At 62.7% G+C, this 55431-nt stretch carries 56 protein-coding genes and 5 tRNA genes (1 of these 61 only partly in view); 16 read left to right on the forward strand and 45 right to left on the reverse strand.

Annotation, left to right across the window (positions count from 1 at the left end):
- Positions 1-130: 130 nt before the first annotated feature.
- From RQ865_RS08335 to rplJ, 8 genes are all read right to left on the reverse strand, one after another.
- The gene (locus RQ865_RS08335) at positions 131-463 is read right to left on the reverse strand and encodes a hypothetical protein (RefSeq protein ID WP_311478790.1); all 333 of its coding nucleotides are present in this window, start codon (positions 461-463) and stop codon (positions 131-133) included.
- Between the two features lie 5 nt (positions 464-468).
- On the reverse strand, positions 469-1860 hold the full coding sequence (locus RQ865_RS08340) for a TFIIB-type zinc ribbon-containing protein (protein WP_311478792.1): 1392 nt from the start codon (positions 1858-1860) through the stop codon (positions 469-471).
- A gap of 9 nt (positions 1861-1869) precedes the next feature.
- Entirely contained in the window at positions 1870-3120 is a 1251-nt protein-coding gene (locus RQ865_RS08345; RefSeq protein WP_311478793.1) for an SPFH domain-containing protein, read from the reverse strand.
- Positions 3121-3212: 92 nt separating this feature from the next.
- On the reverse strand, positions 3213-3758 hold the full coding sequence (locus tag RQ865_RS08350) for a hypothetical protein (RefSeq protein ID WP_311478794.1): 546 nt from the start codon (positions 3756-3758) through the stop codon (positions 3213-3215).
- Between the two features lie 236 nt (positions 3759-3994).
- Positions 3995-4079: transfer RNA gene (locus tag RQ865_RS08355), tRNA-Ser, on the reverse strand.
- A 63-nt stretch (positions 4080-4142) separates the two neighbouring features.
- On the reverse strand, positions 4143-4904 hold the full coding sequence (locus tag RQ865_RS08360; RefSeq protein WP_311478795.1) for a hypothetical protein: 762 nt from the start codon (positions 4902-4904) through the stop codon (positions 4143-4145).
- Between the two features lie 217 nt (positions 4905-5121).
- Entirely contained in the window at positions 5122-5511 is a 390-nt protein-coding gene (rplL, locus tag RQ865_RS08365) for a 50S ribosomal protein L7/L12 (protein WP_201518518.1), read from the reverse strand.
- Between the two features lie 45 nt (positions 5512-5556).
- Positions 5557-6072 carry a 50S ribosomal protein L10 gene (gene rplJ / locus RQ865_RS08370; protein WP_311478797.1) on the reverse strand — a complete coding sequence of 172 codons (516 nt, stop codon included), beginning with the start codon at positions 6070-6072 and terminating at the stop codon, positions 5557-5559.
- A gap of 311 nt (positions 6073-6383) precedes the next feature.
- Between rplJ and RQ865_RS08375 the strand changes: the two genes are divergently transcribed.
- The gene (locus tag RQ865_RS08375; RefSeq protein ID WP_311478799.1) at positions 6384-7082 is read left to right on the forward strand and encodes an NAD(P)H-hydrate epimerase; all 699 of its coding nucleotides are present in this window, start codon (positions 6384-6386) and stop codon (positions 7080-7082) included.
- A 4-nt stretch (positions 7083-7086) separates the two neighbouring features.
- Here the strand turns inward: RQ865_RS08375 and RQ865_RS08380 are convergent, their stop codons facing one another.
- Entirely contained in the window at positions 7087-7920 is an 834-nt protein-coding gene (locus tag RQ865_RS08380) for a YqaJ viral recombinase family protein (protein WP_311478800.1), read from the reverse strand.
- 66 nt (positions 7921-7986) lie between these two features.
- Entirely contained in the window at positions 7987-9021 is a 1035-nt protein-coding gene (locus tag RQ865_RS08385) for a PfkB family carbohydrate kinase (protein ID WP_311478801.1), read from the reverse strand.
- A 113-nt stretch (positions 9022-9134) separates the two neighbouring features.
- Here RQ865_RS08385 and RQ865_RS08390 point away from each other — a divergent pair, with 113 nt between their 5' ends.
- Positions 9135-10148, forward strand: a complete 1014-nt coding sequence (locus tag RQ865_RS08390; protein ID WP_311478803.1) for an NADP-dependent oxidoreductase — start codon at positions 9135-9137, stop codon at positions 10146-10148.
- Between the two features lie 84 nt (positions 10149-10232).
- On the opposite strand, the gene rplA is transcribed toward RQ865_RS08390, so the two are convergent.
- The 5 genes from rplA to RQ865_RS08415 form a co-directional block, all read right to left on the reverse strand.
- Positions 10233-10925, reverse strand: a complete 693-nt coding sequence (gene rplA, locus RQ865_RS08395) for a 50S ribosomal protein L1 (RefSeq protein ID WP_311478805.1) — start codon at positions 10923-10925, stop codon at positions 10233-10235.
- Between the two features lie 121 nt (positions 10926-11046).
- On the reverse strand, positions 11047-11481 hold the full coding sequence (rplK, locus tag RQ865_RS08400; protein WP_201518524.1) for a 50S ribosomal protein L11: 435 nt from the start codon (positions 11479-11481) through the stop codon (positions 11047-11049).
- A 149-nt stretch (positions 11482-11630) separates the two neighbouring features.
- A complete protein-coding gene (nusG, locus tag RQ865_RS08405) occupies positions 11631-12545 on the reverse strand; it encodes a transcription termination/antitermination protein NusG (protein WP_311478807.1) in 915 nt (304 codons plus the stop codon).
- Between the two features lie 73 nt (positions 12546-12618).
- Positions 12619-13068, reverse strand: a complete 450-nt coding sequence (gene secE / locus RQ865_RS08410) for a preprotein translocase subunit SecE (protein WP_311478808.1) — start codon at positions 13066-13068, stop codon at positions 12619-12621.
- 238 nt (positions 13069-13306) lie between these two features.
- A tRNA-Trp gene (locus RQ865_RS08415) sits at positions 13307-13379 on the reverse strand.
- 178 nt (positions 13380-13557) lie between these two features.
- Between RQ865_RS08415 and RQ865_RS08420 the strand changes: the two genes are divergently transcribed.
- Positions 13558-14754, forward strand: a complete 1197-nt coding sequence (locus RQ865_RS08420; RefSeq protein WP_311478809.1) for a pyridoxal phosphate-dependent aminotransferase — start codon at positions 13558-13560, stop codon at positions 14752-14754.
- 430 nt (positions 14755-15184) lie between these two features.
- On the opposite strand, the gene RQ865_RS08425 is transcribed toward RQ865_RS08420, so the two are convergent.
- From RQ865_RS08425 to RQ865_RS08445, 5 genes are all read right to left on the reverse strand, one after another.
- Positions 15185-15952 (reverse strand): hypothetical protein, encoded by a 768-nt coding sequence (locus RQ865_RS08425; RefSeq protein ID WP_311478810.1) that lies wholly within the window; start codon positions 15950-15952, stop codon positions 15185-15187.
- Positions 15953-15958: 6 nt separating this feature from the next.
- On the reverse strand, positions 15959-17005 hold the full coding sequence (locus RQ865_RS08430; RefSeq protein WP_311478811.1) for a UDP-N-acetylmuramate dehydrogenase: 1047 nt from the start codon (positions 17003-17005) through the stop codon (positions 15959-15961).
- The gene (locus RQ865_RS08435; protein WP_311478812.1) at positions 17002-17430 is read right to left on the reverse strand and encodes a MaoC/PaaZ C-terminal domain-containing protein; all 429 of its coding nucleotides are present in this window, start codon (positions 17428-17430) and stop codon (positions 17002-17004) included. The genes RQ865_RS08430 and RQ865_RS08435 overlap by 4 nt, the downstream gene beginning before the upstream one ends.
- Positions 17427-17873: a MaoC family dehydratase N-terminal domain-containing protein gene (locus tag RQ865_RS08440; RefSeq protein ID WP_311478814.1), complete on the reverse strand. Its 447-nt coding sequence runs from the start codon at positions 17871-17873 to the stop codon at positions 17427-17429. The genes RQ865_RS08435 and RQ865_RS08440 overlap by 4 nt, the downstream gene beginning before the upstream one ends.
- A 61-nt stretch (positions 17874-17934) precedes the next feature.
- Positions 17935-18822, reverse strand: a complete 888-nt coding sequence (locus RQ865_RS08445) for a class II glutamine amidotransferase (RefSeq protein ID WP_311478815.1) — start codon at positions 18820-18822, stop codon at positions 17935-17937.
- Positions 18823-18994: 172 nt separating this feature from the next.
- Here RQ865_RS08445 and RQ865_RS08450 point away from each other — a divergent pair, with 172 nt between their 5' ends.
- Positions 18995-19165 carry a hypothetical protein gene (locus tag RQ865_RS08450; protein WP_311478816.1) on the forward strand — a complete coding sequence of 57 codons (171 nt, stop codon included), beginning with the start codon at positions 18995-18997 and terminating at the stop codon, positions 19163-19165.
- Positions 19162-19827, forward strand: coding sequence for an HAD-IA family hydrolase (locus RQ865_RS08455; protein ID WP_311478818.1), 666 nt, complete (start codon positions 19162-19164; stop codon positions 19825-19827). Before RQ865_RS08450 ends, RQ865_RS08455 begins: the two co-directional genes overlap by 4 nt.
- Here the strand turns inward: RQ865_RS08455 and RQ865_RS08460 are convergent.
- Positions 19824-21320 carry an amino acid decarboxylase gene (locus tag RQ865_RS08460; RefSeq protein ID WP_311478820.1) on the reverse strand — a complete coding sequence of 499 codons (1497 nt, stop codon included), beginning with the start codon at positions 21318-21320 and terminating at the stop codon, positions 19824-19826. The two genes, RQ865_RS08455 and RQ865_RS08460, sit on opposite strands and share 4 nt — an antisense overlap.
- A gap of 68 nt (positions 21321-21388) precedes the next feature.
- Between RQ865_RS08460 and RQ865_RS08465 the strand changes: the two genes are divergently transcribed.
- Complete coding sequence (locus RQ865_RS08465; RefSeq protein WP_311478821.1) at positions 21389-22336, forward strand: LysR family transcriptional regulator; 948 nt, start codon at positions 21389-21391, stop codon at positions 22334-22336.
- A 112-nt stretch (positions 22337-22448) separates the two neighbouring features.
- Here the strand turns inward: RQ865_RS08465 and RQ865_RS08470 are convergent, their stop codons facing one another.
- A complete protein-coding gene (locus RQ865_RS08470; protein ID WP_311478822.1) occupies positions 22449-23816 on the reverse strand; it encodes an NAD-dependent succinate-semialdehyde dehydrogenase in 1368 nt (455 codons plus the stop codon).
- Between the two features lie 201 nt (positions 23817-24017).
- Between RQ865_RS08470 and RQ865_RS08475 the strand changes: the two genes are divergently transcribed.
- Positions 24018-25526: a protein adenylyltransferase SelO family protein gene (locus tag RQ865_RS08475; RefSeq protein WP_311478824.1), complete on the forward strand. Its 1509-nt coding sequence runs from the start codon at positions 24018-24020 to the stop codon at positions 25524-25526.
- A gap of 8 nt (positions 25527-25534) precedes the next feature.
- Here RQ865_RS08475 and RQ865_RS08480 read toward each other — a convergent pair whose 3' ends face one another.
- The 7 genes from RQ865_RS08480 to RQ865_RS08510 all read right to left on the reverse strand — a co-directional run bounded on the left by RQ865_RS08480 (position 25535) and on the right by RQ865_RS08510 (position 31198).
- Entirely contained in the window at positions 25535-25966 is a 432-nt protein-coding gene (locus RQ865_RS08480; protein ID WP_311478825.1) for a hypothetical protein, read from the reverse strand.
- A gap of 110 nt (positions 25967-26076) precedes the next feature.
- Positions 26077-27801, reverse strand: coding sequence for a hypothetical protein (locus RQ865_RS08485; protein WP_311478827.1), 1725 nt, complete (start codon positions 27799-27801; stop codon positions 26077-26079).
- Positions 27801-28121: a hypothetical protein gene (locus RQ865_RS08490; RefSeq protein ID WP_311478829.1), complete on the reverse strand. Its 321-nt coding sequence runs from the start codon at positions 28119-28121 to the stop codon at positions 27801-27803. Before RQ865_RS08490 ends, RQ865_RS08485 begins: the two co-directional genes overlap by 1 nt.
- Positions 28122-28284: 163 nt before the next feature.
- Positions 28285-28358, reverse strand: a tRNA-Met gene (locus RQ865_RS08495).
- A 32-nt stretch (positions 28359-28390) separates the two neighbouring features.
- Positions 28391-28462, reverse strand: a tRNA-Thr gene (locus RQ865_RS08500).
- A gap of 92 nt (positions 28463-28554) precedes the next feature.
- Positions 28555-30282: a M23 family metallopeptidase gene (locus RQ865_RS08505; RefSeq protein WP_311478832.1), complete on the reverse strand. Its 1728-nt coding sequence runs from the start codon at positions 30280-30282 to the stop codon at positions 28555-28557.
- 91 nt (positions 30283-30373) lie between these two features.
- Entirely contained in the window at positions 30374-31198 is an 825-nt protein-coding gene (locus RQ865_RS08510) for an inositol monophosphatase family protein (RefSeq protein ID WP_311478833.1), read from the reverse strand.
- A 79-nt stretch (positions 31199-31277) separates the two neighbouring features.
- Between RQ865_RS08510 and RQ865_RS08515 the strand changes: the two genes are divergently transcribed.
- Positions 31278-31362, forward strand: a tRNA-Tyr gene (locus RQ865_RS08515).
- Between the two features lie 789 nt (positions 31363-32151).
- Here the strand turns inward: RQ865_RS08515 and RQ865_RS08520 are convergent.
- Positions 32152-32718 (reverse strand): ZIP family metal transporter, encoded by a 567-nt coding sequence (locus RQ865_RS08520; protein ID WP_311478835.1) that lies wholly within the window; start codon positions 32716-32718, stop codon positions 32152-32154.
- Positions 32719-32840: 122 nt separating this feature from the next.
- On the opposite strand from RQ865_RS08520, the gene RQ865_RS08525 reads away from it, so the two are divergent.
- The gene (locus RQ865_RS08525) at positions 32841-33329 is read left to right on the forward strand and encodes a YajQ family cyclic di-GMP-binding protein (RefSeq protein ID WP_201518272.1); all 489 of its coding nucleotides are present in this window, start codon (positions 32841-32843) and stop codon (positions 33327-33329) included.
- Between the two features lie 8 nt (positions 33330-33337).
- Complete coding sequence (cls, locus tag RQ865_RS08530; protein ID WP_311478836.1) at positions 33338-34843, forward strand: cardiolipin synthase; 1506 nt, start codon at positions 33338-33340, stop codon at positions 34841-34843.
- Between the two features lie 29 nt (positions 34844-34872).
- Here cls and RQ865_RS08535 read toward each other — a convergent pair whose 3' ends face one another.
- From RQ865_RS08535 to ubiE, 3 genes are all read right to left on the reverse strand, one after another.
- Complete coding sequence (locus RQ865_RS08535; RefSeq protein WP_311478838.1) at positions 34873-36237, reverse strand: FAD-dependent oxidoreductase; 1365 nt, start codon at positions 36235-36237, stop codon at positions 34873-34875.
- Between the two features lie 65 nt (positions 36238-36302).
- On the reverse strand, positions 36303-37418 hold the full coding sequence (locus tag RQ865_RS08540) for a polyprenyl synthetase family protein (protein WP_311478839.1): 1116 nt from the start codon (positions 37416-37418) through the stop codon (positions 36303-36305).
- On the reverse strand, positions 37415-38143 hold the full coding sequence (ubiE, locus tag RQ865_RS08545) for a bifunctional demethylmenaquinone methyltransferase/2-methoxy-6-polyprenyl-1,4-benzoquinol methylase UbiE (protein ID WP_311478841.1): 729 nt from the start codon (positions 38141-38143) through the stop codon (positions 37415-37417). Before ubiE ends, RQ865_RS08540 begins: the two co-directional genes overlap by 4 nt.
- A 105-nt stretch (positions 38144-38248) precedes the next feature.
- Between ubiE and RQ865_RS08550 the strand changes: the two genes are divergently transcribed.
- A complete protein-coding gene (locus RQ865_RS08550) occupies positions 38249-39505 on the forward strand; it encodes a chorismate-binding protein (protein ID WP_311478842.1) in 1257 nt (418 codons plus the stop codon).
- A gap of 23 nt (positions 39506-39528) precedes the next feature.
- Here the strand turns inward: RQ865_RS08550 and RQ865_RS08555 are convergent, their stop codons facing one another.
- The 3 genes from RQ865_RS08555 to RQ865_RS08565 form a co-directional block, all read right to left on the reverse strand.
- Positions 39529-40389: a polyphosphate kinase 2 family protein gene (locus RQ865_RS08555; RefSeq protein ID WP_311478860.1), complete on the reverse strand. Its 861-nt coding sequence runs from the start codon at positions 40387-40389 to the stop codon at positions 39529-39531.
- Between the two features lie 71 nt (positions 40390-40460).
- Positions 40461-42341 (reverse strand): 2-succinyl-5-enolpyruvyl-6-hydroxy-3-cyclohexene-1-carboxylic-acid synthase, encoded by a 1881-nt coding sequence (gene menD / locus RQ865_RS08560; RefSeq protein WP_311478844.1) that lies wholly within the window; start codon positions 42339-42341, stop codon positions 40461-40463.
- Positions 42338-42763 carry a PLD nuclease N-terminal domain-containing protein gene (locus RQ865_RS08565; protein WP_311478846.1) on the reverse strand — a complete coding sequence of 142 codons (426 nt, stop codon included), beginning with the start codon at positions 42761-42763 and terminating at the stop codon, positions 42338-42340. The genes menD and RQ865_RS08565 overlap by 4 nt, the downstream gene beginning before the upstream one ends.
- 92 nt (positions 42764-42855) lie before the next feature.
- Between RQ865_RS08565 and RQ865_RS08570 the strand changes: the two genes are divergently transcribed.
- Positions 42856-43272, forward strand: coding sequence for a DUF4229 domain-containing protein (locus RQ865_RS08570; RefSeq protein ID WP_311478848.1), 417 nt, complete (start codon positions 42856-42858; stop codon positions 43270-43272).
- Here RQ865_RS08570 and RQ865_RS08575 read toward each other — a convergent pair.
- The 4 genes from RQ865_RS08575 to RQ865_RS08590 are packed head-to-tail and all read right to left on the reverse strand — an operon-like array spanning position 43269 to position 46904.
- Positions 43269-44252 carry a 1,4-dihydroxy-2-naphthoate polyprenyltransferase gene (locus tag RQ865_RS08575; RefSeq protein ID WP_311478849.1) on the reverse strand — a complete coding sequence of 328 codons (984 nt, stop codon included), beginning with the start codon at positions 44250-44252 and terminating at the stop codon, positions 43269-43271. The two genes, RQ865_RS08570 and RQ865_RS08575, sit on opposite strands and share 4 nt — an antisense overlap.
- A gap of 17 nt (positions 44253-44269) precedes the next feature.
- Positions 44270-45535: an AMP-binding protein gene (locus RQ865_RS08580; RefSeq protein ID WP_311478850.1), complete on the reverse strand. Its 1266-nt coding sequence runs from the start codon at positions 45533-45535 to the stop codon at positions 44270-44272.
- Positions 45535-46443 carry a 1,4-dihydroxy-2-naphthoyl-CoA synthase gene (locus RQ865_RS08585; RefSeq protein ID WP_311478851.1) on the reverse strand — a complete coding sequence of 303 codons (909 nt, stop codon included), beginning with the start codon at positions 46441-46443 and terminating at the stop codon, positions 45535-45537. The genes RQ865_RS08580 and RQ865_RS08585 overlap by 1 nt, the downstream gene beginning before the upstream one ends.
- A gap of 35 nt (positions 46444-46478) precedes the next feature.
- Positions 46479-46904: a hypothetical protein gene (locus RQ865_RS08590; RefSeq protein ID WP_311478852.1), complete on the reverse strand. Its 426-nt coding sequence runs from the start codon at positions 46902-46904 to the stop codon at positions 46479-46481.
- Between the two features lie 19 nt (positions 46905-46923).
- On the opposite strand from RQ865_RS08590, the gene RQ865_RS08595 reads away from it, so the two are divergent.
- Positions 46924-47940 carry an o-succinylbenzoate synthase gene (locus RQ865_RS08595; protein WP_311478853.1) on the forward strand — a complete coding sequence of 339 codons (1017 nt, stop codon included), beginning with the start codon at positions 46924-46926 and terminating at the stop codon, positions 47938-47940.
- A gap of 27 nt (positions 47941-47967) precedes the next feature.
- On the opposite strand, the gene ccsB is transcribed toward RQ865_RS08595, so the two are convergent.
- Genes ccsB through RQ865_RS08620 form a run of 5 tightly spaced genes read right to left on the reverse strand, consistent with a single transcriptional unit; the run spans position 47968 to position 52738 of the window.
- Entirely contained in the window at positions 47968-49023 is a 1056-nt protein-coding gene (ccsB, locus tag RQ865_RS08600) for a c-type cytochrome biogenesis protein CcsB (RefSeq protein WP_399521824.1), read from the reverse strand.
- A complete protein-coding gene (locus tag RQ865_RS08605; RefSeq protein WP_311478855.1) occupies positions 49020-50663 on the reverse strand; it encodes a cytochrome c biogenesis protein ResB in 1644 nt (547 codons plus the stop codon). Before RQ865_RS08605 ends, ccsB begins: the two co-directional genes overlap by 4 nt.
- Entirely contained in the window at positions 50647-51501 is an 855-nt protein-coding gene (locus tag RQ865_RS08610) for a cytochrome c biogenesis protein CcdA (protein WP_311478862.1), read from the reverse strand. Before RQ865_RS08610 ends, RQ865_RS08605 begins: the two co-directional genes overlap by 17 nt.
- Positions 51501-52106 carry a TlpA disulfide reductase family protein gene (locus RQ865_RS08615; protein WP_311478857.1) on the reverse strand — a complete coding sequence of 202 codons (606 nt, stop codon included), beginning with the start codon at positions 52104-52106 and terminating at the stop codon, positions 51501-51503. The genes RQ865_RS08610 and RQ865_RS08615 overlap by 1 nt, the downstream gene beginning before the upstream one ends.
- Entirely contained in the window at positions 52103-52738 is a 636-nt protein-coding gene (locus tag RQ865_RS08620) for a histidine phosphatase family protein (protein ID WP_201518255.1), read from the reverse strand. The genes RQ865_RS08615 and RQ865_RS08620 overlap by 4 nt, the downstream gene beginning before the upstream one ends.
- Positions 52739-52899: 161 nt before the next feature.
- Here RQ865_RS08620 and RQ865_RS08625 point away from each other — a divergent pair, with 161 nt between their 5' ends.
- The 3 genes in view from RQ865_RS08625 to pflA are tightly spaced (at most 11 nt apart) and all read left to right on the forward strand, a layout consistent with a single transcriptional unit that may run on beyond the window.
- Entirely contained in the window at positions 52900-54999 is a 2100-nt protein-coding gene (locus tag RQ865_RS08625) for a pyruvate formate lyase family protein (RefSeq protein ID WP_311478858.1), read from the forward strand.
- Positions 55000-55010: 11 nt separating this feature from the next.
- Positions 55011-55262 (forward strand): autonomous glycyl radical cofactor GrcA2, encoded by a 252-nt coding sequence (gene grcA2 / locus RQ865_RS08630; protein WP_201518253.1) that lies wholly within the window; start codon positions 55011-55013, stop codon positions 55260-55262.
- 11 nt (positions 55263-55273) lie between these two features.
- Positions 55274-55431: the beginning of a pyruvate formate-lyase-activating protein gene (pflA, locus tag RQ865_RS08635; RefSeq protein WP_311478859.1), read on the forward strand. Its footprint extends 685 nt past the window's final position; only the first 158 of its 843 coding nucleotides appear in the window; its start codon is at positions 55274-55276; its stop codon lies beyond the right edge, outside the window.

Consider the following 55431-nt stretch of genomic DNA (forward strand, 5'->3'; position numbering starts at 1 on the left):
CAGGTCGGAAACGAAGCAAGGGTAACCAGGCTCTGGCGGGTGCGTGAGGGGTCTTCTCGTATGTCTCGATCACTTCCACCGAGCAGCCATGCGCAGTTTGGGCAGACATGAACTGCCAGATGCACCGAAGCTATTCAGCCTCGCGCTCGATCGTCGTATTGTGGCCAAGCCGCTGAGTCGGCACGTGTTCGTTACGACCATCCATCCACCGATTCCGCAGCCCGGTGAACTGTTGAACCCTCGTGTCGTAGCCCTGCACATCCGAGATCTCAGAACTCGTTTGCCGCTCATACTCGTGCCGTTTATCGGTGTTGCGATAGCGCAAGTGCACGGTCGTGTAGAAAAATACCGCAGCAGCCGGACCAATAGCCAACAGATACAGCGCATTGCCATCACCGCTGCTCGAATCGGCGAGCACCGCGGTCGCGCTCAGCAATACCGGAAATGTTTCGAACCACATCATGCCTGCTACCCCATCATCATGGCCCAGACCACAACACAACTTAGCGCGAAGCCGACCACGCCGATCATCCCAGACACTGCCAACAGCTTCGACTTGCGCACCGGCACCGAGCCCATCGTCTCGCCAGTGCGACCGTTCACCGCAACATAGTGCTTGAGGCCGGTTCGTTCCTCGTAATAGCTGTATAGCCACACCGGCAAATAGAGCGACACCCAACGCGTACCCCGCACTCGCAGCCGCTCAAACTGCCAGCGCACGCCGCGGTCGTACCTGCGAATCAGTTCATTTGCACGTGCCCGACCAATCGACAACACGCGCTCATAGGCATCCCGCGTCATCCCATCCAGATTGATATCGCGACGTTCAGAAGTAAAACCGCGCAAATAGTTGGCGTTATAGGTCACCGCGTTTTTCGTGTCGAACGGCAGAATCGAATTGATGATGTTGTTGGTATTACGCGATGTATCGATATCGGCGCGAGTCGACGAAGACTCAATGGTCAAATCATCCACATAGAGGTTGAAGTCGCGGCCGATCCGGTAGCGGTCGGCGTCATAGCGCGTCTCCCACTCATCATCACCGCGTCGCACCTTATAGCTGCGGGTTTCGATCTCGCCCTCACCCTCAACTGTGACGCGAGCGTTCGCATCCATCGTCAGATAGGGCAGATACACCCCCACCACCTCATCCGGCGCGAACTGTCGGGTGAACTGCGGATGCGCAAAGAAACGGCGCTGTTTAACGAATTCGGTGATGCGAGCGATCGCGTCTTCGCGGGTGATTGAAAACGGCAAGAGACCGTCGGGCACCGCACCATTGGGCAACTGCGCGTTAATGGTGAGTGTGTTACGGCACCAGTGGCAGCGCGCGTGCAGCACCTCCTGCGTGTTGACCACCACCTCGGCACCGCAGGCCTGACACTTGAGTGTCAAAACATCCTCGGTCGACTCCTGGATATTCGCGGCACCAGTTGCAATGACCGTACCCCGAAGCTCGCTCACCGGAGTGTCGAGGCCGAAGCTCTGCTCCATCGAGCCCTCATGCCACTCGTGTCGACAGTAGTGGCAGATGAGTTTGCCGGTGTTGGCCCGCATCGAAATTTCAGTGGAACCACAGCGCGGGCAGCGGTTTACACCGTGTGCCTTATCGGCCGAGGTATCGACAAACTTCACCCCGCCGTCTTCGACGAAAGGCTTGGGTTCAGGATGCGGTTGTGGGGGCACAGAGCCGCCCTGCGGTGGCACCCCGCCCCCGGTGCCGGGCACGCCCGACACCGGGAAGGAGTGGTCACCGTTTAGGTGTTGTGTCCCTTGACTACTGGTCGACTCAGCGCGCCGAAGCTGCTCTTCAGCGAAACGGCGCAGGTAGTCTCCCAGTTCTTTTCCTCCGGGAAACACTGGGCGGGCCTAGTCGAGGCCCAGCGCGCGACGTTTGGCGGCGTCGTAGTCTTCCTGCGTGATCAGCCCCTGGTCGAGCATCTGCTTGAACTCAGCGAGTTTCGCCGCGCCGCTCGGCTCGGCTGGCTGCTGCGGCGCCTGCTGCTCGGGCACCTGCTGCTGAGGTGCCGGGGCTTGCTGCTGAGCGGGTTGGGCCTGCTGCTGGAACGGATTCTGGTAGGGAGCATCCTGGCCCTGCTGTTGGAAGTTCATTGCCGCACCGGCCGAGTTAACCCCCATACCCATCATCGCGATACCACCACCGCCGCCGTGTTCACCGGCTGCTTCAAAACCGCGCGCCATCGACTGCTGCAAGAACGACTGCCCGCGACGACCCGAAAGCGCATCCGCCTTCTTGGCGTCGCTGAGCAGCGCGCGAGTGTCTTCGTCGTATTCAATCGACTGAATCGCGACACTCACGATCTCTAGACCACGAGCACTATTCCACTGGTAGGCATCCTCAACCGCCTTCGAAAGCGACTGCGCGAAACCGAGTGAGTCACCCTGGATGCGCGCCATACGGTTGCCCTTACTGGGGTCGTTCGTGTAGTTCGAGAATGCCGGGGCCAGACTCGAAACAACCTCGTTAAACAGCTGCGAAGCCGCATCGTTGTCGAGGTCGGTGAAGTCAAACACCGAAGCGTTCGGGCCGAGGTAGGTGTAGGGCACAAACTGCTGGGTGAACAGGATGGGGTTCACGATACGCAGCGTGTAGGTGCCGCGAGTGAGCGCACCCACCTGCGCACCAAGGTAGGCGTCATCCCAATAGATTTCCGACTGCGTACCAAAACGGTTGTTCGGGATCTCTTTCAGGTTGATGTAGAAAACCAGGTGCTGCGCGCCCGGCTGGCCGCCATACTTGAAACGCTCCCAAGACTGCTTGACCAGCGAGCCAACAAGGCCGCCACCGGTGAAAATCGACTTCGAGTTCACGTCGTTCGGTGAGAACACATAGCCGCCAGGCTCAGTAACGATACCGGTGATGCGCCCCTCTTGAAAAGTGAGCAGTGCGTAGCCTTCGGGAACAACAATCTTGCTGCCGTCAGTAATGATGTTGGCCGAACCGCGAGTGTTCGAGCCACGGCCCCGGTTCTGACCGTATGCCACCGCAGGGAAAATGGCCGCCGTGGGGGCGACGTTCTCGGGCGGCGCGAGGAAATCAACCCACTGATCCGCGAGCGTTCCACCAATTGCGCCTGCTGCTGCCTGGATGAATCCCATGATCTAATTCCTTCGTCTCGGGCACTTACACGAACAACTTGCCGGTACTACCGACAGCAGTACCGGCAAGTTACAAACATGTTCGTGATGCCTTATTTCTTCTTGACAGCCGCGCTGGCAATCAACAGGATGATGCCGCCAACAACACCCACGACACTACCGTACGCCTGGAACATGTGGATCGGCTTCTGCACGAAGAAGTAGGCGTTGAAGAAGCCCAGATCGCTCATGACCGACATACTGTTCATGAAGTTCCAGAAGCCAAGCAGCAGACCGAAACCGAGCAACCCGAGGCCAATGCTACGCAGGTGCTGATCGAGGGTCTTGCCCTGGTGGGCAGCGCCATCACCATACGGGTTGGCTTGACCGGCGGCGTTGGTCGGGTACCCCGCTGCAGCGTGCTGCTGCTGTGCCGGGTAAGGGTGCTGCTGCGCGGGGTGCGCCTGAGGGTTGTAACCACCCTGTGCGTTAGCACCGGGGTGCTGAGGCTGTGCCCCGAAATCCTGGTTGGCGGGGGGCTGATTCGAGTTCATCTGGTCGCTCATGTCACCAGATACTAGTGCATTGCTGCCAAGCCGAAGAAAACCATGCGTGCCGCCCATCCGCACCAGGGAGCCAAGCTCATCCTGCAGTTGCACTCGACGAGCCTCCGGCAGCGGGGGCCCAAAACCCAGGGGTTCTCATACCCCACCAAAACGGGCTGTGCCCCGGCACAAACCGGAGCACAACCCAACGCGGAGGATAGTCCCCTACTGCCACTCATCGTTCCGCAAACGGAACGACGAGCCTCCGGCAGCGGGGGCCCAAACCCAGGGGTTCTCATACCCCACCAAAATGGGCTGTGCCCCGGCACAAACCGGAGCACAGCCCAACGCGGAGGATAGGGGATTCGAACCCCTGAGGGCGTTAACCCAACACGCTTTCCAAGCGTGCGCCATAGGCCACTAGGCGAATCCTCCAGAGTGTCGCAGCGACACACCTTGCCATCTTAGTGGGCAGCAACCCTGAGGGCGAATCTTTAGCTAGGCGTTCCGGCGCAGCCGAAGCAAAAACAACAACCCCGCAAGCCCAAGCACGGCAGCAGACCAGCTAAGCATCCAAATCTTGTTGTCGGCACCAGTAGCAGCGATCCGCTGCCTTTTGGCTGCCGCATCCTGACCAGACTTGTCTGCCGAAGCCTTCAGTGCATCCTCGACCATGCCGGTAGGCACCGTCTCGAAATGTATAACAGAAGCTTCTGTCGAAATTGTCCGCGGCTGCACGGCCCGACCATTACCCGGTTCAGCCGGAACCACTGCCCCCGCGCCGCCATCAGCCCCAGCGGTAACCTCCCCGGCTTCGCTCGCACTCGACTGACCGTCTGGCGAGTGTGATGGCGACGATTCTTCCGACGCCGGTTCTGAGACGCTGGGTTCAGGGTCGCCAGTCTCATCGGTCGTGATGCTCGGCGAGGCACCGCCACTGCCACTCGACTGCGGGACAGTCGAAGTGGGGTGATCCACTGCTGGCGGCTGCACAGTTTCCGCTTCCTCCGGCGAAGTGGTGGCCTCGACTGACGGTTCGCGAGTCTCGGTGGCGGTGGCTTCAGGGTCGGGAGCGTCGGTCACGATACTGCCGGGCTGCTCTACAACACTGTTGTCGGATGCCGACGCGATATCAGCAGCATCGGCAGTTTCGGGCACATCAGCCGCAGCCGTGAATGCGGGGGCAAACAGGACGAGGCCGGCGGTCACCGCCGAAGTGCAGACGAACCTGCGCCAGCTCGGCGCCGCTGCACGAAGCATGCCCCATCCCTTCTGGCCAGGCCCCCGATTTACGAGAAAGATAACAATCTGGTTGAGATACTACCCGCACCGGGCCGTAAATCTGCAGAGATTTTCCAAAAGCTTTCTCACGACTGATATAGAGTGCAACATTTCTCTGATGCAGACAGCGATGCGGGCCCAACCTTTCGGTTGAGCCCGCATCAGAGTTTGCGGCTGGGCCGCGAGAAGCACGTGACTACTTGAGGGTCACGGTTGCGCCAGCGCCCTCGAGGGCTTCCTTGGCCTTCTCGGCGGTCTCCTTGTTGACACCCTCGAGCACAGCCTTGGGGGCACCGTCAACGAGTGCCTTTGCCTCACCGAGGCCGAGCGAGGTAAGACCACGCACCTCCTTGATGACGGCAATCTTCTTGTCGCCAGCGGCTTCGAGGATGACGTCGAACTCGTCCTTCTCTTCAGCAGCCGGAGCGTCGCCACCGGCAGCGGGAGCACCCGCAGCAGCAACTGCAACCGGAGCGGCAGCGGTAACGTCGAAGGTCTCTTCGAAGAGCTTCACGAAGTCGCTGAGCTCGATGAGGGTGAGCTCCTTGAACTGCTCGATGAGCTCTTCAGCGGTGAGCTTTGCCATTTTGTATCTCCTTAGATGGTGAAATTACGCCGCGGTCCGGTTGGACTAGTTCGCGGATTCCTGCTTTTCGCGCAGCGCGTCGATAGTGCGAACCGCCTTCGACGCAGGCGCGGTGAACATGTATGCGGCACCGAACATCGAGGCCTTGAACGCGCCGGCAAGCTTGCCGAGCAGCGTTTCGCGGGACTCGAGGTCGGCGAGCTTGTTGACCTCTTCCGGGGTGAGCGGCTTGCCATCGAAGTAGCCGCCCTTGATCACCAGGAGAGGGTTGTCCTTGGCAAAGTCGCGCAGCGCCTTAGCAGCGTCAACAACCTCACCGGTCACGAACGTGATTGCAGTCGGACCGCTCAGGAAGTTTTCGACGCCTTCGATCTCGGCATTTTTAGCCGCGATCTTGGCGAGCGTGTTCTTTGCCACGGCGTAGGTTGCGTGCTCACCGAGTGAACGGCGCAGCGTCTTCAGCTGCGTCACGGTGAGCCCGCGGTACTCGGTCAGCACAATCGCCGACGACTCGCGGAACTTGTCCGTGAGTTCGGCGATAGCTGCGTCCTTGTTCGCCATGGGTCTCCTCTCAATGCTGTTGCACGTCCAACGCGGATGCGCCGGACGCACCACCGGTGTGCCTCACAAGAGGCCCAGGTCCACGAAAAAACGCTCCGGCAGATGGCCGGAGCGCGAACGCGCGAATGCGCATGCGAGATTGCTCGTGGTCACCTGCGCGGGCCGTTTCATCGAAACCTTCGTCTGACATCTGCTTGCGCACACGCCAGTCACCAGCGGTCTAAGGCTGCGTCAATAGTAGCCAAAGACGTTGTGCAGGCGCAAGCAGAAATCTGAGTTCGGTCGCGAACTGGCGCGAGATACTGGGTGACATGCCGAAACTCGGATACACCGCCGCGCAGATCCGCGCCGCCGAAGCTCCCCTGCTCGCACGCAATGTGCCGCTCATGCAGCGCGCATCGGCAGCGCTCGCCGATCACGTGCTGAGCCTACTGCCAACCCCAACGGCAGCTCGGGTAACCGTGCTTGCCGGTGCCGGAGACAACGGCGGGGATGCGCTCTACGCTTCGGCCGAGCTGGCACGCGCTGGCGTTTCGGTAGAGATTGTCGCGGCGATGGGCAAGCTGCCAGAGTCAGCATCCGAAGCCGCTGTTGCTGCCGGCGCACAGTTGCTCACCGAGCCGACCAACCCGAGCGCTGCCGCCGCAAGCGCAGCAGCGGCTGATGTGGTGATCGACGGGGTGCTCGGCATCGGGTCGGGTGGCGTGGCCACAGGCGGGTCGCCCGCCCTCCGCGGAAACGCTCGCGATGTGATTGCCGCGGTGAAGGCAGCGATCGGTGACGGCCCGCTGGTGGTGGCGGTGGATATTCCCAGCGGGATCGATCCCGATAGCGGCGTTGTTGCCGAACCGGATGCGGTGCTGCCGGCTCACCTGACGGTCACCTTCATCGGTATCAAGGCCGGGCTTTTGCAGGCCGACGGCCCCGGCTATGCGGGCAAGGTTTGGCTCGAACCTATCGGCGCCAGCCAGGGGCTACTTGGCGTAACACCGGCGATCAGCGTCGATTAGCTAGCTACAGCGAGTCGAGCTGTTCAAGCACGTGGTCGGCCAGCCGCACAAGTTTCGCGATTTGCGCGTCGTCACGTTCGATCCACACCGCGCGGGGTTCAGCATCCTGCACCACGAAATTGTGGTGCACCTCCCACACAAAAAGTGTGCGTTCAACCCCCACCACATACTGCTGCCACCACACTTGCCGCAAGTATTTCGGCGGGATGCAGTTCCAGTTTTTATTGGTGGTCTTGATTTCAGCGAGAACCACCTCATCGCCCCACTGTGCCAGCCCGTCGGGTGTTGCGAGGTGGCGCTCGTTTTCGGCCGAGCGGATCAACAGTCCGCAGCCGGCGATATCGTGCCGCTGCCGCATCCACTCAACGATGTGCGGTTCGCGTTTGCGCCCGTGGTCGGTGTAGGCGTTGCCCACAAACCCGCCGCCCTGCACCTTGTCGAGCACCACCGAGCGCACCGACTTCGCCGTCGCCAACCGCGCCGCGTCGGTGGCAGTGACTCCCCGGCGGCGCGCCCGCAACCAGCGATCGGTGTCGTCAGCGGCGCACACGATGCGATCGGCGAGCTCACCGGTAACACGCGGCTGCTTGAGTTCGTCAAGGATGCCCGCGCGCCAGACCGTCCCCACGCTCGTGCTGGCTGCGAGTGCCGAGTCGGCAGGCCGGGTTTCGGGCACGACGAAGCTGGCCGGCTGCAGCGGCACCGTGCTGATGTCGACGGCAGCGGCTTCGGCGAGGTGATCGAAGCGGGGTTCGGCAAGCGCGAGGGGGCTGAAATCCCCAGTCTCTGGCTTCCGCACCCCGGCCGATTCCGGCTGTGTAGGGCGGAAAAAGACCATGGTGACCATTGTGTCACCGCATCCTCACTGGCGCGCAATCCCCCGCCGGGGATGCGGTGAACGGCTCTACGCCGAGGGCGTTTCGAAGAACTTGGTGGGTTCTGAGAGCGGTTTGTTGGGGTCGGGGGCCTCGATAATGGCCTCTGGCAACGCATCCATCGACTCGATGATCGTAGTGGGCACTTCAACGGCCCGCGCACCGTACATCACCGCGTGACGCAGGCCCTTCTGCAGCGAGAGTTTCGGCAGCGTGCCGAAATCAACGCGGCCCCCTGCCTGCCCGCGCCCTTGAATCGAGTGGCCAACAAATCCAGCGAGCGACGCATCACCGGCGCCGGTGGTGTTCACCACTTCGCGCGCAGCAGAGTATCCCCACCAGGCCTCATCGCGGGTGATCGCCAACGCGCCATCGCCACCCATCGACACCAGCGCAACCTCGATGCCGCTGTTCGCAACAACTTCACGACCGGCTTCGAGCACATCACCGACAGTTTCGAGGTGACGGCCCACCAGCGTGGCAATCTCGTCAGCGTTGGGTTTGATGAGGTCGACGAGCCCCGAGTTGGTCCATTTTTCGAGCGATGAACCCGACGAATCAAACGCCACACGGGTACCCAATCGTCGCGCCTCGCTCAACAGCTCGGCGAGGTCGACTTTTTCGTCAGTTTCTGGGTGTCGCGGAATCGACCCCGAAACCACCAGCCAGTCGGCCCGCAGCGACTGAATCTCGTTCACCGTCATGTCAATCACGTCATCCCACGCGCGCTGCGGAATCGGCACAGCGCGCTGGTTGACGTTGGTGGTACGCCCGTTCGATTCGAGAATCGCGGTGTTTACGCGCATGCGGCCCGGGATGGGCAGGATGCGCAGGATCTGCGGGTGCGGGGTGCGGAACAGCAGGTGTTCGTCTTCGCGGCCGATTGGCAGCACCGCCGAGGTTGGTACGCCCGCCACACGCAGAGTGCGTGAGACGTTAATCCCCTTACCCGAAAGGAACTCCTGGATTTCGGTGGCACGGTTGACCTTGCCGGCATCAAACACGTCAACAAAGTAAGTGCGGTCGATCACGGGTGCGGGGGTGAGCGAAACCACTGCGGCCATTACGAGTCCCTTCTCTTGCGTGCATCCAAACTAACGGTTCTGTGTAAATAGTCGCTCCGCATCCGGCCCCCTCGATCACGGTTTCTCAAGCGCGCGTCGGGCAAACTTGAGGGATGACCGACTCAACTGCCAAGGATGTTTCGTCGCTACTTCCCACCACTGACCGGATGCGCGCGCTGGTTGCCACCGGAATTGGCGGCACCGATTGCCTCGAAGTGCGAGAGATGCCGCTGCCGGTCGTGGTGCATAGCGATGTGCTGGTGCGGGTGTTCGCCTCGGGCATCAACCCGATTGAGACGAAAACTCGCGCTGGGTCGGGGATGGCCGCGGTGGTTGATCACCCGTTCGTTCTCGGCGGTGAGTTCGCCGGAGTGGTGGTGAAGGCACCGTTTGAGCTGGCCGAGTTTCAGCCGGGTGATGAGGTGTGGGGCATGCTGCTCACGCCGCACTATCAGGGCGCTCAGGCCGAGTATGTTTCGGTGCCACTGATGTCGCTGGCTCACAAGCCTCGTTCGCTCGACTGGGCCGAGGCCGGTGCGGTGCCGCTGGCGGCACTCACCGCGTGGTGGGCGGTAGTTGAGGCGGCGCGGGTGCACACCGGGCAGCGGATGCTCATCCACGCCGGTGCCGGTGGTGTGGGACATTTTGCGGTGCAGCTGGCGAAGTTTTACGGCGCGCAGGTGGTGACCACCGCATCCGCCCACAACCATGAATGGCTGCGTAAGCTGGGTGCCGACCAGGTGATCGACTATCGCAATGAGCGATTTGAAAAGGTAATTGCTGAACCGGTGGATGTGGTCATTGATTTGATCGGCAACGTGCACGACAACACTGGGACGCGTTCGCTGTCGGTGCTGCGCGATGGCGGCCTGATCATCAATGTGCCCACCGGATCGTGGCCAACGATGCACGAAGAGGTCGCGGCGGCCGGTCGGGGGCTGCGGGCGTCGGTGTTGAAGCTCTCGCCCGAGGGGCGCATTTTGCGTACGCTCGCGCAGTTATTTGATCAGGGCGATCTGCGCGTGCACGTTGATGCGGTGTTTGGTCTCGACGAGGCTGCCGCCGCACACGAGCGTATTGAGCAGGGGCACACCCGCGGCAAACTCGTGTTTGATTTGCGCCGGTAGCTGAGCGCTTGATCTGTAACCGGGAAACGCCAGAGGGGCTCAGCAAACGCTGAACCCCTCTGAACTGGTCGTTGATTCTGACGGTTACGACAGTGCCGAAACGTCGAGCGGGATGCTCGGGCCGAACGTGGTCGAAACGTTGGCCTTCATGATGTAGCGACCCTTCGACGACGACGGCTTGAGACGAACAACCTCTTCGATCGCGGCACGCAGGTTCTCTTCGAGCTTGTCGGTGTCGAATGAAGCCTTGCCCACGATGAAGTGGAGGTTCGAGTGCTTGTCAACGCGGAACTCGATCTTGCCGCCCTTGATCTCGGTAACAGCCTTGGCTGCATCCGGGGTCACGGTGCCGGTCTTGGGGTTCGGCATGAGGCCACGGGGACCGAGCACCTTACCGAGACGACCAACCTTACCCATCATGTCGGGGGTGGCGACGGCCGAATCGAAGTCGGTCCAGCCGTCAGCGACCTTGGCGATGAGTTCGTCGCTACCGACCTCGTCGGCGCCGGCCGCGAGGGCAGCTTCGGCGGCGGGGCCCTGCGCGAACACGATCACGCGAGCGGTCTTACCGGTACCGTGCGGCAGGCTGACGGTGCCGCGCACCATCTGGTCGGCCTTGCGGGGGTCGACGCCCAGACGCATCGAAACTTCGACGGTCGAGTCAAACTTCTGCGAGGCAGTTTCTTTAGCAAGCGCGGCAGCCGCGTCAACGGTGTAGAGCTTGCCCTCTTCAATCTTTTCGGCCGCGGCGCGGTACGCCTTCGACTTCTTTGCCATGTTGTGCTCCTTACGAGAGTGTGCGGTCGAACGAGCCAGGCTGGCTCTCCCGCTAAAAGTTGGGATGCGTGGCGCTCATGCCCGTGCGATCGGTGCAGGATGCGAACCCACGCGGGTGCGGCTAGTTGCCGGTGACCTCGATGCCCATCGAACGGGCAGTACCGGCGATGATCTTCGCGGCGGCTTCAACGTCGTTGGCGTTGAGGTCGGCCATCTTGGTCTGGCCGATTTCGCGGCACTGGTCGAGCGTCATCTTGCCGACCTTGTTGGTGTGGGGCACACCCGAGCCCTTCTTCACACCGGCTGCCTTCTTGATGAGTTCAGCTGCCGGCGGGGTCTTGAGCGTGAACGTGAACGAACGGTCTTCGTACACGGTGATCTCAACCGGAACCACGTTGCCGCGCTGCGACTCGGTGGCGGCGTTGTACGCCTTGCAGAACTCCATGATGTTGACGCCGTGCTGACCCAGAGCCGGACCAACCGGGGGTGCCGGGTTAGCGGCGCCAGCCTGGATCTGCAGTTTGATCAGACCCGCGACCTTTTTCTTCGGTGCCATGTGTTTTCCTTTCATCGAGTGGATGCCGCAAGCATCCCTCTCCCGCCTCGCGGGCCGATCCCGCGCGCGGTGCTTGTCTTGCGCACCCACCGGGGGGAGTGCACAACCTTTATAGGCTACCGCGCTCGAACGCGGCACACCAGTGAAATTTAGAGCTTGATGACCTGATTGAAGGCCAGCTCAACCGGAGTCTCGCGCCCGAACAGCGAAACCAGCACCGTGAGCTTGCCGCTGGCGGTGTTGATTTCGGTGATCGTGCCGTTGAGGCCCTCGAACGAGCCTTCCTTGATGGTGATGGTCTCGCCGATCTCAAACTCAACCTCGGTGATCGGCTGCTTGTCAGCACCACCCTGAGCGGCAGCGGCGCCAGCAGCATCGGAGGGCATCTCGACAGTCGACTTGAGCATCTCGAATGCCTCGTTGAGCCGCAGCGGCACGGGGTTGTGGGCGTTGCCAACGAACCCAGTTACGCCGGGGGTGTGACGCACAACCGACCAGGTGTCTTCGTTGAGGTTCATACGCACCATGACATAACCGGGGATGCGCACACGCGAGACCATCTTGCGTTGGCCCTTCTTGATCTCGACGACATCCTCCATCGGCACCTGAATCTCATAGATGTCGTCTTCAACATCCATGGTCTGGGCGCGCTGGTTGAGGTTTTCACGCACCTTGCGTTCGAAACCGGCATAGGTGTGGATGACATACCACTTGCCGGGGCGGCGGCGCAGTTCTTTCTTGAAGGCAACCAGCGGGTCAATCTCCGCAGCAGCCTCAGCCTCGTCGGTGGTGGCAGCGGCTTGAGCGGCCGCTTCTTCTTCGTTGTCGACATCGAGCACGTCATTCACCTGCTCATCGACCTCGGGGTCGCTCAGCTCGCTGGTGAGTTCGGCCTCGTCGCTGTCATCGTCGAAATCGGCGTCTTCCTGATCGATAGCCGCGGTGATTTCGGCAGCCGAAAACTCGTCGACGCGGTCGCCCTCCTGGGCCTCCTGAACTTCCGAATCCTGCTCTTCAGCCGACTCAAAAAGGTTGTTGGGGTCGGATAGGTTGCGGTCAGACACTTGAACTCTTCTCGTTTCGATCGTTGTGAAGTGAAATCATCGCACCAGCACAGGTAGCTGGAACGGAATGGTCTTATTGCCCCGTCGGTACGGGAGTGGGGATGGCGGTCGGGTCGGGAACTGCCGGCGCCTGCGGGAACAGTTCTGTTCCGTTACCGAATAGCCAGCTCGAGCCAATACCAAAGCCGAAGTCAAGCACCGTGACGATCAGCATCATCACCACGAGGAAGCCGAGCACCACGCCAACATAGCGCCACAGTTCTTTTCGGGTGGGCGTGATCACCTTCTTGAGCTCGGCGGCTACCTCTTGGAAGAACTTCTTAATGCCGCGCGATTCGCGCTCGGCCTTGTGTTTGCTGCGCTTCTCGTTGCGCTTGGGGGTGCGTTTCCCCTTCGGTTCGGTCGCTGCAGCCTTCGCCTTTTTCTTAGCCGACCGAGTCACCGCAGCGTCGTCGGCGGATCGACTCGTCAGCTCGTCGCTTGTCGAGTCGATCCGCTCGTCGTCACGCTCGTCAGTGGCCACGCGATTTCCCCCTGTCGTTGGATGTGGGTGTGATTGTTTTTGGGCACGCCACATGATGCCGTTGGGCAACCCCACCAGGGTACTTCACCGGCACGGATGCGTCCACCCACCCCACCTGCGGCAGCGGTCAAACGGCTCTGGAACCGACCAAAAACACTCGCCGTAGCGACAGTGCTGAAACCTCACGGCGACATAAAACAGAAACCCCGCAATGCTTACCGCGGGGTTCTTCCAGGCGCAGGGCGGACAGGAATCGAACCTGCAACCTGCGGTTTTGGAGACCGCTGCTCTGCCAATTGAGCTACCGCCCTAAGTTTGCCAACCAACTGCTTGCAGTCAGCGACTCGCTTAGTTTAGTCGCTTTCTCACAATCTCGCCATTCAGCGCCGGGCCGCGCATCCAGTCACCATTTACCCACGCCCACGAAACTGTCTGGCCAACCCGACCGCATCCCGACGAATCACATTCATTAGGGGTTAATCTGGAGACATGTCTGCTAACCGACTCTCGCCGCGCATCGCGGCCATTGCCCCCTCCGCAACCCTGAAAGTTGACGGCAAAGCCAAAGCCCTCAAAGCAGAGGGACGCCCCGTCATCTCGTACGCCGCCGGTGAACCCGACTTCGCCACCCCGGCACACGTGATCGACGCTGCACTCGAAGCCGTACGCGACCCCAAGAACCACAAGTACACCGCCAACACCGGTCTGCCCGAGCTGCGCGAAGCAATCGCCGCGAAGACCGCCCGCGACTCGGGTCTTGAGGTGCCGGTCAACCGCATCATCGTCACCAACGGTGGTAAGCAGGCGGTTTTTGAGTCGATCAACGCGATCGTCGGTGAAGGCGACGAGGTGCTACTCCCCACCCCTGCCTGGACCAGCTACCCCGAGGTCATCAAACTTGCTGGCGGCACCACCGTTGAAGTGTTCGCCGGCGCCGACCAAGGCTACAAGGTCACCGTCGAGCAGCTCGAAGCCGCTCGCACTCCTGCCACCAAGGCCATGCTGTTTGTCTCGCCCTCGAACCCCACCGGCGCCGTCTACACCGCCGAAGAAACCCGCGCCATCGGCGAGTGGGCCCTCGCCAACAACGTGTGGGTGATCGCCGACGAGATCTACCAGAACCTCACCTACGGCGGTGTCAAAGCCACCTCGATTGTCGAAGCAGTGCCCGCACTTGCCGACAGCTGCATCCTGGTGAACGGTGTTGCCAAGTCGTTCGCGATGACCGGTTGGCGAGTGGGCTGGATGGTCGCCCCAGAGGATGTGATTGCCGGTGCCGCCAACCTGCAGTCGCACCTCACCAGCAACGTGAACAACATTGCCCAGCGCGCCGCCCTCGCCGCGCTCACCGGGCCGATGGAGCCGATCGAAGAGTTCCGCGTCGCCTTCGACCGCCGCCGCAAGCTCATGGTTGAAGAGCTCAGCCAGGTGCCGGGCTTCCGGGTTCCCACGCCCGAGGGTGCGTTCTATGTCTATGCCGATGTGACCGAGCTGCTCGGTAAAGAGTACGACGGCAAGCAGATCAACACCTCGCTTGAACTCGCCGACTACATCCTCGACAAGGTCGAGGTGGCCATCGTGCCCGGCGAGGCATTCGGGCCGTCGGGCTATGTGCGGCTGAGCTATGCGCTCGGCGACGAACAGCTCGTTGAGGGTGTGCGCCGCATCCGCGACCTGTTCAGCTAACCGCATCCGCTTTCGGCGAGGGCCCTGATCGCTCACGATCGGGGCCCTCGCGGTTTCCGCGCGGCGCACGCCCCGCTCAGCGCTGCCGCGCTGCACACATTCATCCCCGCCTCGCCCTCACACCTCCCCTCCCTGCAGGAAATGGCACCGCCAATCACTAGTGGCACCGGCATGCCGGTGCCACTAGTCGGGCGCGGTGCCACTTTGTGAGAAAACTGCGCGAAGTGGCACCGTTGGCGTGCTTGACCCGCGTCGGCGCCCCGCCTGGTCCCGGCACACATCCATACGTTCACATCCACACGCATACTCATGCCCGCACTCCCCACGTGTATGTCTCCGCGTCATTTGTATGTGGTCTGCCACACACAATTAACGCGAACACACACAAAACCGGTTCGAGGAGGCAAGCGAGCGTAAGCAAGCGCCGCGGCTACGGGATGGTGAAGCTCGTTTCGCTGAGTAGGCGCTGCAGCTCGGCATTGGCGGCAACCGCACCCTCGCCGCCCTCTGCCCACAGCACAATGTGGATGCGGGTGCCAGAGTGCGGCATCAGCCGCTCGTACATCATGATTTCGCCGCCATCACACTGCACCGCCCGCTGCCCCAGCAGCTCAAGCTGGGTGCCGTCACGCCCCTTCAGCACATACTTCTCGGGCTTGCCGACAGTGCGCACTTGGCTCAGACACTCGTCACCGATGCGCAGCAGCTGCGTCTCAGTCAGCGACTGATCCGATTGTGCCGAGGTGTAGAGCCCCGTCTGCCACACTTCAAACCGGGCTGAATAGCTCGGGTCATTCAGGCTCAGCTGCCCCGGACGGTTCAGAATCTCTCGTTTATTCCAATGCTGCGATTTCGGTTGCACCACAGTGAGCCCCTGCGTGAACTGCGCATTCATCGTGATCGGCACGAGCGTGCCCGGCCGCACCGGCTCGGGCGTCGTGGTCGGTAGCGGCGTGCGAGTATCCGCGGGGTCGGTCTCGTCACCGAATCGCAGCGGCTCACCAGTTGGTGCCGCCTCGGGCTGCGCCACCCGGCCACCGGTCACCACCGCTGCGACACCCAACCCCACCACTACCAGTGCGGCAACCACCGCCAGGATGAACAGCCCTGTCGGGCGTCGCAGTTGCACTACCCGATGCGCATCTTGCGACTCGGGTGGATACACCGGCTCTGGCGGCTGGAAATTGTAGCTACGCACCGGGCGCTACACCTCAAGCCCGATGAGGTTCGGTTCGGGCACCAGCAGCACTCCAAACTCCTGCAGCACCCGCGCCCGCACATATCGCGCGAGTTCAGCAATCTGTTCGGCGGTGGCACCGTCACGATTCGTGATGGCAAGTGTGTGCTTCGACGAGATCGCCGCCCCCGAACCGGGCAGCGCAAACCCGCGTTTCACCCCCGCATGGTCGATTAGCCATGCCGCCGAAAGTTTCACCAGCGGCTGACCGTCCTCATCTTCCCCCGCATCAAATTGCGGCGCGTCGGCGGGCAGTTGCACCACAAACTCGCGATGCACCACCGGGTTCACAAAAAACGAGCCACTCGAGCGAGTATCCGGGTCGGCGCTGTCGAGCACCATGCCCTTAGCAGCCCGCAGTTGCAGCACCGCATCCCGCTGCTCAACCACCGGCACCCGGTCACCCAGCTCGACCCCGAGCGCCTTCGCGAGCTGCGCGTAACGAACGGCGGCACCAGCCGCATCCCCCACCCGCTGCAAACGCAACACCACCCGCAACACCAGCGCATGCAGCTGCCCACGTTTGAGAGCCGAGGTGCGGTAGCCAAGGCCGAGCTCGTTCGCAGCCACCCAGCGCACCTCACCGGTGTCGGCGGCAACCACCTCGATGCGTTCAAGCACATCGGCAAGCTCTTGCCCGTAGGCGCCGATATTCTGCACCGGGGCTGCGCCCACTGTGCCGGGGATGCCCGCGAGTGCCTCGATGCCGCTGAGCCCATCGGCAACGGTGCGATCAACGAGCTCGCTCCACGACTCGCCCGCTTCGGCGGTCACCAGCACCCCGTCGGCATCTTCTTCGACAGTGATGCCGCGGGTGCAAACGTGAAGCACCTCGCCGTGAAAACCGGCGTCGGCGACGATCGTGTTCGAGCCGCCACCAATCACCAAGAACGGCTCACCAGCATCAACCAACCGCAGATATTCAGTCGCGAGCGCGTCCCGAGTAGTTGGTGCCACAAGCTGCGCCGTTGCATCCGATACCTGCGTGGTGGTGAGTTCGGCAAAGGTGGTCATGCAGCAAACCTCACGCGCACCTGCGATTTGCCGAGCACCTTCGTGCCGTCGCAGCTCACTTCGAGATCGATACGACCGATGCCGTCGCCATCGGCGAGCTGGGCAACTTTGGCGGTTACGTGTACGTCCGCGCCAGTCACTGGGTCGACCACGACCGGTTTGGTGAACCGCACCTGGTAGTCGACAACGCGGCCGGGGTCGCCGAGCTTGGCAATCAGCGGTTGGATGGCAGCACCCATGGTGAGCATCCCGTGGGCCAGCACTCCCGGCAACCCAACCTCGGTGGCAATATCGTCGCGGTAGTGGATGGGGTTGAAGTCACCCGATGCGCCCGCGTAGCGCACGAGCGAATCGCGGGTGAAGTGCAGGGTCTGCTCGGCGACGGTATCGCCAACTGTCGCGTCGGTGAGATCAATGCCGGTCATTTGCTGCCTCCCACTACGAGCGTTGCGGCACCGGTGAGCACGGTTTCGCCGTGCTGGTCGGTCACCGTGGTGGTCGCCGAAATCATGCCGTTGGCACCGAGCGCACGCACGTTCGTCACCTCGAGCTCGACGGTGAGCTCATCACCGGCGACAATCTGCCGGTTGAAGGTGAAACGTTCGTCACCGTGCACAATGTTCTTCAGTTCGAAGTCGACAAGTTCGTCGGCGAGCATGAGCTGCATCGCGCGGTCTTGTAACACTGCCGAGTAGGTCGTTGGTGCAACCACATCGGCGTAGCCTGCCGCGCGCGCGGCGGCAACATCGGTGTGGATGGGGCTGGTGGCGAACACTGCGCGGGCAAACTCGCGTACGTGCTCGCGACCAACCTGATAGGGCTCGTCGAGCCGGTATCGTCGACCGGCCAGGTCAGGATTCACAGTCACGCATCCCACCCTAACGAGTGCCGGGCCGCAAGCTGCTGAGTCTTGGGATGCAATCGGGATGCTACCGGCGGGCGAGTTCGAAGATCGTGCGGTCGTTCAGCGCGGCCCGCTCGTTGCGCGAGGCACTTTCGCGGCCGCCGAAGAGTTTGCGTTGCGATAGTTCGAGGGTGTTCAGGTCGATGCGCGTGATGGTGTCGTCGGGGATGCGCGTCCAGCCGGCCAGGTCGATGCCCGTGGATGAGAACACCGTGGTGCCGTCGGCCATTTGTAGCATGGCGAGTTTGTAGTAGTCGTGGGCGTGATCGGCGGGCAGCACCGTGGGGTCAATTCCGCAGGCGCGGAACGATTCGTCGGTGACCATCGCGGTTGAGTTGGCGTGCACCACGAGCAGTTCGTCTTCGGTGAGTAGCACCGCGTTGAGGCTTGCTGTTGGGAACTTGGCGCGCAGTTCTTGTACGGCACGTGTCACCCCGTCGGCCACGGTGCCGTCGCTTTCGGCGATCATGCGGCGAACGAATGCGAAATAGCGTTCTGAGTCGGTGCTGCCTTCGACTTCTCGCTGCCAGGGCTCGGGAAGCAGCCGGTCGAGCTCTTCGACCGGGGTGATGGATCCGTTGTGGGCGAAGGCGATGCCGTCGGCTACAAACGGATGCGTGTTGGTTTTAGTGCGTTTGTGCGCGTCGGTTGCCAGCCGCAGGTGCACCAGGCGTGCGTAGGAGGGCACCGAGAGCAATGCCGAGTTGAGCATCGGGTCGTGTTGGCCGGGAGTCGATACCCGCACCGATTCGACCTCGGGTACGGTTTCGCCCGGCCCGGCGGCAAGCCAGGCGCTGCCCCAGCCGTCATTGTGGATCGTGGTCATCTGCTGGAAGGCTTCGGCGTTGCTCACACCAATCACCTCGCCCACCGTGGTTTCGACGGGGGCGGCGTAGGCAAATAGTCGGCACATCGTTTTTCCTTCGGGCGCGGTTGCGCGGTGCCCCAATTGTTGCACTGAACGGGTTCATGGGCGGGATGCGGGCAACTTTGGGTCACAATCTGCGCCCCGTTCTGCACCCGGGTCAGATCTGGCCCGCACACTCCGAGACGTTGCCGCGGATTAGTGCAAGGATGGAAGCGCTATGGCAAATGAAATGTGGTGGTCGCTTTTGGCTGCGGCCGAAACGGATAGCCCCAGCCACGGTGCCTCCACCGGTGACACTGTGATGTGGTGGATCGGCGGCATTATCGTGGCGGTGTTTTTCGGCGCGATCGTGCTGCGCACGCTGCGTCGAAACCGGTTGCGGAAATGACCGACGCAGTGCTGGTGCGCGGCGTGCTGCTCGATATGGATGGCACGCTGGTCGATTCGACACCGCTGGTTGAGGCGATCTGGGGCGAGTTTGCTGCCGCTCACGATCTGGATGTGCGCGAGATTTTGCGCTATTCGCACGGGCTGCCAACGATCTCGACTGTACGGCGGGCAATGCCGGATGCGGATGCGGCCACCCAGCAGCACTGGTGCGACTGGGTTGAGGCCGAGGGTTTGCGTCGCACCGAGGGCATTGTTGAGGTGCCGGGTGCGGCCGCGTTCATCCGCCGCGCACAGCAGCTGGGGCTGCCGATGGCGATTGTCACCTCGGCCCCGCTCGAGCTGGCACGTCGCCGGTTTGCGATTGCCGGGGTGCCGATGCCCGAGCCGCGGGTGACGATCGAGTTGGTCGAGCGTGGAAAACCGCATCCCGAACCGTTTTTGCGTGGGGCTGCGGCGCTGGGGTTTGCTGCCAGCGAGCTGCTGGCGTTTGAGGATGGGGCCGCGGGCCTTGCTTCGGCTGCTGCCGCGGGTGCGGGATGCGTGGTGGTGGGTGATTTTGCCGGAAACGAGGCTCGCGGGCTGCCGCGCATCACCCACTGGGATCAGGTGTGTGTGCAGCCGGCCCGCGAGCTCGGATATTTCTCGGTTGCGTTCGGCTAGTCGCGCACAACCATCATGGTTTGCACGGCCGAGTCGGCCGCCCCGCGCACATAGCCGCCGCGTACCGCTGCCGATGCCTGCAGAAAGTCGACTACTTCGGCGGTGATCTCTTCGCCGGGCAGCACGTTGGGGATGCCCGGCGGATATGCGGCGAGTGATGCCGCCGAAATGCGGCCGATTGCCTCGTGGGCGGGCACGATCTCGGCATCTGCGAAGTATGCCTCGCGCGGCAGGCTGTGAATCGGGCCGGTTGGTGGTAGTTGCGGCAGCGTCACTGCGAAGCGTTCGCTATCGGGCACGGTCATCTCATCGAGTGCCTTGATAACGGGTTCAATAGACGGCGATTTACCGAAGCCGATCACCAGCACGATGGTCGAGGCGGTGGCCATTTCAACGTAGATGCCGTGTTTGTTGGCGAGCAGGTTGCGCACCGCGTGGCCGTCGAGTCCGGTTGCGCGCACGTCGATGGGGATGCGTAGCGGGTCGTAGCCGACGATGTCGTCGTAGCGGTCGAATGAGTCAGAAACCACCGGGTAGCGCCCGTTCGCGCGCAGGAGTTCACGGGCGTGGGCGGCGTTGGCGATCGACTGTTCGTAGTGGTCGCCGCCGCACACGAGGTCGCGGCGGGCCAGATCGAGTGAGGCGAGCAGCAGTGATGATTCGCTCGTGGATGCGGTCATGGCGTGGGCGCGAGCAACGAGCGGTTCGAGACGGTCGGCGAACTCGCCGTGGCCCAGATGCAGCATGGCCGACTGGGTGAGCGAGTTGGTGAGTTTGTGGGTCGACATGATCGACAGGTCGGCGCCCTGACGCAGCGGCGACTGGGCGAGCTGCGGGTGGAAGCCGAAGTGTGCGCCCCAGGCGCAGTCGACGATCAGCGCCGCACCGCGGGCGTGTACAACCTCGGCAATGGCGGGGATGTCGGCGACGGCACCAAAGTAGCTGGGCGACACGACATACACGGCGGTGGGGTTGCCGGGGTGTGCATCCATTGCCGCTGCCACCGATTCGGCGGTGACGCCGTGGGCGATGCCGAGCTCGGTGTCGATAGTGGGCTGCACATAGGTGGGGTTGAGGCCGGCGAGGATCACGCCGTCGACGAAGCTCGAGTGCGCACTGCGCTGCATTACGATGTCGGGGCCGAGCGAGCGGATGGCCAGGGCCGCGGTGCGGTTACCCTGCGTTGAACCGTTGGTGAGAAACCAGGTGCGGCGGGCTCCCCAGGCTTCGGCGGCAAGCTCCATGGCCTGCGTGCGGGGCGAGTTTTCACCCAGATCGATGCCGTCAATCATTGGCGGCACATCGAGTTCGACTGCGCGGTCGCCGAAGTATTCGGCTAGTGACGACCCGGCACCGTCGGCGGTGGCGCCGTGTCCGGGCACATAGAACGAGAGTGTTGAGGCCTTGGCGAGCCGGTTGAGGGCTCGCGCGTAGGGTGCGCCCTCGGTTACGGCTTCGTCGCCGTCGGGCACTGATGTAAATGCAAGCGTCATGACGGTTACGTTATTCATTGAGTTTGCCATTGAGAATGGCATCATCAGCAAGTAGCCTCATACTCGCTATGAAACTTGATGAGAAGTCACCGGATGCGCTACTCGATGTGCGAGGGATGCTCGCGCTGGCTGCCGTGGCCGAGTTCGGTTCGGTTGCGGCCGCAGCTGCGAAGCTTGGCTGGTCACATCCCACCGCCGATCACCACCTGCGCAGACTCGAATCGAGCCTGGGCGGCAAACTGCTGGAACGTCATCCGCGCGGCTCCAAGCTCACCGAATTTGGTGAGGTGATCGCGGCTCAGGCGAGGCGAGCGCTCACGCTCAACACCGAAACTCGCGAGCTGGCCACCAGCTGGCTCGAACACCGCGCCCAGCGCGTGCGGCTCGGGGTTTTCCCCACCGCCGCGGGACTGATTCCGGCCGCGGTGCAGCTGGCCACGAAAGCGGGCATCGACCTGGTGGTTTCGCTAGATGAAACCGTTTCGCTGCGCGCTGGGCTTGAAGCCGGCGATCTCGATATTGCGGTGCTGTTTACCGCGGGGCCGCGCTCCGGTAGTCGCGCCGACGGCCACTCGGTGCAATTGCTGCGAAGCGAACCGATGCTGCTGGCCACATCGAGCGACCATCCGCACGCCAATAATGTCGGCGTGCGGCTGCGCGACTTTGCGGCCGACCGCTGGGCGGTTGGTGCATCCGACCACGACCCGGTCGACAGCGAGATCGCTCGCCGCTGCAAGCTGGCCGGTTTTTCGCAGCGGGTTGGGATGCGCTCAGATGACTACCGGGTGATTCTGCGTCTGGTTGCCGAGGGGCTATTCGTGGCGGCAGTTCCGGCGTCGGTTGTCGATTCGGACGATCCGCGGCTGCGACTGCTGCCGTTTACCGAGCCGCTTCTGCACCGTGACACGGTGATTGCCACGGGCCGCCGTGACCCGGCGATTGGCGCCGTGATTTCGGCGCTGCGCCAGGCTGCTGGCGAGGTGTTCGACGCCCAGCATCTGCCGGCAGCACAGTAGCCGCCGCGGCGTTTGTGCGCGCTGGCCGCATAAATGCCTGTGGGCACCGACCGAAGTCGATGCCCACAGTGTCTGCTGCGCTATTCAGAACGTCAGCGTGGTGCGCGTCGTCTTACGCACCGGTGTTCTCGGCGTAGCGGAACAGCTTCTTGTTCGCGAACTCGAGGATACCCACGCGACCCATCTCGCGACCGTAACCCGACTTCTTCACGCCACCGAACGGCACGTCAGCACCCTCGAGGCCGGCGCCGCCGATGAACACCATGCCCACGTCGAGCTGGTTACCGATTTGCTCGGCGCGCTCGAGGTCGTCGCAGATGATGATCGAACCGAGACCGTACGGCGACGAGTTGGCCAGTTCGATCGCCTCTTCGTCACTCGACACCTTGTAGAGCTGTGCTACGGGGCCGAACAGCTCCTCGCTGTAGACGTCCATGTCGGGGGTGACGTTGCCGATGACGGTCGGGGTGTAAACGTTGCCCTCGGGCTCGTTGTTACCCACGAGAATCTCAGCGCCCTGATCGACAGCACGACCAACCTGCTCGGTCAGGGTCTTGGTGGCCCCATCCGACGAGAGCGGGCCGAAGTCGCCCTTCTCGTACGACTGGCCACCGATAGCGGCGACGAACTTCTCGGCGAACTCGTCGTAGTACTTGTCCATAACGACAATGCGCTTCGAGCCGTTGCAGGCCTGGCCGGTGTTCTCCATGCGACCGCCGACCGCGTGTTCGACGGCGTGGTCGATGTCGTTGGTGTCGAGCACGAGGAAGACATCCGAACCACCGAGCTCGAGCACGCACTTCTTGAGCGCACGACCCGCCTGCTCGGCGACGATCGCGCCGGCGCGCTCCGAACCGGTGAGCGAAACACCCTGCACGCGGTCGTCAGCGATCATGGTCGAAAGCTGCTCGTGGTTGGCGAACACGTTGACATAGGCACCCTCAGGGAAACCTGCGTCGAGGAAGATCTGCTGCAGCGCGAGTGCCGACTCGGGGCACTGGCTGGCGTGCTTGAGGATGACGGTGTTACCGAGGATGAGGTTCGGCACCGCAAAACGAGCCACCTGGTAGTAGGGGTAGTTCCACGGCATGATGCCGAGAATCACGCCCAGGCCCTGGAAGCGGAAGAAAGACTTGAGGCCGTCTTCAACCTCGAGCGGTTCGTCAGCAAGCCACTCCTCAGCGTTCTTGGCGAACGCTTCGGTGATCGCACCCGAGAACTCCGCCTCGCCCACCGACTGGTCGAGCGGCTTGCCCATCTCGCGGTTGATGATCGCGGCGAGCTCGTCTTTGCGCTCTTCGAACAGCTCTGCGGCACGCTGGGCGAGCTTGGCACGCTCAGCAACGGTGGTCTTGCGCGACCAGTTCTGGTAGGCCGACTGGGCGCTGGCGAGCGCGGCTTCGATGTCTGCGTTGGTTGCAGCTGGGTACTCCTTGACCGTCTCACCGGTCGCGGGGTTGGTGACTGCGAAATTGGCCATTTCTGTCTACTCCTTATTTCTTCGTTGAATCGGACTCGAAATGAAACCCGTTTATTACTCCGTAGGGGGCAGTTTACGGGGCTGATCCTGGGGATTCAAGACGCGCATCCTGAACGCTCACCTTGGGTTGATCAGGTGATCAGTGCCACGTTCTACGCTTACACATCAACGAGGCCGCACGCTGAAAAGATCCCGATACCCATGCATCCAATACCTCTCACCCACGAGTTCGCCGATCGACTACCCGAGCTCGCACACCCCTGGCGTGCCGAACCATGCCCATCAGCGCAGCTGGTGGTGCTCAACGAATCACTCGCGCAGCAGCTCGGCCTAGATGCCGAATGGCTCGCCACTGCCGAAGGTGCTGGCTGGCTCACCGGCGCCAATCTGGATGCAGCAGCCCGGCCGGTAGCGCAGGCATATTCGGGGCACCAGTTCGGTGGGTTGTCACCGCTGCTCGGCGATGGGCGGGCGCTGCTAGTGGGCGAACTCGCCACCCCGGGCGGGTTGGTCGATGTGCACCTCAAAGGTTCGGGCCCCACACCGTTTGCCCGCGCCGGCGCCGACGGCAGGGCAACACTCGGCCCCATGCTGCGCGAGCTGATCGTGAGCGAGGCGATGCATGCGCTCGGCGTGCCGACAACTCGCTCGCTCGCGGTGCTCACCACCGGGCGGCCGGTGTTTCGCCGCGGTCGTGAGCCTGGCGCCATCCTCGTGCGCACCGCATCCAGCCACCTGCGCGTGGGGTCGTTTCAATTTGCGGCTATGCGCGGCGACCGGGCACTGCTGCAAAGGCTCGCCGACTACGCCATCGAACGGCACTATCCAGAACTGGCCGAACACGAAAAACCGTATCTGGCGCTGCTGCGAGCAGTGATCAGCGCGCAGGCACACACAGTTGCGAAATGGATGCTCACCGGGTTCATCCACGGGGTGATGAACACCGACAATATGACCATCAGCGGTGAAACTCTTGACTACGGGCCCTGCGCGTTCATTGACAGCTACGACCCGGCAACCGTGTTCAGCTCGATCGACACTGAGGGCCGCTATGCCTACCACCGGCAACCGGCAATGGCCGAGTGGAACCTGACCCGTTTTGCCGAGACACTACTGCCGTTACTCGATGACAACACCGAACGGGGCGTTGAGCTGGCGCAATCGGCGCTCGCTGGGTTTACCGACGAGTATGAGCGGCAGTTTGCTCGGGGCATCGGCGAAAAACTCGGGCTGGCCGCTGACGCAGCTGAGTTCAAAAGCAAATCTGGCAGCCAACACGCGCTATCCGCATCCTGTGGCGCAGATCTTCCGCTGAGCTCACTCGTAGAGGAGCTCTTCAACCTGATGCGGCGACTCAAGCTTGACTTCACCGGCACCTTCCGCGCGCTCACCGCGGCAGCCGCCGGCCACCGAGAACCAGTTGCCCAGCTGCTCCCGAACGCCGACGCCGAGTTCGACACCTGGCTGCGCAGCTGGAAAGCACTCGCACCCGATGCGGCAGTGATGCAGCGCGCAAACCCGGTGGTGGTTCCGCGCAATCACGCGGTCGAGCGGGCGCTGCAAGAGGCCGTCGGAGGTGATGCCGCTGAGCTGTTTGCGCTGCTTGAGGCGGTAACCGATCCGTTCACTGAACGCGCCGACCGCGAGCGATTCACGCAGCCAGCACCCGCCGACTTCTCGCGCCACTACCAGACATTCTGTGGCACCTAGGGTCGCTTCTAGATCTTGTCGGAGTACTTGTTGAAGCCCGCGGGCGGAACCGCACAGGGGCTCCACACATCGATGATCACCATGGGCAGGTCGTCACTGCGGTCGATGGTTGAAATGATCGCCGAGTAGCCGTCGGCGCTGCGGAACTGTTTGCGGTGAGGCTGTGACTTGGTGGGAATGTCAGTTTCTCGCCACCCCAGCTCGCGCAGACCCCGCTCGATGATTTCGGCGACGGCCTGCCCGTCGGCGCCTTCAATCAGCCGCACGGCCGAACCGCCCGGATACGAAAACAGGCCGTTATCGCAAGCCATTGGGGTGATTTTCACTGTGCCGGGTTCGGGCAGTTTGTCTTCTGAGCGCAGCTCAGCGGGAATCAATGCCACCAGTGACTTTTGCACGCGAACCGACTCGTGTTTCGCTTCTGCCAGGGTGATTGCCATTGCGCTCTCCTCTCGAACGGGTTGATCGCCGCCGCCTGGGCCAGGCTGGCAGGCGACTAGCCCCAATGAAACCACTCCAGCCAGCGCTAAATGCCGCAGCTTTGGCAGCACTAGTCTTTGAAGATCTCGTGCGACAGGTCTTGCAAAATCGGCAGGTTGTCGTCGACGTTGATGCTAGGGGTGCGAAGGTGTTTGGATAGGGGTCCCTTAATCTCTCCGCTGGGAATTTCGTTGCTATCCCGAACGTGACGTTCCCAAACATCACTGCTGTTCGGGAGTGTGGTAGCGAACCCCACGAAATCGAGCCCGTGAATCATGTCGCCTTTATATGCGTAGTGATCATATTCAGTGCCGTGCTGCTGTTCCCAACCGTCCGGGGGGTACGAGCCCGATAGCGAGTGCACATGGTCGTAGTGCGCGTTGGCGGCCCCGTCGCGATACTTCGATGCAACCTCCGAAGCGCTCACCACCGAGTTCCCCGCACTGTACCCAATCACGTTATTGTCGGCACCGCGGCTCACATCTTCAAGCGCGAGCGCATCCTGGAACTCCGATAGATTCGCGCCCAACTGCTGCAGGTGCTCCTGGTTTCTGTTGGAGCGCCCACCAAACCAGCCGATCCACGCCCCGTCGCCTTCGAAGCGGCCGTCGTAGAAGTTGAATGCCACTGTGTTCTTGCCGCGTCGTTCACCCTCATCCACGAGGTAGCCAGGCATGCCTGAATAGTCGCGCACGGTATCGAGCTTCGCGCCAGTACCGGAAACAAATGTGACGGCCTCAGCCGCGGGCTTGTTGAAGTCACCCTTGGCTTCAATGATGCGATTGCTGTCGGGGTCGAAAAGCACCGCACCACCGTTTTCGCTGCTCTTCAGCGACATGAAATAGTCACGACGGTCTTGCAGTTTTCGGATAAGCTCGTCAAACAATTTACGCGTGGCGCCGTCATCGCTCCGCTCGCCTAGGTGCCACAGGCCCCCGCCAACTTTGTCGCCTTGCTCTTGAAGGCGTCGAATCTCGTCATCGAGCTCGCGAATCTCGCGGTCAATATTGAGATCATTTGCTTTGAATCGGTCTTGAAACGGCACGCCGTTCATCGCGCCAATCTCAACCGGATCTGCGGCAATGAGCGCCTGCTGTTGTTCGTCGCTGAGCGCGTCCCAGAAGGCACGCACCTCGCTGGGGCTGTCGGCATTCTTGAGCTGGTTCAGCAGTGGCGCCGTGTCAAATCCGTCAGCCGAGCTACCCGCCGAAGCTGCCTTCGAGCTCGCCGATGCTTCACCGTCGGCGATAGCAGTGAGCGCCGATGAGTACTTTCCGTCAATGTCGTTCGCCTTTTTGATGATGTCGCTGATACTCCGCTCGAGCCCAGCTCGTGCTCCTAACGCCCGCCGGTAGCTGGGTACAATCTCAAGTTCGAGGTCAGAGTAAGGCTCATCTCCTGACCAAAAGCGTTCTTCGTATTGCTTCCTGGCCTCGGTGTAGACCTGTGCCTGGAGTGACACCACACCATCGACGCTGATCTGCAGCCGCTCGGCATCAGCATAGGCTTGCGCCTGTTTGACGTCCCGCTGCACTTCGCCGACGCCCGTTGCCGCGACTCGAGTGGCCGAGAGCAGATCTGAAATGAGCGCCTCAATCTTGTCGGCATCCTGCTGCAGCATCTTGAGCTGGCCACGTGCGGCCGTGGCCGATTGGCCCTGGTTCTGCACCGCACCGGCCGCGCGGTAGAGTTCGTCGCCAGCGGCCTGCACTTCGCCTTCGTTACGGTGAAATGCGTCGTATGCGGTCTCCAGCGCGTCGGGGCTCCACCTGACGATATCGCTCCAGCCCACCATTAGTAGATCCCTCCCGATGGGTTGATGGCGCCCGCCATCGTGTCCATGCCAGCCGCGCCGCCGCAGTCGGTGCCGTTGAATTCGGTCTGTGTTTGCACTGCTGCGCTCGAAGCCTGCTGTAGCGCCTGGATGAGCTGGCGAATCCTCTTATCGATACCGCCGGTTGCCGTGGGAAGCGCCCCGCCTGCCGAACCGCCGGGCATTGCCGTGCTTGCCGCGCCCGATTCGGCGCTGACGTTTGTGCCCGCCACTTCACTTGCGGCGTGATCGCAGTTGTTGGCGAGGTTGTCGAAATCGCCGGCGATGATTGTCGTCGTCATGAGTGCTGTTTCCTTGCGCGGCCAGACGCGATGCGAGGTCGCGTCAATGAGTTCGGCCCGCGAGTGTAGCACTCGGTATGAACGTGCTGGAATAGTCGAAACTGGCGGTGCGGTTCGCGCCGGAAAACCAAAAACCCCCGCGTTCGGGGGTTGTTTTGGCCGGTAGCAGGAGCGGGGCTCGAACCCGCGACCTCACGATTATGAGTCGTGCGCTCTCACCAACTGAGCTACCCTGCCAGGTTCACAGTCACCGGTCGAGCAACTGAGAGAGCCCCGAGCCAGGATTGAACTGGCGACCCCTTCCTTACCATGGAAGTGCTCTACCACTGAGCTATCGGGGCGTGTGTGATGCGATTTCTCGCTTAGGCACCAGGAGAGCTTAACACACACTCCCCGGCCGCGCGCAAATCGCAACGTGTTGGATTATTTTGAGTTAGTTACCGAAGCGCTCGTCAACGAGCCGGTGGCTCTCTGCAACGGGTCGACGCTCGGCGCCAAGAGAAACGCTGCCGCTCGAAACTTCGTCGGGAACCTTCACATCGACACCGTTGACATTGAGCTTCTTCAAGAAGTAGATCGGGTCGACAGTTCCGCCCTCAATGAGAGTTTCGAGGTGCAGGTGCGGCCCCGTTGATGCGCCGGTGTTGCCAACCTTCGCAATTTGGTCACCAACCTGCACAACATCGCCGACCTTCACCGACACCGATCCCGGCTGAAGGTGCGCGTACTGCGAGGTCACCCGCACACCGTTGATGATGTGTTCCACTTCGACATAAACACCGTAGGTGGTTCCGCTTTCGCTGATGTAGCTGACGCGGCCATCCGCGATCGAACCGATCGGCGTGCCCTCACCGGGGGTGAAGTCGACGCCACCGTGCCAACTCGAGCTTCCATCGCCAAATGGTGACACCCGCGGGCCATAGCCGTCGGTGATTTGCACGCCCTCGGGGAACGGCCACTGCACATTGGCGGTGATGTTGTTGGTGAACGCCTGCGCGTCGGGCAGTTTGACACCGCCGGCGAGGTTCGCGGCGTGCGCCGTACCGATCGCGGTAACGGCGGTCACTTCTGAGTGACGATTCGAGGCAACCGAAACCGCCTCTTCCTTCGACACTTTCAGCTTCTGCGATTCGGGCTGGTCGGGAGTGACATCGCCAAGCTGGGGGGCTTCGTCATCGGTCGCGGCCATGGCACTGATCGCGGCGGCCGAACCGGTGCCGAGCGCCACGGTGCCGGCAATGAGCCCGAAGGCAACCATCGAACCGCCAACTCGGCTGGCGCGGCGGCCGCCGTCGCTGTGGCGCACACGACCAGATGATTTCAGGTTGCCGGATGCGAACGCGGCGGCAAACTCGATCTTGGGCTCATCGGTCGGGGCAACCGGGATGCCACCCGACTCAACATCATCGGCAACACGCTGCGGCGCATCGGCAATAACTTCGTCAGCCTCATCGGCGGGCGTGAATGCCGGCACTTCAGCAGCCGGGCGAATCGCTACGCTCGGGATGGGGTTGATGGCGACGCGCTGAATGTCGACCTGGTAGGCGCGAGCTGGCTTGGGGTGATCATCGCGGCTCGCGAACAGTTCGGGCGACTGTGCAACCACCTGCTGGGTGGCAATTTGCGCTTGCTCGGCAAGCTGGTTGAACTCAGCAAGTTCTGCGGCTCGCTCTGCCTCACGGCGCGCGCGTCGCGTGGCGAACTGTTGCGGAGCGGCAACCTCGGCAGCTGCCCGGCTGGCCGGTTCTGCAGCGACACTCGCTACCGAAGTTGCGTTGGCGAGAGCGGCTTCGGCTTCGGCTCGAGCCGCCTGCTCTGCAGCGATGCGCTCTTGTTCGGCACGACGAGCCCGTTCAGCGGCAATGCGCTCTCGTTCAATTCGGCGTGCCCGCTCAGCGGCAAGCCGTTCCCGCTCGGCACGAGCTGCCCGCTCGGCGGCGATGCGTTCTTCTTCAGCACGACGAGCCCGCTCGGCGGCGATGCGCTCTTCTTCAACTCGGCGAGCTTCTTCGGCGGCGATGCGTGCTCGCTCGGCACGACGCGTCCGCTCGGCGGCGAGCTGCGTCTGCTCAGCGGCAATCCGCTCCTGCTCGGCACGTCGCTCCTGCTCGCGAAGTTCGCGGCGGGTGAGCGGGCGCTGAGCGCTGGCGTCTTCCGACATTCACATCTCCTCAAAGAATCGAACAAAATCGAGTGTAACGAAGAGATCACAAATTAGCTAGAAAAAGTTACAGATTGGTAAAACTCCCAGATCAGAGCAGATGTGCCGGTAGTGAATCCAGCAGCAAATCGTGCAGCTGAGGCATGATCCGAGGATGGCCAGCAACCAGCATACCCCTACTTTCACGAACATCGCGTGACACACCCACAACCTCGGCACCCGCCTCACGCGCGATGAGGGCACCGGCGGCCCAGTCCCACAGCTTCAACCCAAACTCGTAGTACACATCCAACTGCCCGGCAGCAACCGCACACAGGTCGAGCGATGCGGCGCCATTACGTCGCATGTCCCGCACCCGGTCGGCAAGGGCCAACCACACCTGCGCCTGCAGCTTGCGCCGTTGCGCCCGATACGAGAACCCGGTGGCAACCAGTGTGCGCGCAATATCTTCCGGGCCGGCACCAATCTCGAGCGGTTTACCATTGCGAGTTGCGCCGCCGTCGCGCACCGCGGCATACATCTCGCCGAGTGCCGGCGCGAACACCGCACCAGCAAGAGCGGTAAAGCTGGCCGGATCTGCAGCCGGGTCGCCCTCGACCGCGGCAATTGAAACGGCGTAGTGCGGCAAACCGTACAGATAGTTCACCGTGCCATCAATCGGGTCAACCACCCAGGTCACGCCTGAACGCGACCGGGTCGGGTCGCTTTCTTCACCATAGAAGCCGTCATCAGGGCGCAGCTCGCGGATGCGCTCACGCAGCAATTGCTCACACTCACGGTCGGCAGCGGTCACCACATCCACCGTGCTCGTTTTGGTGTCGGCGATAGCAACTCCCCGCTGCCGACGCTCGAGAATCATTTCGCCAGCTTCGCGCGCGAGCTGGGTGGCCAAGTGCAGCAGTTGTTCGTCGCTCATACCGGTGACGCTAGCAGCGTCACATGTCGAGCGAATCTGGTGTAAGCTTTCGGGGTGCGCTTTGCAGCGCGCTGCTTTCGGCGAGATACCCAAGCGGCCAAAGGGAGCTGACTGTAAATCAGCCTGCATTGCATTCGGGGGTTCGAATCCCTCTCTCGCCACCAGTTGTAAGGCCCCGGTCATGGCATAGTCGCAGGCCGGGGCTTTTGCTTCACGTGGAGCAGCCGACGCCTGGCGCGATGCCCAAATTGAGCGCATTGTCTACTGCACGGCACGCATTAACGGTGCAACCAACCCTGATGGGCAACGCGACCAAGACGTCTATTTGAAAGCGCCAGTTTCCTCGAAGGCAGTCGACAAAATCGAGTATGGAAACTATGTTTCGCGCGTCAAGCAGGCACCTCTGGCAGTGCTGGACGGTAATGGAAGTGGGTCGGAAATCGTGACATCAAACTGGCCAGTCATGATTCAAGACTCGGCGGGCGCCCCCGTCCCGGATGCGAAATTCATCGTTTCGTATCAGCATGATGAAGAGAAAGGTAGCGACGTAAACGTTGCTAGCCACATGCTGATTGATGCTCTGACCAGCGCTGTTGATGCGGTAGTTGTGCTATCAAACGACTCAGATCTGAAGTTGCCAGTTCAGCACGTACGAAGCTTGATGCCAGTTGGCCTCTTGTATCCGAGTGTCAGTGTTGCGGGGCACTTGCTTTGCCTCGGGCTGATCGCTCTGGTCAGAGTTGGGCACGCAAGGTGCGTAGAGAATCGGTTGAACAGAATCAACTCCCAGCAACGATCGGCAACCTGTCAAAGCCCCGAGGATGGTAGCCGTGCTGACACGCCAACCCCAGACCCAAACTTGCTTGAGTGCGTCAGCAATGTACGATGTAGTTACTACTCACCCGGTTCCTTGTGGGCCGGGTTTTTCTTTGCTGTGGAGGCTCAGCACGCGCTCACCCATTGCAAACGCATTCGGGAACCCTTCGGGTCGACGGCAACGTGGCCTGATACACCGGCACCGCCACCGCTAGCCCCTCGGGAATATTGTGGATCGCAATCGCTACGGCCACCGCCACGCCGATCTCGGGGTTCTGTATCGCCGCAATGAATGTTGCGAACCCCTCCGGAAAGTTGTGCACCGCGAGCGCTACCGCTGTGAGCATCCCCGTGCGCATCAGCGCCCGCTGCCGCGCCCGATCGTCAACTGTGCCCGGCTCATGCGGGTTAATCTCTTCGGGAACCAGCCGGTCGATTAGCGCAATTACCGCGATCCCACCGAAGAACGAAAGCAGCAGCAGCCACTCACCGGGCGTATCCCCAAACTCTGCGATGAGCGATTCGCGCCCCTTCGGCAAGATCTCCACCAGCGAGACATAGATCATCACGCCGGCAGAAAAACCGAGCCCAACCGACATCAGCCGCCGCGAGTCGCCGCGACCAAGCACCCCAATCACCCCACCGATCGAGGTGGCGAGCCCGGCCAGCGCAGTCAACACCAGCGGCACCCAAATATCTGTCATCTCCACCTTCCCGCTTGCGCGCGTGGCACTAACAGTAGTCGGGCAGCCACCCCAACGCATCGGCATGCGCCACCACCGTTGTTCACACCCGCGGTCAACCGTTGTCGCCTACGCTTATCACCATGGCTGATTCTTCATTTGATGTGGTGAGCAAGGTCGATCCGATGGAGATCGACAACGCGGTCAACCAGGCCGCTAAGGAAATTTCGCAGCGCTACGATTTCCGCGACACCGGTGCCTCGGTGGAATTCGCAAACGACCGATTCATGCTGAAGGCAGTGAGTGAAGATCGGGTGCTCGCAGTGCTCGATGTGCTGCAATCAAAGCTCATCAAGCGTGGTATTTCGCTCAAGTCGATCGAAACCGGCGATCCGTATGTTTCGGGGAAAGAAACCCGCCTCGAAATCGCGCTGAAACAGGGCATCGACCAGGCCAATGCCAAGAAGATCTCGAAGCTCATTCGCGATGAGGCACCCAAGTCGGTGAAGTCGCAGATTCAGGGCGATGAGCTGCGGGTCAGTTCGAAAAGCCGCGACGATTTGCAGGCGACAATTCAACTGCTCAAAGCAGCTGACCTGGACGTCGACCTGCAGTTCGTTAACTTCCGCTAGTCGAGGAAATGCTCGGGATCTTCGGTGAGGGCTGGCTGTACATTGCCGCCGCCGCGATACACGTCATCATCGTTGTTGTCGCCGCGTTCACGCTCGGCCACAACCGCCGCCCCACCACCGCCGTCGCTTGGCTGCTGACCATCGGCCTCATCCCCTATATCGGGCTGCTGCTGTTCTGGATGTTCGGCTCAACCCGGTTACCCGAGCACCGTCGCCGCAAACAGGCGCAGTTCAACCGCTTGCTGCACGAGGCAACCGTGCAGCTCGAGCAGCGGGTGGGGCTCACCGAGCTTCCCACTCGCTTCCAGCATCTGTCACAGCTGGCACGTGAGCTGACGGCCATCCCGCACCTGCCGGGTAACCGCATCCGCATCACCACGAGCTATGACGCGACCATTCGCGAAATGGCCGACGAAATCGACACCGCACAGAACTACGTTCACCTGCTGTTCTATGCGCTGGCTGCCGATGAGGTGACCGAGCCGGTGTTTGTCGCCATTGAGCGGGCGCTGCAGCGCGGCGTGAAGGTGCGCGTCGCCTACGACCAGTTCGGTTCGATGCGCTATCGCGATTATCGACACATGAAGCGACGCCTGCAGGCTGCCGGATGCGATTGGCACCAGCTCTACTCAATTTGGCCGTGGCGTAACGGCTGGCAGCGCATCGACCTGCGCAATCACCGCAAACTGCTCGTGGTTGACGGCCGGGTGGCGTGGATGGGGTCGCAGAACATTATCGAACGCGGCTACCACCACAAACCAGGCCGTGACGGTCAGCGGCTGCTGTGGAAAGACCTGATGTTGCGGGTTGAGGGGCCGATGGCAGTGGGTATCGACGCGGTGTTCCGCAACGACTGGTTCGACGAGACCGGTTACATCCCCCGCGACGGTGGCGACCCAAGCGCCGCCCAGTTTGAGGCTGAGCTCGCTGAGGCACAGCGGGTCGCGGTCGATTCGGTGCCCACCTACGACTGCCAGCTCGTTCCGTCTGGGCCCGGTTACGAACACGAAAACAATCTGCGGTTGTTTGTGCAGCTGCTCTACCAGGCCCGTGAGCGGGTGGTGATTTCGTCACCGTATTTCGCGCCCGACGACTCGATGCTCTACGCCCTCACCACCGCTGCGCAGCGCGGTATCGAAGTGGTGCTGTTTGTTTCTGAGCGCGGCAACCACTTCTTCACCCAGCACGCCCAGCAGTCATACTACGAGGCACTGCTGCGCTCGGGAGTGCAGATCTGGCTGTATGAGCAGCCGTATGTGCTGCATTCGAAGTACCTCACCGTCGACGGCGAGGTGTCGATGGTGGGGTCGTCGAATATGGACATGCGTTCGTTCACGCTCAACGCCGAACTCATGCTGATTGTCTACGGCCGGCAGTTCGCCGCCGAGCTATCGGCAGTTGAGCGCGAATACTTCGCCAAATCACGCCAGCTCACCCTCGACGAGTGGCTCACCCGCGGTCGGTTGCGGGTGGCAGTTGATGATCTGTGCCGCCTAACCTCGGTGGTGCAATAAGTCGCGCCCCGCAGCGGGAGCTCGACCCACTATTCGCCGCGAGAAATCCGCGTCATCTCGTCGCGGTCGACCACCTTGATGCGTTCACGTCCGGCAGCTTCACCGAGCTGACGTTCGTGTGCATCCAGGCGGTGCCAGCCGTCGAGGTCGGTCACCGGCACACTGCGTTCGGCAAGCAGTTTCACGATCGAGTCGATATCGGTATCGGTCGGCTGCCACCAGTGCTCGGGGTTACCGAGCAGGTTGGCGATCGTTTCTTTCGCATCCGATTTGGTGTGGCCGATCAGCCCCACTGGGCCGCGCTTGATCCAACCGGTGGCGTACAGCCCCGGCACTTTTTCACTGGCCGCGTCGATGACAACGCCACCCTCGTTGGGGATCACCCCGCGGGTTTCATCGAAGGGCACCTCGTCCAGTGGCGAACCAAAATAGCCCACCGCACGGTAGACCTGCCCCACCGGCACCTCGGTGAACTCACCCGAACCCACAACGCCGCCGTCACCGTTGGGGTTGTTGCGCTCTACGCGCAGCGCCCGCACGCGACCGTTCTCGTCGGTGAGCACCTCGCTGGGTTTGGCCCAAAAGTGCAGGTGTAGGCGGCGCGACGCCGTGCGCGGTTCGCTCGCCGCCTGACGCCATTGGCCAAAGATGCGGTTGATCACCAGGCGCTGCTTGTTTTTCAGCGACTCGGCGTCGGCCTCGGGGTCGCGGTCGAAATCGGCCTCGTCGATAATCACGTCAACGTCGGGCACCTCGCCAAGCTCACGCAATTCGAGCGGCGTGAACTTCACCTGCAACGGGCCGCGGCGGCCAAACACGTGCACATCGGTGACCTTGGATGCGCGCAGACCCGCTTCAACATTCGCGGGAATCTCGGTGGGCATAAGGTCGTCGGGGTGTTTGGCGAGCATCCGGGCCACGTCGAGCGCCACGTTGCCGTTACCGATAACGGCCACCGATTCGGCGTCAAGCGGCCATTCGCGCGGGTGGTCGGGGTGTCCGTCGTACCAGTGCACGAAATCGGCGGCGCCGAACGAACCCTCGGCGTCGATTCCGGGAATGTCGAGGTGGGCGTCGCGACTGGCGCCGGTGGCGAAGATCACCGCGTGGTAGCGGCTGCGCAGATCGTCGAGGGTGAGGTCGGTGCCGAAATCAACATTGCCGAAGATGCGGATGCGACCGGTGTCGAGCACCTCACGCAGCCCGTTCACCACACCCTTGATGCGCGGATGGTCGGGGGCGACACCATAGCGAACCAGGCCGTACGGTGCCGGGAGCCGGTCGAATAGGTCGATCGACACCTCGTGTGCCGCCTCGGCCTCTTTCAGCAAGATGTCGCTGGCGTAAATTCCAGCGGGGCCGGCACCAACTACAGCTACTCGAAGCGTTGCCACTGTCTTTCCCTTTCAGTGCGTGTTCAGTTCGTACGGGTTGCGGCCCGGATGCACCGGGCGCCGCCCTAAAAGTCTCGTTCTACCAGGCGCGTGGCGAATTCACGCAGTGCTTCTCGCACCACACCGCTCGGCAGCAGCTCGAGCGCATCAACCGCGCGGTGCACATACTCGTGTGCGGCATCAACCGTCTCGGCAGTGACTGGGTGGTCACGCAGTTCGGCGACGATCGCATCCACCTCGGCGGGGTCTGATTCGACGGCCTCGCAGCGCGAGAGTGTCGGGTCGGCACTACCGGGTGCGGTGCCCGCCACGCGGGTGCGGATGCGGTGCAGCAGGTCACTGGCCTCAGCATCGCCCGCTTCGCTGCGCTTTTCGAGCAGTAGCACCGGCAGCGTTTCAACACCGGCACGCAGGTCGGTGCCGGCGAGTTTACCGGTCTTGGTGCTCTCTGGCGATAGGTCGATAACGTCATCGACCAGCTGGAAGGCAATGCCCACGCCCTCACCGAACCGGTGCATCGCGTCTTCATATTCGCGCGGCGCGCCCGAGATCATGACCCCCAGCCGGGCCGCCGCAGAGATCAGCGAGCCGGTCTTATCGGCGAGCACTTGCAGATAGTGTGCGATGCGGTCGTCACCCTCACGCGGCCCGATGGTTTCGCGCATCTGCCCGAGCACCAGGCGCTCAAACACTTCGGCCTGCAACTGAATGGCTTCGGTGCCAAGCGCCGAGAAAATCTGCGACGAGCGAGCAAACAGTAGGTCACCGGCGAGAATCGCGGTGGAGTTTGACCAGCGCAGATGCGCGGCGGTCACCCCGCGACGAAGGGTCGCCTCATCCATCACATCGTCGTGGTAGAGCGAAGCCAAGTGTGTGATTTCGATTGCCGCGGCGGCCCGATGGATCTCGGGCGTGGCTGATTCGGGCCCCAGCTGTGCCGTGAGTAGCAGCAGCATTGGCCGCAGTCGTTTGCCTCCCGCGTTGAGCAGATAGGTGGCGGTAACCTGCGCCACTTCGTCGGCAAAACGCACCTCTTCTTGCAAAACCTGTTCAACGCGCTCCAAGCCGGTTTCGAGCGTCGATTTGAGACGCCGCTCGGCGGGTTTTGCGAAAAGCTGCTTGGCAAACCCCGCCCCTACGGTGCTGTGTGCGGGACGACGCGCCGCTGAAGTGTGGCTCACTCGGTAGGCTCCTGGCTGCGGTTAGTGGGCTTCACGCCGCGGTGCAGTGCGGCAATTCCGTAGGCGAGATTGCGGTGGGCAACCTTCTGGTAGCCAGCTTCTCGCAACCAGCCTGCAAGCTCGCGCTGATTGGGCCACGCCTTGATTGAGTCGAAGAGATACTCGTAGGCTTCCGGGTCGCTCGAAACGACGCTAACCACGACGGGGCGAACCGTTGACATGTACCAGTCGTAGAGCTTCGCGAAGGCCGGGTTCGGGGGCGTTGAAAACTCGCAGATGACGATCTTGCCGCCGGGTTTGGTCACCCGATACATTTCGGCCAGCGCCCGCTTGGGTTCTTGCACATTGCGCAGCCCGAAACTCACCGTGGTGGTGTCGAAGGTGTTGTCGGGGAAGGGTAGCTGTGTGGCGTCGCCCTGCAAGAACTCGATCGTCGGGTGGCCGCCGTGGCGGCGACGCGCCTCGCCGATCATGCCGGCCGAGAAATCGAGTGCAACTACCGAGGCACCATGGTCGGCGAGGATGCGCGAGACGGTGCCGGTGCCGGCAGCGACGTCGAGGATGAGATCGCCCGGTTTGGGGTCGATTGCTTCGCGGGTGCGACGGCGCCAATAGGGGGTGACGCCGAGGCTCAGCACGTCGTTCGTGAGGTCGTATCGAGTCGAGACGCGGTCAAACATCGCCGAGACTTCGTCCGGCCGTTTCTCAAGATCGACGTGATTCATGCTGTCCATCCTACGTGTCCGCGTGCGTGGTCGCGCCGGTGGTGATCTCGGCCGGTTGCGAACCGCGTGCCGGATGACCGGGCTCGGCCGATACTCTGGAGGGTGATGGATGAGTTACCGCAGCTGCGCGTCGTGTCGCGGCCCATTGATTCGGCGGCCGAACTGCTGCAATTTGCGGATGCGCAGCACCCCCTGGTGATGGTGCGGCGCGGCGAGGGGGTGGTGGGCCGCGGTGTTGCCGTGCGGGCCGAGTTTTCGTCGACCGGCCAGATTGCACAGGCTCGACAGTGGTTTGCGAAGCTCACCGCAGCCGCGAGCGTTGATGATGCGGTGCAGCTGCCCGGCAGCGGCCTGGTGGCGTTCGGCTCGTTCAATTTTGATGACCGCGATGCAGCACCATCAGTTGTGGTGGTGCCCGAGATCATTGTTGGTCGGCGCGATGGTCGCACTTTTATTACGCAGATCAGCGCGGCGGCGGCGCCGATAGCCGCGAAGCTGCCACTAGCGCAGCCGCTCGGCCCCGATGCCAGCTGCGAACTCGTGGCACCTACTGGTGAGCGTGAGAGGCATCGGTCGGCGGTCGAACAGGCAATCACCCGCATCCGCCGCGGCCAGCTGCAGAAAGTGGTGGTTGCCCGCCAGGCGGTCGGCCGCATCCGCGCCGATGCCGACCTGCGGCACCCGCTCTACCGGTTCGAAGAGAGCTACAACGACACCTGGATTTACGCGGTTGCCGGAATGCTCGGCGCCAGCCCCGAGATGCTCGTGCGGGTGCTCGATGGTGAGGTGGCTGCGCGCGTGCTCGCCGGCACCGCACCGCGCGGCACCGATGCGGGTTCGGATGCGGCGGCCAGTGAGGCGCTGCGGGTATCGGCAAAAAACCGTGCCGAGCACCGCTTCGCGGTCGAATCGGCACTCGCCTCGCTCGACCGCCTCGACTCGCATGATGACCCCGCCGGCGGGCTCACCGCTTCTCCCGAACCGTTCCTTTTGCAACTGCCGAATGTGTGGCATCTGGCGAGCGATCTGCGGGGACGGATGCCCGCGGGGGCGAGCCCGCTCGACCTGGTTGAGGCGCTGCATCCAACCGCTGCTGTGGGCGGCACCCCCACTGCCGAGGCCATGAACACCATCCGTAAACTTGAGGGATGCGACCGTGGCCGCTACGCCGGCCCCACCGGTTGGGTGTCGGCAGCGGGTGATGGCGAGTGGGTGGTGGCGCTGCGCGGCGCGCAGTTTGCGACCGGGGGTGAAGTGGTGGCCTTCTCGGGCGGCGGCATCATGGCCGCCTCCCAGCCAGACGATGAGTGGCTCGAAACCGAGGTGAAGCTCGCCCCGATTCGCGCGGCGCTCGGGGGATGAAACCTCGATTCGTCCGACACTGGCTACGACTGTGCTAGCCGCTCGCGCTCGATCTGCTGATCGAAGCTCGCTTCGGGCCACTGCGGGTCGATTCGGCGCAGCTCGTTTTGCACGATGCTTTTCACCGCCAGCCGCGCATACCACTTCTTATTGGCCGGAATGACATACCAGGGCGCGACCGGCGTCGAAGTGCGTTCGAGCGCGATCTGGTAGGCCTCGGCATAGTCATCCCAGCGGGCGCGATCATCGATATCGCCGGGGTTGTACTTCCAGTGCTTGTCGGGGCGGTCGATTCGTTCGAGCAACCGCTTCGCCTGCTCATCGCGGTCGATGTGCAGCATGAACTTGAGCACCCGGGTGCCCGAGTCGACCAGTTCGCGCTCAAACTTCACGATTGCGCCGTAACGCCGATCGATCTCGTCGGCGGGCGCATACTGGTGCACCCGCTGCACCAGCACATCCTCGTAGTGTGAACGGTCAAACACTCCGATACGGCCGGGCTTCGGGAGCTGTTTGCGGATGCGCCAAAGAAAGTCGTGCTGCAGCTCTTCTTCGGTGGGGGCCTTAAACGAGGCGATCTGCAGCCCCTGCGGGTCAACCGACCCAAACACGTGCCGTACGATGCCGCCCTTACCGGCCGCGTCCATCCCCTGCAGCACCACGAGCAGGCTGGGAGCGTCGGCAAGACCGGCACGCGCACGCGCGTACATGCGCTCTTGCAGATCAGCCATTTCGGCGTCGCGAGCGCTGAACAGCTGCTGCCCTTCGAGCTTGGCATTGGTGCCAGTGAATCCCGGGGTCGAGTCGGGGTCGATATCGGCCAGGCAGAATCCGGCCCTCACCTCGAGCTGACCCAGCTGCGAAAGATCGACGGGAACATCCATGCCTTTTTTCTTACCCACCCCGCAATTCTAGGCAGTGCGGCACCGAGTCAGCCTGGAAGCGTGCAGAGTCGTTAGCGCGGAAGCGGCACGGCAATGATCTTGCGCATCGAACGCTGATCGGTCAGTGCCGCTTCAAGTTTGCCGCGGGTGTTAGCGAGTTCATACTCCCAACCGTAGGCCCTGGCAACCGCCTCGATATCGAAGCTCAGTGGCGTGAACTGCACCCGCTCATAGGCGGCTGCCTCGGCCGTATCCCGCACCTCGAGACTGTCGAACAGGCTGCCGCCGCCGTCAACCCCGACGATGATCTGCATCCGCGGTGCCGGTTCACCGCCCTGCCCCACCAGCAGCGACGCGGCATCGTAGGCAAAGGCGATATCGCCAATCAGCAACCGAGTGGTGCCGGTTGCGGCCCGCTCATCATCACCGAACTGGCTGGCTGTGGCCACACCGAGCGCGGTGGCAATCGTGCCGTCGATGCCGGCGAGCCCGCGGTTGGCGTGCACCCGGATGCGTTTACCCGCAACCTGCCCGTCGAGGTCACGAATCAGCCGCGATGCCGCCACCACGAGCCGGTCGTGGGGCCAGGTGACCCGCCACACCGCATCCGCCAGCAGCCGCCGGTGCACCGGTTCGCGAGACACGGCCAGCTCGGCGCGACCAAAGCGTGCCCGCTCACGCGAGTCGCTGCTGCGTGAGGCCGCAATATCTGGCGCTTCGGGGTCGGTATCGCGAGCGCGTTCGAGTTCGCGGGATGCGTGCAGCCAGCCCTGCAACCACTGGTCGGCTTCGGCTCGCAGCTCCATCGCCTCGCCACGGGAGAGTAGCTGCGTTGCCGCGAAGGCTGTCACTTTCACCCGGTCGAAATGTTCTTCTCCGCCGGGGCGCAGCGGTGGTGCGGCCGAATCTTCTACCACCAGCACGCGCACATTGGGGCGCTGCATGAGCGCCGTGGTTTCGCGGCTGAGAGTGGGGTGCCCGTACACGATCACCAGGTCGATGCTGTCGCGCAGCCCCGGAATGGGGCTGTTTGCGCCGAGCAGGTCACGATAGGCCACCACCAGGTTTCGGCCGTATCGCGCGCCGCTCGACACCTCGGCGATGAGCGGCCAGCCGCCCTTGCGGGCGGTGCGTTCGGGCTCTGCTCCGGCGCGGTCGCCGGCGATTACGATGGCGCGCGGATAGTCGGCCGGGTCAATTTCGAGGATGCGTTCGGGATCGGCCGCAGTTTGAGAGACAGTTACAGGCGGGCGGTTTTCGGAGCCGTGCGCCAGCTCACGGGTGATGGCTGCGGCCAGTTTGTCGCTGAGCCCGCGCGGCCCGGTGCCGAAATGGATGCGCCGGTCACCATGCTCGGGAAGATCGTGTTCGGCAGGCTCTGCAGCGCGGCGGAATCGATTGGGGGTCGACAGCTCGGGAACCGCACCCGAGAGCGGTTCGCGCATCGCCAGGTTGCAGTGCAGCGGGATGCGGGTGTGGGAGATCTGCTCGCCGAGGGTTCGCCAGGCGGCGAAGTTGTTGGCAGCGTCGGCCTCACTGGGCGCCGATAGCGACCGCGTGGGTAAAAGCGGCCCGAAAATACCGGGCTGGGTTGTTGTCTGGTTGGCACCGGTGCCCACCAGTTCGGCAGGCCGGTCGGCGGTGATGGCCACGAGCGGCACACCGGCGTGGTGCGCTTCGAGCATTGCGGGGTGCAGATTGGCAACCGCCGTACCCGAGGTGACGATCACCGGAACTGGCCGCTGTGATTCGCGGGCGAGCCCGAGTGCGAAAAACGCCGCCGCGCGTTCATCGAGACGCACATGCAGTCGTATCGTGCCGAGCTGTTCGAGTTTTGCGGCAACCAGTGCGAGGGCCTGCGAACGAGACCCCGGGCACACCACGACATCATGCACGCGTTCGGTGGCCGCGGTGAGCACGGCCACTGCCGCGGCCACGGCGGGTACTGTCATGAATGCTTGGCCTCGTCGCCCGCATCGTCGCTACCCTGTTCGTCGTCGGTGGGCTGCTGGTCGATAGTTGACGGATGGTTTTTCATGGTTTCGCGCCGGGCCTGGTCGATCTCGGCATCGAGCTGGCGCATCTGTTCTTCAAGTTCACGGATGCGCGCATCGTGTTCGGTTTCGCGTCGCAGCTGATCGAGGTAGGCGACATCTTCATCCGGCCCGATCGGCCGCGCTCGGGCTTCGGAAGACTGCTTACCCATGAACATCCACAGCAGCGCACCCACAACCGGTAGAAACAGGATGACAATCAGCCAGATTGGTTTCTGGAAAACTTTGGTGCGTCGTGCATCGGTCATGGCGCAGTCGACGACCGAGTACACCGTCAGCACGGCGACCACAACAGCGACCACAATAAGACCACGAATCATGCCGTCAGTCTACGAGTAGCCGCCTGGATGCATCCGTCACCCTTCGGTCGCGGCAGCGAACACCGTCGAGGCGGCCGCGTAGACTTGCCAGCATGACCGCGACTCGCGCTTGGATTATCTACACCATCACCCGGCTCGGCAGCTTTGTTGTGCCGTTTGTTGTGATCATGCTCATCCTGCCCGATTGGGAGTGGAACTGGGTCGTCGGTATCGTCGCGGGTGTCTTGGTGAGCGCGAGTATTTCGCAGATTTTCTTGGCGAAACCGCGTGCGGTGATGGCCGAGCAGTTGGCCGCCCGCCGAGCCAAAGACGGCGACCAGCGCACTGCCGCCGACGTTGAAGAGGATGCGCTACTCGACGAATACGAGGCGGCTCGAGACGAGCCGAACGAGACCGCTGAGAGCGCCGAGTCGATTGCGAGCGCTGAGTCGACTGAGGCGGAATCGACCGTGACTGCTGACCACCTCGACACGAGCGACGACGCTGAGCCGAGCGACCAGGCTCGCTAGTATGGCATCGGCGCAAACTGCATAAACGGCACCACGATGCCGATCGCCATCAAAATCGCCCAGGCCAGCGAGCCCAGCGAGGTGAGTTTAAGCGCCAACACCAGCTCTCGCGCGGTGCGGCCGGTGAGCCCAATGATGATCGCCGGAACGAGGATCAGCAGCGAAAACAGCGACAGATACACCCGCGGGTACAGCAGCCCGAACATCACGGTCGCGGCAAACGGCAGCACGGTCATCACCGCAAAGGTGATGCGCGCCGGAATATCGCCGATCAGCACTGCCAGCGTGCGTTTGCCCGCAACCGCATCCTGTTCAATATCGCGCACATTGTTGATCATCAGCACGGCACACGAGAACAGCCCCGCAGCCGCCGCCAAAATCCAGGTGTCTTCGGGCACGGTGAGAATCTGCACATAGGTGGTGCCCACAGTCGCCACAAGCCCGAAGAAAACGAACACGAACACTTCGCCAAGCCCGTAGTAACCGTAGGGACGCTTACCACCGGTGTAGAACCAGGCCGCCAGGATGCACACCGCACCCACCCCGAGCAGCCACCACTGCTGGGTGACGGCACACAGCGCGATACCCACCAGCCCGGCTGCCGCGAAGCAGCCAAACGCCACATTGCGCACCAGCTTGGGGGCAACGCGCCCCGAACCGGTCAGCCGCGGTGGCCCCTGCCGGTAGTCGTCAGTGCCCCGGATCCCGTCAGAGTAGTCGTTCGCGTAGTTCACGCCGATCTGCAGCAGCAGCGCCACCGCGAGCGCCGCGAGCGCCCGCACCCAGTGATACTCGCCGGGGGCAGCTGCCAGTGCCGCGGCCGTACCGAGCAGCACGGGCACGGCGGCCAGCGGGAGGGTTCGTAGCCGGGCGCCCTCGATCCAATCGCCGATGGTCACCGGCCCCTGATCGGCTGCCGTTTCGACGTGGCGTTTGCGCTGGGTGGGGTTGTGCTTGTTTTGCTGGCTGCGTTTACTCACGGCAACGATTGTCGCACTCAGTCACAAAAATCGGCGTGCTCGCCAGCGATTCGCTCAAGCTGCTGGCGATCGGGTTTGCCGCTGCTCAGCCGCGGAAGTGCCGGTAACTCAACCAGCAGGGCCACGCGCGCGGCCCGCCCAAGTGGCGCGCAGGCGTCTCGCACCGCTGCCGGAACGGAAGCCACCGCTGCCGCAGGGGCGGCCGGGTTCGGCACCACAACCCCCACCGACTGCCCCCATTCGGGATGCGCAACCGGCACCGCAACCGCCTGCTCAAAGCGCGGCACCGCCTGCACCGCACGTTCGACCGCACCCAGATGCACTTTTTCGCCACCCGAAATAATCACCTGGTCGATACGTCCGAGCACCTCCACCTGTTGGTGGCCCGAGACTTCACTGACCCTGCCGTAGTCGCTCGTGCGATACCAGCGCACACCGTCGGCGATCACGAAAGTGCGTGCCTGGCGCTCAGGATCACCGAGATAGCCGAGCGCGAGCTGGTCACCACCGAGCCAGATCTCACCCGCAACTTCGCGCACCCGCACTCCCGGAAGCGGCTCACCGTTGTAGACGCAGCCGCCTGCGGTTTCGCTGGCACCGTAGGTGGTTACCACTGGCCAGCCGCGTTCGCGGGCCGCGGCAAGCTGCGCGGGCGGGGTTTGCTGCCCGCCAACGAGCACCGCGCTAAAGCGTTGCATCACCCGGTCGATGTCAGCGGCAAGCGCCGTGTCGTCGGCAGCGGCACCGAGTAGCCGCTGCAGCTGCACCGGCACGAGGCTCGTATAGCGTGCGGCTGCGGCGAGCAGCTTTGCGGCGGCCACAAATGCGTCGGCGGTAAACCTGCCCTCGAGCACCACGGGCTGCGTTTTGGCGAGGATGGAACGCACCAGCACCTGGGCCCCGGCGATGTAGTGGGTGGGCAGGCACAGCAGCCACTGTCGCGATTCTGGCACCTTGCCTGCGCGCGCATCACACCAGCGATAGGTTGCTGCGGCGCTGGCACGTAACGCTGCCGCGCTCAGCGCGACGCGCTTGGGTGTGCCGGTTGAGCCACTGGTTTCAATCACCAGTGCAATATCACCGTCGGCTGGATCGGCACTGCTGGCGGATGCATCCGCGCCGGAAGTCACCGCATCGGAAGTCGCCGCGCTCCGGTCGCGTGGCAGCACCGGCGCACCGCCGGCAAGCGCTTCACGCAGCGCTGCCATCACCGCAGACACGTCACGCGAATCGATTTCGCGCAGCGCCGGCGGCCCGCCGATGGTTGCGGCTTCGCGCGCCATTAGAAGTGCCAGGGGTACGGCGACCAGTCTGGGTCGCGTTTTTCGAGAAACGAGTCGCGACCCTCCACCGCCTCATCGGTACCGTAAGCCAGACGCGTCGCCTCACCAGCAAACACCTGCTGGCCCATCAACCCGTCATCGGTGAGGTTGAATGCAAACTTCAGCATCCGAATGGCGGTCGGCGATTTCGTCAGGATGGTCTGCGCCATCTTGAGCGCCTCGGTTTCGAGTTCGGCATGCGGCACCACCCGGTTCACCGCACCCATCTCGTAGGCGCGCTGGGCATCGTAGGTTTCGGCTAAAAAGAACGCCTCGCGGGCGAACTTTTGCCCCACCTGTTTGGCGAAATACGCCGAACCGTAGCCCGCATCGAACGATCCCACATCGGCGTCGGTCTGTTTAAAACGGGCGTGCTCGCGAGAGGCGACGGTCAGATCGGTCACCACATACAGTGAGTGGCCGCCGCCAGCAGCCCAGCCGTTCACCACCGAAATAACGACCTTCGGCATCGTTCGAATCAACCGCTGCACTTCGAGGATGTGGAGGCGCCCCGAGCGGGCAGCGTCAATCGAATCGGCGGTCTCGCCGTCGGCATAGCGATAGCCGTCACGGCCGCGGATGCGCTGGTCACCACCCGAACAGAACGCGTAACCGCCGTCTTTCGGGCTCGGCCCGTTACCGGTGAGTAGCACCACACCCACCCGCGGATTGCAGCGGGCGTCGTCGAGGGCCCGGTAGAGCTCATCCACCGTTTGCGGGCGGAACGCGTTACGCACCTCGGGGCGGTCGAAAGCGATTCGCGCCACTCGACCAGAAGTGTCGAGGTGGTAGGTGATGTCGTCGAAATCGAAACCGTCGACCTCGCACCAACAGGTCGGATCGAAAGTGTCTGAAACCGGATGCGCCATAGCAACTACCGTAACGGCAACTACCAGCGCGCCAGCTACCAGTCGATTGGCGCGTACGGCAGCTGCCCGCCGTTAATGATCAGCTGCCAGATGGTGTTACCCACCAGCCAGGCCGGTGCCGCACCGAAAAAGAAACTCACAAAAAATGCCGGGATACCGACACCGCGGCCCGAGTTGAACACCACCGCGTAGAGCGACAGCGTGATCGCGGCGAAACCGAGCATCCCGCCCACCAGCAGCCACATTGAGATTTCAAACTGGCGCGAGAGCCCGAAAAAGTTGAAGACATACAGCGCCACGATAAGATCGGCGACCATCGTCATAATGCCGAGGAAGAACGCCCAGTGACCGAGTCGCCAGCTCAGCGGGTTCAGCAATTGCTCGGCCAGCGGCACCGGCACTTCGGCTGCGTGCCGGAATTGCGGACGGCGCTGTACAGCTGCCTGGTCGATCGTTGTCATCCTTGCAAGTATAGTTCGCATGCTGATCGATCTGCCAGGATTGCTTGCCCGCACCCACATCGTTTCGCTGCCGCTGCGCACCCGCTTCCGCGGGGTGACGCATCGCGAAGCGGCACTGTTTACGGGCACCGTCACGGTGGCAGGGCAACCGGTATGGTCAGAGTTTTCACCGTTTCTCGAATACGGGGTGCCCGAAGCATCCACCTGGTTGGCGGCGGCGCTCGAATACGGATTCGATCCCGCGCTGCAGCGGTTCGGGTCGGGCTCGGTGCTCGTGAATGCCACCGTGCCTGCGGTCAGGGCCGCCGAGGTGCCGCGCGTTCTCGCACCATTTGGCAACTGCGAGGTAGTCAAGGTGAAAGTTGCCGAAACCGGGCAGCAGCTGTGTGATGATCTGGCGCGGCTCGAGGCGGTGCGGGACGCGCTTCCCGGTGCGCGGATGCGAATCGATGCGAACCGGGGCTGGTCGCTGGATGCGGCAGCGGATGCATTAGTTGCCATCGCCGCAGCCGGTATCGAGCTGGAATATGCCGAACAGCCAGTGGCCACAATCGCCGAACTTGCGCAGCTGCGCGAGCGGCTACGCGAGCTCGGTATCGCCACCCCCATCGCGGCAGACGAGTCGGTGCGCAAGGCGAACGACCCGCTCGAAGTGGCCCGCGCGGGAGCGGCCGACCACGTGGTGGTGAAAGTGCAGCCGCTTGGCGGTATCACCCGTGCCGCCAAGGTGGTGGCACAAGCGCGCCTGACCGCCACTGTTTCGAGCGCGCTCGAAACCTCGGTGGGTACGGTCATGGGTGCTCAATTGGCCGCGCGGCTACCCGAACCACGGTTTGCCGCCGGGCTCGGCACCGTATCGCTTTTTGCTGCCGACGTGCTCGAGCATCCCCGCGTGCCAGAAAGCGGCCGCATCTCGCTGGCACCTGCCGTTCCATCGTCGGCGCTGCTGGCGGCGCACGCCGCCGCACCCGACCAGCAGCGGTGGTGGCGCGAGCGCATCACCCGCTGCTACGAGCATCTGGCCGCCAGCCAATAGCGCGACCGTGCAGCTAGTGGGCGGTGGTTAGAGCCCGCTGTAGGCGTGCAGTCCCTTAAAGAACACGTTCACGACGGCGAAGTTGAACAGCACCGTGAGGAAGCCCACGATCGACAACCAGGCCGAGGGCTTACCGCGCCAGCCGTGCGTGGTGCGGGCGTGCAGGTAACCGGCGTAGACCACCCAGATGATGAAGGTCCACACCTCCTTGGTGTCCCAGCCCCACGGGCGGCCCCAGGCACGCTCCGCCCAGATCGCACCGGCCACGAGCGTGAAAGTCCACAGGATGAATCCCACCACGTTGACGCGGAAGGCCAGGTCTTCGAGACGCACACTGGTGGGCAGAGCGGTCAACGGGCCGCCACTGGCCCGGCCGCTGCGCACGCGCGCCTCACGGCCGTGCTGGAAAAGCTGCAGCGTCGACAGCCCAAAACCAAGCGCCAAAAAGCCGGTTGACAGCGTTGCCACGAACACGTGAATGACCAGCCACACCGACTGTAGTGCCGGCTGCAGCGGCGCCACCGGCACATAGAAGGTGACGAGCGCGATGCCGAGTGTCAGCGTGGTGAATCCGGTAATAAACGCACCCAAAAAACGCAGGTCTTGCCACAGCTGCACGAGCAAGAACACCGCCACGATCAGCAGGGTCGCGGTGAGCCAAAACTCGTACATATTGGCCCACGGAACTCGCGCGGCGGCAATTCCGCGCAGCACAGTGCCAACCAGGTGCAGCACCCAGGCGGCCACGGTGAGCACCATCGCCACCGGCAGCAGCTTGGTCGACTTGGAGTCTTTCCACGTTGGCTCAGCGCTGCGATTGGCGCTCACACCACTGCCCGCGTCGTTACGTTTTGCCACCGTGATACCGGCATCGCTCGCAGCTGACGAACCGCCAGCAACTGCGGCGCCGACGAGCTCGCGGCTGCGCGCCGTGGCACCTGCCGCCGACGACTGCTTCGCAGCGGCTGCGGATTTCGATCCGCGCATTGCAAAATCGAGTGTGAACGTGACGAACGCCACAGCGTACACCGCCATTGCGATGTAAACGAAAACGTCCGACCAGTCCGACAACACCTGTGTCACTGTGGATCCCTTCGAGAGTCTGCCTTCCAAGATACAAGCACCGCTGTGTGCTCGTCCACGAGCGAGTTGACCGCGCGCGCGAGCTGATGGTCTTCGCCACGGGCAAGACCGGCATATTCGACGATCACACCACCCTCGTGTTCGCGGGCCGCCACCCACACGCGGCGACGCGGCACCAGCAGCGAACCGATCAACCCGAGGATGCTCAGCGCCACGAAAATACCGCCGGGGATGCGAGTGTGGTCGCTGTGCACATTGAATGAGGCGTAGCGATGAATCTCGGCATCCATCGTGATCGTGCCGAGCCCGTTCGGCAGTTCAACCGTCTCACCGGGATGCAATTGCAGCGGCTTCACATCCAGGTCGCGCGCCGCGATCGGAGTGAGGTTTTCGGTGTCGAGCGAATACACCGACACCGGCATACCCGTGTCAAGCCCGAGATCACCCGTGTAGACATTGAGGGTCAGCAGCGGGTTGCGCAGGTCTTGATGATCGGATGCAAACGCGCCCGACTCAAGTTCGTGCGCCGACGGATAGAAGAAGCCGAGCATCCCCACCTGTTCCGAAAGTCCATCCGGCACCTTCACCACACCGGTAGAGGTGAGGAACTGGTCTTGCGGAATGAACACGATCGAGTCGCGGAAAACCACCTCGCCGGCGGGGTTTCGCACCGTGATGGTGGGGGCGTAGCCGTTGGCGAGCAGATAAATATCGTTGCCGTCGATCCGCAGGGGCGAATTGACCTTGACGTTGTGTCTGCTCGGTTCCTCACCGGGCAGCTGCACCGTGACATGCGCGTCATAGTCGAGCGGTAGGCCAAGATGCTGCTCGTCTTCGGTTTCGTAGGTGACGTCGAGTTTTTCGAGACGCAGCGAAAACGGTTTCAGCTGATCGGGGCTGAAGAACCGATCGGGGCTGAAGGATGAATAGCTCACCAGGCCGTTCACGAACGTTTGCCCCTCAACCAGCACCCGCTGGCCGTGCCAGTTGAAGCCAGAAAGCAACCCAACCGACACGATCAGCCCGAGCATCCCGCCGTGAAACAGCAGGTTGCCGGTCTCGCGCAGATAGCCGCGCTCGGCCGACACCGAGACAGCCCCGCGCGACTCATAGTCGGCGACACGATAGCGGCGCCGTGCCAGCACCTGTTTCGCCGCCGCAACGATCTCGGCCTCGTGCCCGGCCCAGCGCTCATCCAGCCGCACTGTCGCATACGCATCCAGACGCGAAAGTCGTGCCGGGGTGCGCGGCGGAGCCGACCGCAGCGCCTTCCAGTGATGCACCAGGCGCGGCACGATACAGCCGACCAGCGACACAAATAGCAGCACGTAGATGGCCGAAAACCACCACGATGTGTACACGTTGAACAGCTGCAGCTTGTCGAGCAGCGGCGCAATATCGGGCTTGTCGTTGAACCAGGTGGTGACGCCGTTCGGGTCGCTCGAACGCTGCGGCACAAGTGAACCGGGCACCGCCGCAACCGCCAGCATCAGCAGCAAAATGAGTGCCGTGCGCATGCTCGTAAGCCACGCCCAGGCGCTGCGCCAGCCGCGCACCAGCGGATTGTTCGCGCGGGATGCTCGCGGAGATTTCGCGGCCGAGCGTTCGGCAGCGGGTGCGGAATCAGATTGGTGTGACATAGCCGGGAAGTACTGCTCCGAGTTGCGATATGAGGGCACTCCAGGCGCCGGTCACCATCAGCAGACCGATGAGCACCAGGATGCTACCCCCGATGATATTGATGATGCGCACATGCCGCTTCAGCCAGCCAAGCCAGCGGGTCGCCGCCTGCCAGCCGAAAGCCGCGAGCACAAACGGCGCTCCCAAACCAAGGCAGTAGGCGAAAGCCAGTAGCGCGCCACGCCAGGCAGACGCCTCTTGAAACGACAACGATTGGATGGCCACGAGCGTCGGACCCAAACACGGCGCCCAGCCCAACCCAAACACCATGCCCAGTAGCGGTGCTCCCATGAGCCCCGCGGGGGTGGCGCGCAGTCGCAGTGTGCGCTGCAGTGGGGTCACCAGGCCGAGAAACACGATGCCCATGAGTATGACAAGTACGCCCAGCACTCGGGTGATGGGATCTTGCCAGCGCAAAAACAGCACCCCGAGCTGCCCGAAAGCGGCCCCCGTAATCACGTAGATCACCGAAAAGCCGAGCACGAACAACAGCGACCCGAGCACCACCCGGCCGCCGTCGCGGCGCTGCGGCGTCTCAGCGCGCTGCTGAGTCACAGCGCTGGTGGCGCTTCTTTTAGCGCCGGTGTTGTCCGCATCCGATGCCGCACGCGCGACCGCGCCCTCGGCGGCCGCACCCTCGGTGGTTGCGCCAATCAGTCCCAGATAGGCCGGCACCACCGGCAGCACGCAGGGGGATGCAAACGAAACCAACCCCGCCAAAAGTGCCAGTGGCAGCGCCACCACAAGCTGCCCGCTGACGATAATCTCGCCGGGCGACGCCGCCAAAACCTCAATCATCAAGCAGCGTTTTCTTCGAGCACCCGATCAATCATCGCCGCGAGCACCGACGGATCGGCCACACCGCGGATCACCGCGGCCACCCGCCCCTCGCGGTCGAGCACGAGGGTTGAGGGGATCGCCTGCGGCGGCACATTATCGGCGAAGGCCAGCCGCACCTCGGCGTCATTGACATCAATAATCGACGGGTAGGTCACACCAAACTCGCTATTGAACGAGTTGATAGTTTCGGCCTGGTCGTAGACATTAACCCCGACGAAGTGCACCCGCTGTTCAGCGTATTTTTGATGCACCTGCTCAAGATCTTCGGCCTCGGCTCGGCAGGGCGGACAGGCGGCGTACCAAAAATTGACCACAACCACATCGCCGGCGAGCTCATCGCTCGAGATCGTGGCGCCGTCGGAGGTGGTGCCTCCATAAGCAACCGGTGCGGCACGCTCGCCGGGAGCAAACTCCTGCCACGAACCGTCGCCGGCCACATATCCCTGCTCTTCCGAAGCAGCGTACTTGTCAGCGAGCGAGTCATTCGTACAGCCAGCGAGCGTTCCCGCGACCAGCAGCAGGGCGGCTGCCGCGCTCATACGGCGGGCGGTGTATCGGTTCACACGGCTCCAAGGTCAGTGGCCCCAACCAGCAGTTCGGCTGCGGGTTCGCAGTAATCGATTTCCTGCAGGTCGGTGGCGGGGTGGTACTGCAGCGTCGTCACGCTCGAAAGCGCGCAGCGGCGGCGACCCGGATGATGTGCCAGCCGCTGCTGTGTTACGGCGCGATGCACCATCCAAATCGGCAGTTGGTGACTAACCACGATAACATCGCGCCCCGCAGCCGCGACAGCCTGATCGCGCAGTGCCGTAAGCATCCGGTCAGCAATGCTGCGAAACGGCTCACCCCAGCTCGGCCGCAGCGGGTTGCGCACCAGTGGCCAATTGCGCGGCGATTTCAGCGCGGTGCTGATGCGAGTACCGGCAAACCGGTTCCACGGTTCAATAACCCGCTCATCTGCTTCAGCGCTCACTCCGAAGGCGCGTTCGATCGGCGCCATTGACTCACGGGTGCGCTGCAGCGGCGACACCACGAGTTTCGGATTCTCGGTGACGCCAGCCAGGTAGTCGGCCGCCAGCTGTGCCATGGCCGCGCCACGATCGCTCAATCCATAGCCGGGTAGCCGCTCGTACAGCACGTGGTCGGGGTTATCGACCTCACCGTGACGCACCAAAAAAATCCGCTGTTCTCGCATACCGATGCAGTCTAGATGTGCCACCGCCGACGCATCCGATGCACACCGCTCGGGGCGCCTTTTTACCAAGGATTTCCGGCCCGTAAGCGCGTAAACTAGAGCCGGAGGGCTTACGAGGCCATCCAGAGCATCCACAACGACGCAACGAGAGTAGTGATGCAATGACTCAGCCGCAGTTTTCTCACCTCGACATCACCACCGAACCAGCCTGGCGAGGCTTCGCCCCGGGCGTTTGGAACGAGTCGATCGACGTGCGCGATTTCATCCAGCGCAACTACACACCCTACGATGGCGACGCGAGTTTCCTCGAGGGGCCAACCGAAAAGACGCTGCGCGTGTGGGACACGCTCGAGCGCGACTATCTGTCGGTTGAACGCCGCAAGCGCGTTTACGACGTCGACACCGACACCCCTTCGGATATTGATGCGTTCCCCGCTGGCTACATCAGCGAGGACGATGACGTGATCGTCGGTCTGCAAACCGATGTTCCCCTCAAACGCGCCATGATGCCGTTCGGCGGTTGGCGCATGGTTCGCACCGCGATCGAAGAGGCGGGCAAAGAGGTCAATCCCGATGTCGAGCGCATCTTCACCCGCTACCGCAAGACACACAACGATGCCGTTTTTGACATTTACACCCCGCGCATCCGTGCCGCCCGCAGCTCGCACATCATCACCGGCCTGCCCGACGCCTACGGGCGCGGCCGCATCATCGGTGACTACCGCCGCGTCGCGCTCTACGGTGTTGACGCACTGATCGAAGAAAAACAGCACGCCAAAGACGCGGTGGCAGACAAGCCGTTCAGCGAACACTGGGCCCGCTACCGCGAAGAGCACTCCGAGCAGATCAAGGCGCTGAAAAAGCTGCTGCACCTGGGCGAGATGTACGGGCTCGAGCTCGGCCGCCCGGCACGCAACGCTAAAGAAGCGGTGCAGTGGACCTATATGGCCTACCTCGCCGCGGTAAAAAGCCAGGATGGGGCCGCGATGTCGTTCGGCCGCCTCTCGGCATTTTTTGACATCTACTTTGAGCGTGACTTCGCCGAGGGCACTCTCACCGAATCGGAAGCCCAGGAAATCATTGATGCGCTGGTGATCAAGCTGCGCATCGTGCGGTTTTTGCGCACCATTTCGTATGACCAAATCTTTTCGGGCGACCCCTACTGGGCCACCTGGACAGATGCCGGTTTCGGTGAGGACGGCCGCTCGCTGGTCACCAAGACCTCGTTCCGGCTACTGCAGACGCTGATGAGCCTCGGCCCGGCACCCGAGCCGAACATCACCATCTTCTGGGACCCAAACCTCCCCGAGGGATACAAAGACTTCTGCTCGAAAGTGTCGATCGAAACCTCGTCACTGCAGTATGAATCCGATCGTCAGATTCGCGAGCAGTGGGGTGACGACGCGGCAATCGCCTGCTGCGTCTCGCCCATGCGTGTGGGCCGCCAGATGCAGTTTTTCGGCGCCCGCGTCAACGCCGCGAAGGCACTGCTGTACGCCATTAACGGCGGTCGCGATGAGATGAGCGGTAAGCAGATCGTCGAGGGCTACGAGCCGGTGCAGGGCGACGGCCCGCTCGACTTTGACGATGTGTGGGAACGCTACGAGCACATGCTCGACTGGGTTATTGGCACCTATGTTGAGGCCCTCAACATCATCCACTACTGCCACGACCGCTACGCCTACGAGGCCATCGAGATGGCGCTGCACGACAGCGAAATCGTGCGCACCATGGGATGCGGTATCGCCGGCCTGTCGATCGTGGCCGACTCGCTCGCGGCAATTAAGTACGCCAAGGTCACCCCGGTGCGTGACGAAACCGGGCTCGTGGTTGACTACATCACCGAGGGAGAGTTCCCGGTGTACGGCAACGATGATGACCGGGCTGACGATATTGCCGCCACTGTCGTGCACACCATCATGAGCAAGCTCAAGGAGGTGCCGATGTACCGCGATGCGATCCCCACGCAGTCGGTGCTGACCATCACCTCGAATGTTGTGTACGGCAAGAACACCGGTTCGTTCCCCTCAGGGCACGTGGCCGGCACCCCGTTCTCGCCGGGCGCCAACCCCGAGAACGCCATGGACACGCACGGCATGGTCGCGTCGATGCTCAGCGTCGGCAAGCTCGACTACAACGATGCCCTCGACGGCATCTCACTCACCAACACCATCACCCCGCAGGGGCTGGGACGTACCCCTGACGAACGCGTACAAAACCTGGTCGGCATCCTCGACGCCGGCTTCATCATGCAGGATTAGGAGAATCAATAATGTCGGTTAAAAGCTTTGATGAACGACTCGCCTCGATGCGCGCGAACCGCGCCGAGAACAATATGGAGTCGGGTCTCTACCACGCCAATATCAACGTGCTGAACCGCAACACGCTCGAGGACGCCATGGAGAACCCCGAGAAGTACCCCAACCTGACGGTGCGTGTTTCGGGTTATGCAGTGAACTTTGTGAAGCTCACTCCCGAGCAGCAGCGTGACGTGCTCAACCGCACCTTCCACCAGCACGCCTAATCGGTTCGCTCGTGGCCATCAACATCACTGAATTGCCGCAGGGCCCGCGTCGCGTTGGCGCGGGCCTTGACGGCGTTGACGACCTCGATCTTGAACGGCACGAGCGGCTGTCAACAATCCGCGCTGGTGAGCTCGGCTCGATTCACTCGTGGGAGCTGGTCACCGCGGT

Source organism: uncultured Gulosibacter sp., assembly GCF_963509965.1.
GTDB lineage: Bacteria > Actinomycetota > Actinomycetes > Actinomycetales > Microbacteriaceae > Gulosibacter.

Bases quoted from the DNA above. Each gene is read 5' to 3' on its own strand.
- RQ865_RS08335 (WP_311478790.1), bottom strand. From the start codon at position 463: ATGATGTGGTTCGAAACATTTCCGGTATTGCTGAGCGCGACCGCGGTG.
- RQ865_RS08345 (WP_311478793.1), bottom strand. From the start codon at position 3,120: ATGGGATTCATCCAGGCAGCAGCAGGCGCAATTGGTGGAACGCTCGCG.
- RQ865_RS08360 (WP_311478795.1), bottom strand. From the start codon at position 4,904: ATGCTTCGTGCAGCGGCGCCGAGCTGGCGCAGGTTCGTCTGCACTTCG.
- rplL (WP_201518518.1), bottom strand. From the start codon at position 5,511: ATGGCAAAGCTCACCGCTGAAGAGCTCATCGAGCAGTTCAAGGAGCTC.
- rplJ (WP_311478797.1), bottom strand. From the start codon at position 6,072: ATGGCGAACAAGGACGCAGCTATCGCCGAACTCACGGACAAGTTCCGC.
- RQ865_RS08375 (WP_311478799.1), top strand. From the start codon at position 6,384: ATGCCGAAACTCGGATACACCGCCGCGCAGATCCGCGCCGCCGAAGCT.
- RQ865_RS08380 (WP_311478800.1), bottom strand. From the start codon at position 7,920: ATGGTCTTTTTCCGCCCTACACAGCCGGAATCGGCCGGGGTGCGGAAG.
- RQ865_RS08385 (WP_311478801.1), bottom strand. From the start codon at position 9,021: ATGGCCGCAGTGGTTTCGCTCACCCCCGCACCCGTGATCGACCGCACT.
- RQ865_RS08390 (WP_311478803.1), top strand. From the start codon at position 9,135: ATGACCGACTCAACTGCCAAGGATGTTTCGTCGCTACTTCCCACCACT.
- rplA (WP_311478805.1), bottom strand. From the start codon at position 10,925: ATGGCAAAGAAGTCGAAGGCGTACCGCGCCGCGGCCGAAAAGATTGAA.
- rplK (WP_201518524.1), bottom strand. From the start codon at position 11,481: ATGGCACCGAAGAAAAAGGTCGCGGGTCTGATCAAACTGCAGATCCAG.
- RQ865_RS08420 (WP_311478809.1), top strand. From the start codon at position 13,558: ATGTCTGCTAACCGACTCTCGCCGCGCATCGCGGCCATTGCCCCCTCC.
- RQ865_RS08430 (WP_311478811.1), bottom strand. From the start codon at position 17,005: ATGACCACCTTTGCCGAACTCACCACCACGCAGGTATCGGATGCAACG.
- RQ865_RS08435 (WP_311478812.1), bottom strand. From the start codon at position 17,430: ATGACCGGCATTGATCTCACCGACGCGACAGTTGGCGATACCGTCGCC.
- RQ865_RS08445 (WP_311478815.1), bottom strand. From the start codon at position 18,822: ATGTGCCGACTATTTGCCTACGCCGCCCCCGTCGAAACCACGGTGGGC.
- RQ865_RS08450 (WP_311478816.1), top strand. From the start codon at position 18,995: ATGGCAAATGAAATGTGGTGGTCGCTTTTGGCTGCGGCCGAAACGGAT.
- RQ865_RS08455 (WP_311478818.1), top strand. From the start codon at position 19,162: ATGACCGACGCAGTGCTGGTGCGCGGCGTGCTGCTCGATATGGATGGC.
- RQ865_RS08460 (WP_311478820.1), bottom strand. From the start codon at position 21,320: ATGACGCTTGCATTTACATCAGTGCCCGACGGCGACGAAGCCGTAACC.
- RQ865_RS08465 (WP_311478821.1), top strand. From the start codon at position 21,389: ATGAAACTTGATGAGAAGTCACCGGATGCGCTACTCGATGTGCGAGGG.
- RQ865_RS08470 (WP_311478822.1), bottom strand. From the start codon at position 23,816: ATGGCCAATTTCGCAGTCACCAACCCCGCGACCGGTGAGACGGTCAAG.
- RQ865_RS08475 (WP_311478824.1), top strand. From the start codon at position 24,018: ATGCATCCAATACCTCTCACCCACGAGTTCGCCGATCGACTACCCGAG.
- RQ865_RS08480 (WP_311478825.1), bottom strand. From the start codon at position 25,966: ATGGCAATCACCCTGGCAGAAGCGAAACACGAGTCGGTTCGCGTGCAA.
- RQ865_RS08485 (WP_311478827.1), bottom strand. From the start codon at position 27,801: ATGGTGGGCTGGAGCGATATCGTCAGGTGGAGCCCCGACGCGCTGGAG.
- RQ865_RS08490 (WP_311478829.1), bottom strand. From the start codon at position 28,121: ATGACGACGACAATCATCGCCGGCGATTTCGACAACCTCGCCAACAAC.
- RQ865_RS08505 (WP_311478832.1), bottom strand. From the start codon at position 30,282: ATGTCGGAAGACGCCAGCGCTCAGCGCCCGCTCACCCGCCGCGAACTT.
- RQ865_RS08510 (WP_311478833.1), bottom strand. From the start codon at position 31,198: ATGAGCGACGAACAACTGCTGCACTTGGCCACCCAGCTCGCGCGCGAA.
- RQ865_RS08520 (WP_311478835.1), bottom strand. From the start codon at position 32,718: ATGACAGATATTTGGGTGCCGCTGGTGTTGACTGCGCTGGCCGGGCTC.
- RQ865_RS08525 (WP_201518272.1), top strand. From the start codon at position 32,841: ATGGCTGATTCTTCATTTGATGTGGTGAGCAAGGTCGATCCGATGGAG.
- cls (WP_311478836.1), top strand. From the start codon at position 33,338: ATGCTCGGGATCTTCGGTGAGGGCTGGCTGTACATTGCCGCCGCCGCG.
- ubiE (WP_311478841.1), bottom strand. From the start codon at position 38,143: ATGAATCACGTCGATCTTGAGAAACGGCCGGACGAAGTCTCGGCGATG.
- RQ865_RS08550 (WP_311478842.1), top strand. From the start codon at position 38,249: ATGGATGAGTTACCGCAGCTGCGCGTCGTGTCGCGGCCCATTGATTCG.
- RQ865_RS08555 (WP_311478860.1), bottom strand. From the start codon at position 40,389: ATGGATGTTCCCGTCGATCTTTCGCAGCTGGGTCAGCTCGAGGTGAGG.
- menD (WP_311478844.1), bottom strand. From the start codon at position 42,341: ATGACAGTACCCGCCGTGGCCGCGGCAGTGGCCGTGCTCACCGCGGCC.
- RQ865_RS08565 (WP_311478846.1), bottom strand. From the start codon at position 42,763: ATGATTCGTGGTCTTATTGTGGTCGCTGTTGTGGTCGCCGTGCTGACG.
- RQ865_RS08570 (WP_311478848.1), top strand. From the start codon at position 42,856: ATGACCGCGACTCGCGCTTGGATTATCTACACCATCACCCGGCTCGGC.
- RQ865_RS08580 (WP_311478850.1), bottom strand. From the start codon at position 45,535: ATGGCGCGCGAAGCCGCAACCATCGGCGGGCCGCCGGCGCTGCGCGAA.
- RQ865_RS08585 (WP_311478851.1), bottom strand. From the start codon at position 46,443: ATGGCGCATCCGGTTTCAGACACTTTCGATCCGACCTGTTGGTGCGAG.
- RQ865_RS08590 (WP_311478852.1), bottom strand. From the start codon at position 46,904: ATGACAACGATCGACCAGGCAGCTGTACAGCGCCGTCCGCAATTCCGG.
- RQ865_RS08595 (WP_311478853.1), top strand. From the start codon at position 46,924: ATGCTGATCGATCTGCCAGGATTGCTTGCCCGCACCCACATCGTTTCG.
- RQ865_RS08605 (WP_311478855.1), bottom strand. From the start codon at position 50,663: ATGTCACACCAATCTGATTCCGCACCCGCTGCCGAACGCTCGGCCGCG.
- RQ865_RS08610 (WP_311478862.1), bottom strand. From the start codon at position 51,501: ATGATTGAGGTTTTGGCGGCGTCGCCCGGCGAGATTATCGTCAGCGGG.
- RQ865_RS08620 (WP_201518255.1), bottom strand. From the start codon at position 52,738: ATGCGAGAACAGCGGATTTTTTTGGTGCGTCACGGTGAGGTCGATAAC.
- RQ865_RS08625 (WP_311478858.1), top strand. From the start codon at position 52,900: ATGACTCAGCCGCAGTTTTCTCACCTCGACATCACCACCGAACCAGCC.
- grcA2 (WP_201518253.1), top strand. From the start codon at position 55,011: ATGTCGGTTAAAAGCTTTGATGAACGACTCGCCTCGATGCGCGCGAAC.